Annotated in this window: 42 protein-coding genes (1 of these 42 running past the window's edge); 18 read left to right on the top strand and 24 right to left on the bottom strand. The window is 52.1% G+C overall.

The window, feature by feature from the left end:
• Positions 1-423, bottom strand: the 5' portion of a protein-coding gene (grpE, locus tag P9L94_04805; GenBank protein MDP8243380.1) for a nucleotide exchange factor GrpE. The gene continues 123 nt to the left of window position 1, outside the view; only the first 423 of its 546 coding nucleotides appear in the window; the start codon lies at positions 421-423; its stop codon lies off the left edge, out of view.
• Positions 420-1,706: a tetratricopeptide repeat protein gene (locus tag P9L94_04800; protein ID MDP8243379.1), complete on the bottom strand. Its 1,287-nt coding sequence runs from the start codon at positions 1,704-1,706 to the stop codon at positions 420-422. Before P9L94_04800 ends, grpE begins: the two co-directional genes overlap by 4 nt.
• 166 nt (positions 1,707-1,872) lie before the next feature.
• Between P9L94_04800 and P9L94_04795 the strand changes: the two genes are divergently transcribed.
• From P9L94_04795 to P9L94_04775, 5 genes are all read left to right on the top strand, one after another.
• Positions 1,873-2,451: a flavin reductase family protein gene (locus tag P9L94_04795; protein MDP8243378.1), complete on the top strand. Its 579-nt coding sequence runs from the start codon at positions 1,873-1,875 to the stop codon at positions 2,449-2,451.
• Between the two features lie 331 nt (positions 2,452-2,782).
• The gene (locus P9L94_04790) at positions 2,783-3,919 is read left to right on the top strand and encodes a deoxyguanosinetriphosphate triphosphohydrolase (GenBank protein ID MDP8243377.1); all 1,137 of its coding nucleotides are present in this window, start codon (positions 2,783-2,785) and stop codon (positions 3,917-3,919) included.
• Between the two features lie 102 nt (positions 3,920-4,021).
• A complete protein-coding gene (locus tag P9L94_04785; GenBank protein ID MDP8243376.1) occupies positions 4,022-4,306 on the top strand; it encodes a DUF1778 domain-containing protein in 285 nt (94 codons plus the stop codon).
• Positions 4,296-4,790 (top strand): GNAT family N-acetyltransferase, encoded by a 495-nt coding sequence (locus P9L94_04780; protein ID MDP8243375.1) that lies wholly within the window; start codon positions 4,296-4,298, stop codon positions 4,788-4,790. Before P9L94_04785 ends, P9L94_04780 begins: the two co-directional genes overlap by 11 nt.
• A 10-nt stretch (positions 4,791-4,800) precedes the next feature.
• A complete protein-coding gene (locus P9L94_04775) occupies positions 4,801-5,370 on the top strand; it encodes a hydrolase (GenBank protein MDP8243374.1) in 570 nt (189 codons plus the stop codon).
• A gap of 6 nt (positions 5,371-5,376) precedes the next feature.
• Here the strand turns inward: P9L94_04775 and P9L94_04770 are convergent, their stop codons facing one another.
• From P9L94_04770 to P9L94_04705, 14 genes are all read right to left on the bottom strand, one after another.
• The gene (locus P9L94_04770) at positions 5,377-6,222 is read right to left on the bottom strand and encodes a C-GCAxxG-C-C family protein (protein ID MDP8243373.1); all 846 of its coding nucleotides are present in this window, start codon (positions 6,220-6,222) and stop codon (positions 5,377-5,379) included.
• A 169-nt stretch (positions 6,223-6,391) separates the two neighbouring features.
• Entirely contained in the window at positions 6,392-10,291 is a 3,900-nt protein-coding gene (locus P9L94_04765; GenBank protein MDP8243372.1) for a two-component regulator propeller domain-containing protein, read from the bottom strand.
• Between the two features lie 387 nt (positions 10,292-10,678).
• Complete coding sequence (locus P9L94_04760; GenBank protein ID MDP8243371.1) at positions 10,679-11,851, bottom strand: hypothetical protein; 1,173 nt, start codon at positions 11,849-11,851, stop codon at positions 10,679-10,681.
• Positions 11,852-11,872: 21 nt separating this feature from the next.
• A complete protein-coding gene (locus P9L94_04755; GenBank protein MDP8243370.1) occupies positions 11,873-13,282 on the bottom strand; it encodes a secretin N-terminal domain-containing protein in 1,410 nt (469 codons plus the stop codon).
• Positions 13,279-13,848, bottom strand: coding sequence for a hypothetical protein (locus P9L94_04750; GenBank protein ID MDP8243369.1), 570 nt, complete (start codon positions 13,846-13,848; stop codon positions 13,279-13,281). Before P9L94_04750 ends, P9L94_04755 begins: the two co-directional genes overlap by 4 nt.
• The gene (locus P9L94_04745; protein MDP8243368.1) at positions 13,841-14,380 is read right to left on the bottom strand and encodes a hypothetical protein; all 540 of its coding nucleotides are present in this window, start codon (positions 14,378-14,380) and stop codon (positions 13,841-13,843) included. The genes P9L94_04750 and P9L94_04745 overlap by 8 nt, the downstream gene beginning before the upstream one ends.
• A gap of 3 nt (positions 14,381-14,383) precedes the next feature.
• Entirely contained in the window at positions 14,384-15,808 is a 1,425-nt protein-coding gene (gene pilM / locus P9L94_04740) for a pilus assembly protein PilM (GenBank protein MDP8243367.1), read from the bottom strand.
• On the bottom strand, positions 15,787-17,148 hold the full coding sequence (locus tag P9L94_04735; protein MDP8243366.1) for a type II secretion system protein GspK: 1,362 nt from the start codon (positions 17,146-17,148) through the stop codon (positions 15,787-15,789). The genes pilM and P9L94_04735 overlap by 22 nt, the downstream gene beginning before the upstream one ends.
• A complete protein-coding gene (locus P9L94_04730; GenBank protein ID MDP8243365.1) occupies positions 17,145-17,978 on the bottom strand; it encodes a type II secretion system protein GspJ in 834 nt (277 codons plus the stop codon). The genes P9L94_04735 and P9L94_04730 overlap by 4 nt, the downstream gene beginning before the upstream one ends.
• Positions 17,965-18,405 (bottom strand): hypothetical protein, encoded by a 441-nt coding sequence (locus P9L94_04725; protein MDP8243364.1) that lies wholly within the window; start codon positions 18,403-18,405, stop codon positions 17,965-17,967. The genes P9L94_04730 and P9L94_04725 overlap by 14 nt, the downstream gene beginning before the upstream one ends.
• On the bottom strand, positions 18,374-18,925 hold the full coding sequence (locus P9L94_04720; GenBank protein ID MDP8243363.1) for a prepilin-type N-terminal cleavage/methylation domain-containing protein: 552 nt from the start codon (positions 18,923-18,925) through the stop codon (positions 18,374-18,376). Before P9L94_04720 ends, P9L94_04725 begins: the two co-directional genes overlap by 32 nt.
• Positions 18,891-19,334 carry a type II secretion system major pseudopilin GspG gene (gene gspG, locus P9L94_04715; GenBank protein MDP8243362.1) on the bottom strand — a complete coding sequence of 148 codons (444 nt, stop codon included), beginning with the start codon at positions 19,332-19,334 and terminating at the stop codon, positions 18,891-18,893. Before gspG ends, P9L94_04720 begins: the two co-directional genes overlap by 35 nt.
• A gap of 20 nt (positions 19,335-19,354) precedes the next feature.
• Positions 19,355-20,581 carry a type II secretion system F family protein gene (locus P9L94_04710; GenBank protein MDP8243361.1) on the bottom strand — a complete coding sequence of 409 codons (1,227 nt, stop codon included), beginning with the start codon at positions 20,579-20,581 and terminating at the stop codon, positions 19,355-19,357.
• Between the two features lie 29 nt (positions 20,582-20,610).
• Positions 20,611-22,275, bottom strand: a complete 1,665-nt coding sequence (locus P9L94_04705; protein MDP8243360.1) for a GspE/PulE family protein — start codon at positions 22,273-22,275, stop codon at positions 20,611-20,613.
• A 519-nt stretch (positions 22,276-22,794) separates the two neighbouring features.
• On the opposite strand from P9L94_04705, the gene P9L94_04700 reads away from it, so the two are divergent.
• Together P9L94_04700 and P9L94_04695 are read left to right on the top strand one after the other, a co-directional pair.
• Complete coding sequence (locus P9L94_04700; GenBank protein ID MDP8243359.1) at positions 22,795-24,408, top strand: hypothetical protein; 1,614 nt, start codon at positions 22,795-22,797, stop codon at positions 24,406-24,408.
• Between the two features lie 344 nt (positions 24,409-24,752).
• Positions 24,753-26,813 carry a hypothetical protein gene (locus P9L94_04695; GenBank protein MDP8243358.1) on the top strand — a complete coding sequence of 687 codons (2,061 nt, stop codon included), beginning with the start codon at positions 24,753-24,755 and terminating at the stop codon, positions 26,811-26,813.
• 56 nt (positions 26,814-26,869) lie between these two features.
• Here the strand turns inward: P9L94_04695 and P9L94_04690 are convergent, their stop codons facing one another.
• Both P9L94_04690 and purE read right to left on the bottom strand, forming a co-directional pair.
• The gene (locus P9L94_04690) at positions 26,870-27,991 is read right to left on the bottom strand and encodes a 5-(carboxyamino)imidazole ribonucleotide synthase (protein MDP8243357.1); all 1,122 of its coding nucleotides are present in this window, start codon (positions 27,989-27,991) and stop codon (positions 26,870-26,872) included.
• Positions 27,988-28,497 carry a 5-(carboxyamino)imidazole ribonucleotide mutase gene (gene purE / locus P9L94_04685; GenBank protein ID MDP8243356.1) on the bottom strand — a complete coding sequence of 170 codons (510 nt, stop codon included), beginning with the start codon at positions 28,495-28,497 and terminating at the stop codon, positions 27,988-27,990. Before purE ends, P9L94_04690 begins: the two co-directional genes overlap by 4 nt.
• A gap of 275 nt (positions 28,498-28,772) precedes the next feature.
• On the opposite strand from purE, the gene P9L94_04680 reads away from it, so the two are divergent.
• The 4 genes from P9L94_04680 (at position 28,773) to xylA (ending at position 35,391) form a co-directional block, all read left to right on the top strand.
• Positions 28,773-31,685 carry a PAS domain S-box protein gene (locus P9L94_04680; GenBank protein ID MDP8243355.1) on the top strand — a complete coding sequence of 971 codons (2,913 nt, stop codon included), beginning with the start codon at positions 28,773-28,775 and terminating at the stop codon, positions 31,683-31,685.
• Between the two features lie 90 nt (positions 31,686-31,775).
• Positions 31,776-32,765: a DUF6268 family outer membrane beta-barrel protein gene (locus tag P9L94_04675; protein ID MDP8243354.1), complete on the top strand. Its 990-nt coding sequence runs from the start codon at positions 31,776-31,778 to the stop codon at positions 32,763-32,765.
• A 251-nt stretch (positions 32,766-33,016) separates the two neighbouring features.
• The gene (locus P9L94_04670; protein ID MDP8243353.1) at positions 33,017-33,757 is read left to right on the top strand and encodes a glycoside hydrolase family 16 protein; all 741 of its coding nucleotides are present in this window, start codon (positions 33,017-33,019) and stop codon (positions 33,755-33,757) included.
• Between the two features lie 317 nt (positions 33,758-34,074).
• On the top strand, positions 34,075-35,391 hold the full coding sequence (gene xylA / locus P9L94_04665; protein ID MDP8243352.1) for a xylose isomerase: 1,317 nt from the start codon (positions 34,075-34,077) through the stop codon (positions 35,389-35,391).
• Between the two features lie 78 nt (positions 35,392-35,469).
• Here the strand turns inward: xylA and P9L94_04660 are convergent, their stop codons facing one another.
• Entirely contained in the window at positions 35,470-36,255 is a 786-nt protein-coding gene (locus P9L94_04660) for a hypothetical protein (GenBank protein ID MDP8243351.1), read from the bottom strand.
• A gap of 183 nt (positions 36,256-36,438) precedes the next feature.
• Here P9L94_04660 and P9L94_04655 point away from each other — a divergent pair, with 183 nt between their 5' ends.
• Positions 36,439-36,774: a DUF2007 domain-containing protein gene (locus P9L94_04655; protein MDP8243350.1), complete on the top strand. Its 336-nt coding sequence runs from the start codon at positions 36,439-36,441 to the stop codon at positions 36,772-36,774.
• Positions 36,775-36,778: 4 nt separating this feature from the next.
• On the opposite strand, the gene P9L94_04650 is transcribed toward P9L94_04655, so the two are convergent.
• The 3 genes from P9L94_04650 to P9L94_04640 all read right to left on the bottom strand — a co-directional run bounded on the left by P9L94_04650 (position 36,779) and on the right by P9L94_04640 (position 43,347).
• Positions 36,779-38,803, bottom strand: a complete 2,025-nt coding sequence (locus tag P9L94_04650; protein MDP8243349.1) for a glycoside hydrolase family 97 protein — start codon at positions 38,801-38,803, stop codon at positions 36,779-36,781.
• Positions 38,804-38,947: 144 nt separating this feature from the next.
• Entirely contained in the window at positions 38,948-41,530 is a 2,583-nt protein-coding gene (locus P9L94_04645; GenBank protein MDP8243348.1) for a hypothetical protein, read from the bottom strand.
• Positions 41,531-41,868: 338 nt separating this feature from the next.
• Complete coding sequence (locus P9L94_04640; protein MDP8243347.1) at positions 41,869-43,347, bottom strand: sulfatase-like hydrolase/transferase; 1,479 nt, start codon at positions 43,345-43,347, stop codon at positions 41,869-41,871.
• 133 nt (positions 43,348-43,480) lie between these two features.
• Between P9L94_04640 and P9L94_04635 the strand changes: the two genes are divergently transcribed.
• Both P9L94_04635 and P9L94_04630 read left to right on the top strand, forming a co-directional pair.
• Positions 43,481-46,057 carry a hypothetical protein gene (locus P9L94_04635; GenBank protein MDP8243346.1) on the top strand — a complete coding sequence of 859 codons (2,577 nt, stop codon included), beginning with the start codon at positions 43,481-43,483 and terminating at the stop codon, positions 46,055-46,057.
• 18 nt (positions 46,058-46,075) lie between these two features.
• Positions 46,076-47,365: a tetratricopeptide repeat protein gene (locus P9L94_04630; protein MDP8243345.1), complete on the top strand. Its 1,290-nt coding sequence runs from the start codon at positions 46,076-46,078 to the stop codon at positions 47,363-47,365.
• Between the two features lie 145 nt (positions 47,366-47,510).
• On the opposite strand, the gene P9L94_04625 is transcribed toward P9L94_04630, so the two are convergent.
• Both P9L94_04625 and P9L94_04620 read right to left on the bottom strand, forming a co-directional pair.
• A complete protein-coding gene (locus P9L94_04625) occupies positions 47,511-49,199 on the bottom strand; it encodes a CRTAC1 family protein (protein ID MDP8243344.1) in 1,689 nt (562 codons plus the stop codon).
• A gap of 289 nt (positions 49,200-49,488) precedes the next feature.
• Positions 49,489-50,649, bottom strand: coding sequence for a hypothetical protein (locus P9L94_04620; GenBank protein MDP8243343.1), 1,161 nt, complete (start codon positions 50,647-50,649; stop codon positions 49,489-49,491).
• Between the two features lie 97 nt (positions 50,650-50,746).
• On the opposite strand from P9L94_04620, the gene P9L94_04615 reads away from it, so the two are divergent.
• The 4 genes from P9L94_04615 to P9L94_04600 all read left to right on the top strand — a co-directional run.
• Positions 50,747-52,852 carry a serine hydrolase gene (locus P9L94_04615; GenBank protein MDP8243342.1) on the top strand — a complete coding sequence of 702 codons (2,106 nt, stop codon included), beginning with the start codon at positions 50,747-50,749 and terminating at the stop codon, positions 52,850-52,852.
• Between the two features lie 625 nt (positions 52,853-53,477).
• Entirely contained in the window at positions 53,478-55,037 is a 1,560-nt protein-coding gene (locus P9L94_04610; GenBank protein ID MDP8243341.1) for a DUF1800 domain-containing protein, read from the top strand.
• A 9-nt stretch (positions 55,038-55,046) separates the two neighbouring features.
• On the top strand, positions 55,047-56,375 hold the full coding sequence (locus tag P9L94_04605) for a DUF1501 domain-containing protein (GenBank protein ID MDP8243340.1): 1,329 nt from the start codon (positions 55,047-55,049) through the stop codon (positions 56,373-56,375).
• 26 nt (positions 56,376-56,401) lie between these two features.
• Positions 56,402-57,671: DNRLRE domain-containing protein (locus tag P9L94_04600; GenBank protein ID MDP8243339.1), on the top strand; the 1,270-nt coding region annotated here is incomplete at its 3' end.

Below are 57,671 nucleotides of genomic sequence, written 5' to 3'. Positions count from 1 at the left end.
TCCGCGGGTTTCAACAACCTCATGAACAGAGAGGTCTAATTGTTGTCCTTGCGATTCTATCCCAACCAAGCCTTCTTTTTCTAGAGCCGAGAGCAAGCGCCTATAGAGGGCTTCGAGCGTTTTGACCCAGTTCGCGAGTGTATCGCTATCATCTAAACTACTGTTTTTCGTATAGTTAAAGATCGTGTCAAAACTGTCAAGTATTGGGAGAATGCGGCGGAAAAATTCTTCCTTATTCTTGTCTAGGCCGTTTTTTACCGCTAGACGCCGCGTTTCGCCGGGAGCAGGCAAGGCTGGCATTTTTTTGTACATCAGCCTGACTGCGCTGGTCCCTTTGCCTCCATATGTTTCAATCGGCATGTTGTCGATTGGGAAGACGTCGCGAGGATCGGGTTGACTGGAACGGGTCAACCAACCAATCATCGGAGGCCTCCAAGACGTTTACATTCTCTCACGCCCTGCCGGGCCACTTTATTGCGCGGGTCAACATCCATCACCCGCTGATATTCCGCTAACGCGGAGGTAAAGTTTCGCATTTGGAAATAGGTTTCGCCCAACAGAAGCCGCAATTCGAAATTTTTGGGTTCGTGTTTGAGGGCGTTTTTAAATTGGACTAACGCCTGGTTGAAGATGCGTTGTTCCATCAAGCGTTTGCCAAAAATGGTGTGGCCTCGAACCAAGTGGTCGATGACGCCTTGTTTGGAGGAGGCGATCTTCAAGGCGTGGTTCCAGGTTTGAAACGCGACTTTATGTTGATTTGTATTAAGATAGGCCCAAGCGAGTTGGCATAAGACATCGACATCCTGTTCGTTGTCTTGCCGGGCGCGTTCGAGCGCTTCGAGCGCTTGGCGCCAGTTGCCTTGTTTGATGCAGGCGTAGCCTAATTCTTTGGCGGAACCGGCGGTGATATTGCCTTCGCTGCCGTCGACTTCGCTTTTGCCTTCGAGGTGGTAGCCGCCGGTGTATTTGTGGGCGGCGATGACCAGAGCTTTTATATAGTCGTTGTCGGGGTCATTTTTTAATTCGGCGTTAAGCGAATCAATCGCAATTTTCCATGATTCGCGGCTTTCGTCTTTTTTGCCTTGTTTTTCTTGCGCCAGGGCGACGTTTTTATAGATGGCGGCGTTTTTGAAGCCGCTTTCGTTGAGTTGTTTGAAGGCGTTTTCTGCTTCTTCCATCTGCCCGTCGGCTGCGAGGTCGAAGGCTTCTTGCCAGACGGTGTAGGTCAGGTTGCTTTTCGCTTCCTGATCGTCTGGATAGAGGTCAATAATTTTGTTCCAGACTTCTTTGGCTTCATTAATATGACTATGGACGGAATGATAAAGCGCTGCGCCGTGGAGCAAGTGAAGCGCTTTTGCTTTCTCTTCGCCTTCAAGTTGTTCGAGTTGGCGCTCGCCGCACAGCGTCTTCATCTCTTGGTTTAATTTAAAGAGTGAAATGGAGTGTAAGTCCATACCTTTGTAGTCGCTATGACTGAACGACGGCGGCGGGGAGAAATTTTCAACATCAGAAGCCGCGCGTGACGCAGGTTCTTTTAAAATATCGAAGGCCGTACGGATTTCGATAAATTCTTCCGGGTAATATTCCGGGTTGTATTGCTTCACCAGGTGGAAATATTGCGCTTTGATAGTTTCAACGTCAGCCCAAGGGTTGACCTTGAGAATTTCGTAGGGTGAGCGGGTTAAAGTAACTGTATTCGTATCCACGATTTTGATGTAAAAAGCCGCTATAGTTTTTGTGTAAATGCCATTTTTTTTCGGCAGTGGAACGATTGTAATGAATCAATGGCGTTGTAGCAAGTGCAACTAGGCAATTCCAGAAAAACGCGCCGGATTTGTGACGGCTCTTTACTATATAGAAAGCGGGCGGGAGATGATATCTAAACCGATAGAGGCATTTTCGCATTTCATCGCAACGCACCCGGTTTTATTGCTATCGGCCCGTAAGGGACGGGCGAATACGGTATCTCCGGTATTGTGGTACATGCCGATTGGGATGGACCCGCCGATGGTTGCGGTCTCATTGAAGCCGAGTTCGCAGAGTTTTCATTTTGTTCGCGAGTCGGGTGATTTTATTTTGGGCGTGGTGGGTGAATCGCTGGTTAAAGAGACGCATTTTTGCGGGGTGCACTCTGGTCGCGACGTTGATAAACTACGGGTGTTAAATTTAACCACCACTCGCGCCAAGACGGTGACGCCGCTGATGATAACGGAATGTCTGGTGCAGATTGAATGCCGCGTACGGGACATTATTCCGGGTCCGGGGCGGCCGTTGATTACGGCTGAGGTGCTTTATGTCGGCGTACATGAACAAATTGATCAGATCAGATGGCAGCCGGAAGAGTTCTTGTTGTATTACATGGGCGGCAATCGCTACCGGGTCGGACGCAAGATTCTCGACATGAGCGACGTGCGACCCGGTTATGTCCCGCCAGACGCCTATTTGAGATGAGTGTGGAGTTGGAACCGTTGACGTTTGTACTTAATTTGAATCCCCTCTAGCCCAATGTCATTGACTTAAGGGGTGGCAAGCCAAGGCGTTGCGAAGTGAGGGCAGACCTTGATGCAACGAAATCAAAAATATCAGCCCTGTAGGGGCGCAACGTGTTGCGCCCGAATCCCCCCTGGCGCTTTCAGCGCCGTCCCCCCTTAAAAAGGGGGGCTAAAAGTCTTAAGTCAATGACATTGCCCCCTAGCACCCCCCTTAATAAGGGGGGTACAGTCGAAGACGACGGGGGGATTATGCGATAAATGCCATGAAATGAATCCATATTGAGGTCAAAATGACGAAGACCAATGAAACATCCTCGCTGATGTCGCGGGAACGGCTCGAACAAGGAGAGCGCGAGCGCCTCGCGCCCTACGCTGCCTGCGCGGCGGATTCGCGTGGACGTATATATAATGAAGAAGAACACGCCTACCGCACCTGCTACCAGCGCGACCGCGACCGCATCATTCACAGCAGCGCCTTTCGCCGTCTGGAATACAAAACCCAGGTGTTTATCAACAACGCTAGCGACCATTACCGCACCCGGCTGACCCATACGCTCGAAGTTGCGCAGATCGCGAGGACGCTGGCGCGGGCGCTGTCGCTCAATGAAGACCTGTGCGAGGCCATCGCCCTGGCGCACGACCTGGGCCATCCGCCCTTCGGTCATGCGGGCGAGCGCATATTGAATGATTTGGCGGATGAATCCGGCGGGTTTGAACACAACGCCCAGGCGCTGTGCATCGTCGATTATCTTGAGGTGCGCTACCCGCAGTTTCCCGGGCTGAACCTGACCAAAGAATCGCGGCGCGGCATTCTCAAGAGCCACACGCCCTATCGCGGTATGGGGCAGGGGCTGGAAGGCGCACCTTGCGTCGAAGCGCAGGTGGTTGACGCGGCGGATGAAATATCGTATTGCAGCCACGACCTCGACGACGGCATTGATTCGGGCTTGTTGCATCCCGACGACGTGATGACGGTGCCGCTGTGGCGCGAGGCGGCGGAGCAGGTGCGCGACCAGGTGGCTGAATGGCGCGGCAAACGGCGGCGCTATCCGCTGATTTTGCATCTCATCAATTGTCAGGTGACCGACCTCGCCGAAGAAACCATGCGGCGGCTGAACCAACATACAGGCGAAGTCAAAGACGGTCTGGTCGGGTTCAGCGCCGGGATGCAGCAGCATGTGCAGGCGTCGCGCAAGTTTCTGTTCGATCACTTATACCGCCACCCGCAGGTACTGCGCTCAAACTCGCGCTGTCGTTTGATTATCCAACGCTTGTTTGAGCATTACACCGAGCATCCCGGACAAATGCCGGAAGCCTATCAGGCTCGGATTGAACACTATGGTCTTGAACGCTGCGCGTCGGATTACATCTCTGGCATGACCGACCGCTACGCTGAAGAAGACTATAGACAACTGTTTGGGTTTTGATGCTTCGATTGTTCATGCAAGACAATCGAACTGCATAAATAGTTGTTTGTGGGTGCAAATGTGGGTATAATTGTGTCTGTTGAAAGGAGGTAAAATGAGGCAATGAATATTAGAAATGATGATACGTTAAAAGTTCGCATGGATTCGATAACGCTCGATCTGATGGAACGGGCGAGAGAATTTTTGCATTTAGATAAAAGCAAATTTATCCGCCACAGCGTTAGACGGATGGCCGAAGCGGTGATTGCCGAGCATGAACAAACCCGGTTTAGCGCCGATGACTGGCAACAGTTCTTCCAGTTGGTCGAAAATCCTCCCGAAGCGACAGACCGCTTTAAAAAGGCAGCCCTGAAATATCAAGAGATCACTTCAGAACATGAAATTTGAACCTCTGAGTCCAAAATTTCATGACCGCAAATCATTTGATTGCGGCGTTAAAGAACTTAATTTATATATCCAACAATTTGCCAATCAGGACCAGGTGAGAAGCCTGACTAAAGTGTATGTACTATCCGATGGTCCAACCATAATTGGCTATTATTCTATATGCGCTCATTCTGTCTCAAGAGAAAACCTTCCTGAAAACCAAAAAATTGGTCCATATAACGACTTGCCATTTCTTTTGCTTGGACGATTGGCGGTCGATCATAACTTTCAGGGCAAGGGCTATGGAGACGCTCTTATCTTTCATGCGTTCAAAACAACTCTGAATGCAGCCGAGACAGTCGGCATTCTGGGTATTGTTGTTGATGCGCTTAATGAAAATGTGGTTTCCTATTACGAAGGATTTGGTTTTATGAGATTAAAAGGGACGCAGAACCGGTTTGTAATCTCTATCTCAACAATGAAACATCTACTCGAAACACGCTAAGGTGAAGCAAATGGTGATTGATCGCGAGACAGCTTGGAATTTGTTATGTGAATGGACGCCGGGCGAGGCGCTGCGCATTCATGCGCGTTCGGTGGAAGTGGTGATGCGGGCGGCGGCGGTGAAATACGGCGGCGGCGAGAGCGACGCCGAACTGTGGGGTGTGACCGGGCTGCTGCATGACGCCGACTATGAACAATGGCCCGAAGACCACCCCAAGCGCATCATGGCATGGCTGCGCGAGCGCGGCGAAGAAGACATGGCCCACGCCATCGCCTGCCACTATACCCAATGGGGCGTGGCCTGCGAAAGCGCGATGGACAAAGCCCTGCTGGCCTGCGACGAGCTGACTGGCTTCGTCGGCGCGTGCTGTTTCGTGCGACCCGACGGCATTCACACCCTGGCGCCGAAAAGCGTCAAGAAAAAATTAAAAGACAAGAGTTTCGCCGCCAAAGTCAATCGCGACGAAGTGCGCCTGGGCGCCGAGCAACTCGGCGTCGAGATGGGGGAGCACATTCAATTTGTAATTGATGCGCTCAAACCTCACGCCGAAGAACTGGGTCTACAAGGCCGGGGTGAATAAGCGCGGCTATTCGCTTTTTTCGGGCATGAATTTGTAATGCGCGTCGGCGAAGAGTGTGTGCGCCGTCGAGGTCTCATGGCATGACGTGCAATTCATCTTGCCTTTGATGTTGCCGAGTTTGCCCGGTTTGCCGTGGCACTGAATGCAGCCTGCGGCGTCGATGTTGATTGCCGGTGAGTGTTCAAAACCGCCTTCGACATACTGGTTCAACAGGCCGACCGCTTTTTGGGTTACGTCCGCCGTTAAGCGGCTGCAGCGTTCGGTGCGTTCTTTGCTGTCGGTGCGCTTGCCGGACGCCTTAGACCATGTCGCGGTTGATGCGTGGCAGAGGACGGAATTTGAAACGGTCACGACGGTTTTTTCTTTTGCGTCTTTCGGCTCAAAAACAGGCAGAGCGGTTTTTTCATACCAGCTAAAAAATTCTTCAATGATGGCGTTGCGGTGGCCTTTGTTCTCTACAAACAATCCGACTGCGGCGGCTGTGCCGTTCAATGCGCCGCACACCGAGCCGAATTCGCCGATTCCCGAAGAGCCGTACTTCATCATTTCATAAGGAAAAGAAGCGTAGGGCTGGCCGTATTGCTGCGCCAATTGGGTGATGATGCTGCCGAACGAGGCGTACATGCACCCGCCGCCTGCGTACATCTGATAAGCCAATTCGCCTGTTGCGGCTGCGTCAAGCGCGTGATACGACCAAGCGCCTGGTTGTTGGGCGTCTGCGCTTAAAGCAATCCGTGATGGTTCTTTTTGTGGAACATCCGGCGGAGTGAACCCTTTGGTCAATATCAATACGCCTGAAGCGGCGGCGGTGAGACCTGTTGCGGCGCCAATTAAGACTTTTCTGCGGTCCATGAGGCTTCTCTCTTTCTAAGATGTACACGCGTGATGATGAGCCTTATATAGAATATAATGATTTTACGCTGAATTGTAAATACGGTTTTTTTCGCTCTGAGGACAGGATGCGGCGTTGGGTGTTGGATGTAGAAATTTATTGTGGTTCGGCGCGTGGTTGTGATGCGCTTTATCCAAACATTTCGTGAAATTTTTTGTGTAAAATTTCTGAGCGGACGGGCTTGGCGATAAATCCGTCCATTCCTGATTCGACGCAGCGGTCGCGGTCTTCTTGCATGACAGCCGCTGACATTGCGATGATGGGCGTGTGTTTCTGCGTGTCTAATTCGCGATTGCGTATGGCGATGGTCGCCTCCACTCCATCCATCACCGGCATGTGTAAGTCCATCAGGATCACGTCGAATGTTTCGCGAAGGTGTTTATTGACCGCTTGCTGGCCATTGGCGGCGATTTGAACAGTATGCCCCATTAACTGAAGGCGCTTGATGGTGACCAATTGGTTGACCTCGTCATCTTCAACCAAAAGAATATTGAGTGATTTGGTAAACGGTTTGACGGCGCTTTCTTCTTTCGGCTCTTTTGATTTTTGGGTCGGGGTATGGTCGATGATTTTGCTGAGCGAATTATACAGGTCGCTTTGTTTGACGGGTTTGAGCAACATGCCGTCTACGAATTTCCGGTTTTGATGGTTCGGCAAATAGTGGCTTTCGATGGAAGAAAGCAAGACGATTTTGATTGAAGAATAACTGGGGTGTTGCCGGACCCGTTTTGCTAACGAAAGGCCGTTTTCATTTGGCATCAGCCCATCAATGATTGCGACGCGGATGGGGTTTTCATGCATGGCGTATTCCGCCAGTATTTGATCGGCCTGCTCGGTGTTCAGGGCAAGGTGGGGGATCATTTTCCAGGAATTTTTGACCATGTCCCGAAGAATTAACAGATTGGTTGAATTGTCATCAACGATCAAAATCCGTAAATTCACCCAGTTGGCTGGATCAGACAAAACGGGAACGATTTGGTTTTCGGCGACGCCGAATTTTGCCGTGAAGAAAAACGCCGATCCCGGCCCGCCAGTGACATTTTTTGAGCGCTCAAGATAGGGGCTGTCAATCCAAATTTTTCCATTCATCATCTCAATGATTTTCATTGAAATGTTTAACCCTAAACCTGTGCCTCCATATTGGCGGGTGGTGGTGGCGTCGGCTTGATGGAAAAGATTGAAGACGGTGTTCTGTTTTTCAACCGGGACGCCAATGCCGGTGTCGCGTATTTTGAATTGCAGCATGATCTCGCTGTTGTGTTGATGGACGACGGAGACGTCGCATTCCACCTCGCCGTCGTCGGTGAATTTGATCGCATTGCCAATCAAGTTGAGAACCACTTGCTTAAAGCGCAGTTCGTCGCCGATAAGAATCGCGGGGACATCGGGCGAGACGTGGCAGAGAAGTTCGATGCCTTTTTCATGCGCTTTTTCGGAAATGGAGTAGACGGCTTCGTATAATTGTTCGCGGAAATCAAGCTCAATGGGAGACATCTTGAGTTGGCCGGAATCTATTTTCGACAAGTCGAGCACTTCATTAATCAGGTTGAGCAAGTGGTTTGCGGAGTTTTCAGAATGTTCTAAGTATCCCCGTTGACGCGGGGACAGTTCCGTCCCGAGCAATAGTTCGTTCATGCCGATAATACCATTGATCGGCGTACGGATTTCATGGCTCATATTGGCGAGGAATTCTGTTTTGAGGCGCTCTGCATTGAGGGCGGCGGCGCGTTCGACGCTGAGGCGATAGATGATGACGGCAATTGCGATGAAGGCAAATATGAGGAATGAGCGAAACCAGGAGCTGTGCCATATATCAGGATGAATTGCAATGGATAACATTGCGGGTTTGGGGTTCCATACTCCATCATTGTTTGAACCCATTACCTCAAATTTATAATCGCCCGGCGGCAAATTGGTGTATTGAATTGACCGGTTGCTTGCGTCGGTTTCGTTCCAGTTGGATTCGTACCCATTTAGCCGATAGCGATATCGGTTTTGTGCGGTATTGGTGTAATTGAGCGCCGCAAATTGGAAGGAGACAGAGTTTTGAGTAAAGTCGAGTTCGATTTCGCCTCGTGGGTTGGTTTGGCTTAAACCATACTTTCGATTCAACACAGACAACGAATTGATTACGATGGGCGGCGCATACGTATTAATCGCGATCAATGCGGGATCAAATTTGACTAAACCGCCGGAACCGCCAAACACAAACATCTGCTCATCAATTACGCTGGCGACATTTTGGCGAAAGGGAGAGCAGTAAATGCCGTCATGGTCGTCAAAAAAGATAAAGTTTTCTTTCTCGATGTGAAAACAAGCGATGCCGGTGTCTGTACTGAACCACAATGCGCCGTTTTCCGCCTGTAATATCGCTTTGATATTTTGGTCGGGCGCATCATAAAACGTGAATTGGTTTGATGAGGGATCGAACGAGTTCAGCCCTTTATTGGTCCCGATCCAAATCAACCCCTGGTTTCCTTCCAATATACAATTGATTCTGTTTCCATTGAGTGAATTTTGAGTTTCGTCGTCATACGGGTAGCGCTGAAAATTGTTTTGTTCCGGCTGGTAAAGGTTAAGCCCGTAGTTGAAGGAGCCGACCCATATCCGGCCTTTCGAATCCTGGTAGATTGTTCGGATGTCGTTCCCGCTAATGGAGGTTTGATCGTTTGGGTCGTGGCGGTAATAACGAAACATGGATGTCTCTGGGTCGAGAATGTTAATGCCGCCTTTTTCTGTTCCTACCCAAATCGAGTGATCGTCAACCGCCAAAATCGCCCGTACAATATTATTGTTTAAGACGCTATCGGAAGCATTGTTATGGTCATCGTCGGTGTAGGGATAGCGAGTAAACGTCTTGGCGGCGGGGTCGTAGTGGTTTAAGCCTTTCGTCCAGGTTCCGATCCAGATGCGTCCGCTTGGGTCTTCCGTCAAGGCTGTGATTATATTATGGCTGAGGCTTTTTGGGTCGTTTGGATTGTGTTGAAATGTCTCAAATATTTCAGTGTTGGAATCGTAAACGCTGAGTCCGTTGTAAGTTCCTATCCACAGTTGGTCCTCTTGATCTCCACAAACGGCATATAAAGAATCAGAGGGGAGGCTGTTTTCAGAAAACGGGTTGCTGTGGATCGAGTCGAATTGGTATTGCAACGGGTCATAGCGGTTAAGCCCCGTCTCAAAGGTTCCGATCCACATTGAACCGGAAGCGTCTTGATATACTTGGGAGAGAATGTTGCTGCTGATGCTAAAAGGGTTTTTTGGGTCATGCACTTCATGAGAAAATTCTTTTGTCTTGGGATCAAAGAAATTTAATCCGTCCCATGTCGTGACCCAGACCAAACCCATTGCATCTTCAAAAACCGACGTAACGGTTTGGCTTGAGATCGAGTGTGGATTTTCAGGATCGGGCAAATAGACTTGGAACTGATGTAGGTCCGGGTCGAGATAGGCGAGTCCGCCTTCCCAGATTCCCACCCAAAGGCCTCCATCAGCGGCGGGGACGATGCAGCGGATGACGTCGGAGGTAAGATTGGTATTGGCGGGTTCATAAATGGTCTCTTCGCCAGTGTCTAACTGATAATGAATGACGCCGCGGCCTATGGTTCCCAGCCAAATGGAGTTTTCTTCGCCAGAATAAATGGCTGATGCGCATGCAATGGCGCCAGTGTCGTCTTGGGCTTTGACCGGGAACCGCGTAAAGGTTTCAGTTTCATAATCGAACAGGTCGAAGCCTTTTGAGGTACCCACCCATAACCGACCGAATTGATCTTGGGTCATACAATAAACGGCGTTGCTTGACAGGGATGATTCGTCATCAGGATCATGCTGGAAATGTGAACCGAGGTCTCGTTGGGCATTGAGCCGCGTCAGGCCTTTTGCTGTTCCGGCCCACAAATTGTTGTGGTCGTCTTCGAGCATGATGTTTACATGGTCAGCAATGAGTTGGATCGGGCTGTCTTTATCGCTGGTAAATGTGAGGAACTCATAGCCGTCATAGCGGCAGATTCCCAATTGCGAACTAAACCACATATAACCTTTGTGATCTTGTAGAATCCGCGAAATGTAGTTTTGTTGGAGGCCGTTATTGGTGGTGATATGCTGAAATTTATGTTCAAAGGTTAAACGATGCGCAAATGTATCGGCGCAGGTCAATAGAATTAGAGCAACATATAAAAAACAAACGAGCCTATACATAAAAATATTGAACAACCTGTTATTCTTGTATAAACCTCAACCATCGATTAGTAATATTCAAAAACCATACATACAAGTATTTTACGCATTTTAACACAAAATAACGAGTCTGCTACAAGATGGAAAGAATTCAGCCTCCAATATCAAAAAAACGGCCTCATTCTGTAATTCACTTGTCGAATTAAGAAATGAGGCCGGCGTCTTTCTTTTGAACTGCCAGATTTAGAACGGGCGCCCCTTGCTGTTTGATGAGCGCGTGCGTGTTTCACTCTGCTCAGACGAGGTTTCTGTTGGCGCCTCGCCGGGAGCGGACTCTACCGTTGAGGGGGCTTGTGGTTGTCCCAGGTATTGTTCAAATTGCTTCGGAGTGAATGCTTTGGGCAGCAACTCGGATTCGTTGCGTTCAATGGTGGTGCGCTCGATCAGTTTCTCCGGGCCTTCCATCACATACGGCGTCAGGAAGATTAACAACTCCGTTTTGGATTTATTATTTTGGGTGCGGCGAAAAATAGACCCCAAAAGAGGGATGTCGCCCAAAATGGGGATTTTGCTTTCTACTTCGATATTGTTGTCTTCCATCATGCCGCCGATAACAACGGTCTGTCCATTGGGGGTGACGACGACGGTGTCGGCGGAGCGTTTGGCGAACACCGGCGAATTGACGGTTTCAGAAATGGGAACCGTCTCGTCAGTGATCGTTGAAATTTCGGGCGCCAGGATCATCTCAACCAAGCCGTCTTTGGTGATGAACGGCGTCACGCGCAGGATGATTCCGATGTCTTCATATTCAATGACGTTGATGGTGTTGCCCTGGTCGGTGGTCTGGCTGCTGGTGATGAAGGGCACTTCCTGGCCGACGGTGATGACCGCTTCCTGATTGTTGCGGGTGAGGATGGAAGGGCGCGAAAGGACTTCGGTTTTGCCGACTTCGGCGATAGCGCGCATGGTGACAGACAGGTCGCTCTCAAGCAGACGATAGAAGCCGCCCGCTGATTCGGCTGCAACGCCGAACGCGGTGTCGAATACATTGGACCCGGAGCGGTCGTTATTGATGTCGATCGAACCTTCGATACCAAAATCATAATCGTCGCGGTAGGTGACCTCGACGAACAAGACCTTGATTAACACCTGTTGCACGGGGCGGTCGAGGTTTTCGATGATGGCTTTGATGTGCTCGTTGGTGTAATCGTCGGTGATGACGATGATCGAGCGGGAGTCGCGGTCGGCTTCGATGATGGCTTCGCCGATCATGCCGTTTGAGTAATAAGTGCGCTGCGAGCTGGAACTACTAGACGAATTCTGCGTCTGATTGAAATTAAAGTTCCGTTGCGCATCGGCGGGCAGCGCTATCGCGATCAGGGCCAGTAGGGTTGCGAGTGCGAATATTCTTTTCATGAGTTCAACCTTTGTCCTTCTTTAATTAAACCGCTGGGTTGCGCCGGTATCGAGATTGACGGAGCGGTTGGACAGCGTGTTTTGGTTGGTGTCCGCCGTCCGGTTGATGTTGGTGTTTTGCGATTCAAAAATATTGCGCAGAATTTCAGCGACGTTGTCCACATCCGCGAACTCAAGCCGATAGACGAACACGCGTTGTTTTTTTGAGGTGTCTGAATCCAGGCGTTTGATCATCTGTTCGATTTGCTGCATGGTTTCTTGCGCGGCGAACACGACGACCGAATTGGTGCGCGGATCGGCGACGCTGCGTACGGTGGCTTGTTGCAACTGGCGCTCGCTGTTGTCTTGTTGCGATTGCTGCGGCCCACCGCCGCCTCGTCCGAAGAATGCTCCTGGCCCAAAACGGGGCGCGGCCGCATTTTGGTCTTGACTCGAGTCGTCAGGGAAGAGTTCTTCGATCTGTTCAGCCATTTCATAGGCGTCGGCGTATTCGAGGCGGAACACCTGAATCTCGGTGAGATCGGAGACCGCCGTGTCAACCTGGCGGATGAGTTCTGAAATCGTCGCCATGTATTCTTCGGGCGCGCTGACGATGAGGGCGTTGGTGTTTTCGTCGGCGACCGCCACTACGCGAGACGCTGCTTTGCGGGCTTCGCTGTCGCTTTGTTCTTCATCGCCGCCCCGCGGGCCGCCTCGGCCAAAGAACCCGCCGGGGCCGCCGCCGCCGCGTCCGCGGTTGTTGTCGGAATCTTCGACTTCAAATAGTTGATTGACAATGTCGGCGAGTTCGGCCGCATCGGTGTATTGCAGCGGATAAACATTAATCGCTGAGATGCCGGAGATCGACGTGTCGAGAGCGCGGATGATCGCCATCATGCGATGGATGTTCGCTTGAGTGTCGGTGATGATGACGGCGTTGCTGCTTTCGTTGGCGGTCATGGTTGCGTAATCAGCCAACAGCGGCGATAGGTTGTCGATGAGCGCAAGCGCGTCTGTGTAACGGACGGGAATGATTTGCGTAATCATTTCGTCGGTTTTGGGTACCAGATCGGGGTTGTTGCCCGTCTTGACCGGGATGTCTTTTTTAATGGCGTCGTCCCGGTCGACGATGGTGAGGATGCGCCCGTTGCGGATGGCGGCGTAGCCTTTTTCATGCAACACGGTGTTTAGCAGGTTGATCGCTTCGTCCTGGCTTAAGGGCTGGCGGCTCCAGACGTCAATTTGGCCTGAGACGTCTGTTTGTTTGACGATCACGAACCCGGCGATTTCGCTGAGGTAGTCGAGCACCGCGTCCAGGCTGGCCCCGCGAAAATTCAAGAGGATTTCATTGTCGCCGTTTGGCGTTGGCTTGGGCGCCTCCTCCTGAGCGAACGAAGTTTGTTGTATAAAAAGCAAGGTCGTCAACATGAGGCTTAGGGTTGCGGCTTTCATTGGCTTTGCTCCTGATTTCGTTTTTCCATGAGTCTGCGCAACAGGTCGGTGGCTGGTGTGGGTTGTTCTTTTGGGCCGTCATTTTTGGGTTTGAGTTCCACCCGGCGCGGGGCGTCTTGCAGGCGCCACGGTTGTCCTTCTTCTCTCGCCAGCCCTTTGCCGACGGGGAGGACCATCTCTTCATCGCCGAAACGAAGATGAAGGCTTGAGATTTCAATGGCCTGGATGACGCCGCCGCCGATTTCTGCGCCGACGGTCAGTACGCGGCGGTAACTCGAAGACGAGCCGTCGAAAAAGGCGAAGCGCTGGGTCTCGGTGACAAGGGTTCCGACCAGCGAAATTTCATCCGCCTGCGGTTTTACTTCAACCACCGGTTGTTCAATTTCCTTTTCCCGGTTTGGATTGAAGATGTTGCGTTCATAGATCAGGCGGAACGTCGAAAGTTCGTTTGTCTCTTCGTTGGAACTTTCCTGACTGAAGCATGGCGCCGCGAGCAGCGTTCCCAAAAAAAGAAGGAGCGCGACGGAGGCGAATGAAGGAAGCGGGTGCGTTTTTGTATTATTCATCGTCTGTATCCGGTTTAAATTGAAGACCGCTGAACACAACGGTCAGAGTGAGTTCGTTTCCCGTCTCATCGCGGGCGATGAGATCGATGTCTTCCACTTTGAGCGACAAGGGGTCGCTCTCGAGTTGATGTAAAAAATGAGTGATGGAGCGAATCGGGCCTTGCAGCGATGCGCGGCATTCTAATGTGAAATAGGTATCGTCCTGGTCTTTCCATTGCGGCTTGAATGAAAGAATGTTGACGCCGCTTTCATTGACCCAATGGTCGACCGCTTGCAGAACGAGGCTTTCCGCTTGCGGCTTGTCGGCGGGCAAGGCGTCGCGCTGCATTATGTGCCAGCGGTTGCGCAGCGACCCTTCGCGCGAAAGCAACAGTTCGCCTTCCGCAAGCGACTGACGCAACGCCGCAACGTCTTCGGCGGTCTCTTGCCAGTAGGCGATCAATGGAGACGCGATGAGTTTGTCGCCCGCGAACAACGCAAAGCAAAGTATGGCGGCGATCACTAACGTTCGTTGTCTGTTTTCGCTGTTCATGGTTTAGTTGCCGATCCACTGAAATTTAAAGGTGAATGTAGTAGGCGCTTCGCCGAGCCGTTGTTCGAGATTTAAGTTTTGGATGCGCTCGTCTTGATATAAGCGGTTCAGCATTTCTGAAAGCGCCCGATTGTCGCGGGTGAAGCCGGAACAGGAAATCGCCTGGTTTCCGTCGATCTCAATGATCTTCACCCATACGCTGCCTTCTTCAGGGAACGCTTCGACCAGGCTCTGAATGCTCGATAAGACCGGCAGCGATTCGTCAAACCACGGGCGAAATTGCCTGACGTTGTTTTGAATGAGGCTGACTTCATCTACCTGGTCGCGGATTTTCTCCCAACGGGAATTCAGGCCCGACCAGGTGAAATGCTGATAAAGCAGCGCGGCGATGACGACAACCAGCACGATTGAGACTGACGCGCCCGCGAGCAGGCTGCCGCGCGAAGAAATTTTTGACGCCCATTGTTTGAGCCGGTTCACTTTGGGCGGAAGAAACTCGATCTGGGCTTTTTTGTCACGGACGAATTGGTTAGCCGCTTGATAGATGGGGCTGATCCAATAGGCGTCGCCGTTCATCACCGCCGGCTGCTGCGGCAGCGTGTTGAACTGAAGCCGGCGCATGTTCATTGCATCCGCAAACGGGGCCGCATGGCGGCTGAAATCGTCGACCCATTCTTGCGGGCCGCAGATCACGAGAGTGCGGATTGCGGTTTGCACTGAAAGCGGAAGTTCGCTGAGGGTTACGCGAATGTCGCGAAACAGCGCGGGGACGGCGTCTTGTAAATCATGCGTCCAGTTGGTTTCAAGAAAACGAAAGCCGATCATTTTGCCTTGGCGGATGATCTGGCAATCAATGCCGTCTTCTCGCTTTTTAAGGAACACGGCGTTTTCGCATTGGGCGTCTTTTGAATCCGGCGGCAGCCCGATGGTGAAACTCACCGGCGTGAGTTTGGCTTTTTTGCAAACGGCGCGCAGCGTTTCAATGTGCGACAAACGCACGGCCGCAATCGACGCAAAGCGCTTGCCGTCGCTGGTTTGATACCAGGTGGTTGAGAGCGACAACTCATCGAGCGGGAAGGGAAACGCGCGCTCGGCTTGCAGGCGGATGTAATTTTGTAAATCCTCGGGGGACAAGTCGGGGACTTCGATACGGTGTTTCAAAATCCATTGCAGCGGCAGGCAGATCATGCAATGCGATTCTTGAATGCCCACTTGGGCGAATTGTGCGCGAATTTCTTCGCCCAATCGGTCGGGATTCGACAAAAGCCAATCGGCTTCGATGGGGGCACTGAGCGTTTTTTTGATTTTTAATCCATGCCCGTTTTTAACCGCAGAAACCGCTTTGACCGATTCGCGCTCAAATTCGATGCCGATGATAGATTTATATACCGATGACTGCGAACCAATCACAGCGCTGACTCCTTCCATTGCATGAGATCGCGGCGCAGGCGTTCGCCCAGCGCCCAACCCATTCCGCTCAAGTCGCGGCGATAGACGATTTTTGCTTCTCCCTCGCTGAGGTCGATGACGAAGCGCGTACGCCGGAACCCCCGGCCATGACGCCCCACCGCCGCCGCGTCAACGGTGAACTGATACGATTGCCCGGTCAGATACGGCCCGGCTTGGATGGTGTTTTCGTCGCCTAAAATATCTTTGACCCAGGCGACGGAATTGTCTTCGAGATGGTCTGCTTGTTGCGAGGCGATTTCTTGCGCCTGGGATTCATCAATGCCGGGGACGCACGCCAAGACGATTGCGCTGGCGGTGTTGACGTTGATGAGGCCCGGTTGATATTCGTCGTCGCTGATGGAGATTTCCGTTTCGATTTGTGCGAACTCTTCTTCGCTGAGACCGCTGACCATGTAGAACTGCAACAGGCTGGTAAAGTCGTCTTGTCCCTGACCTTGCGACGTCGTGATTTGACCGCCCCGTTCAGAGCCGAAGGTTTCAGTGAACAGCGTGGTCAAGGCTTGGTCGTCGTCGCCGTTAATGTTGACCCGCGCTTCGCCTTCGCTATTGGTGTTGGGAACGCGGCTGTAGACGGTGACGTATTCAAACAGGCCTGCGTCGAGCGCGCCGTCGCGGTTGTCGCTGGGCAGAGAAATATCGCCGTCGCTTTCGTTGGGGTCGAGTAAGCCATTCAGGTTGGCGTCTTCGCCAAACAATACATCGTCGTCGGCCTGATAGACCATGCGTAATTCAAACACCGTTTCAAACGGGGCGTTTTTGCATTGGTAGGATGGATTCAACATCGCATACGCATCGGCCTCGGCGCCGTTCTCCGTGACCTCGTCGTCTTCGTCGCGCCAGTCGATGATGGCGGCGGCGAATTGTTCGGTCATGCCCGGGAGGGCCTCTAACATTTCCACCGTCGCGGTGTTGATGTTTAACTTGGAGCCTTCGTCAATCAATCCAAATTCAGGAATGCTATCGGTCGAATCCTGATGGTTGCGCCCGATCATCCACAACAGGGATTCGCCGATCTGTACCGCCTCGGGGTAATATTCGTCTTCATCAGGAACCGAGCCGCTTGTTTCAAGGTTCTCTAAAATATGGGTCGCGTATCGCGCCGCGCTTTCGACGGCGAATTCGGCCTGGGCGCCCGCTTTGGAATTTTCTGAAATGCGATACTCAAACATCATTGACTGACCAAACAGCAAGGCGACAGTCACCAGCCCGGCTGCGATCCATAATACGATAATTAATACCGCGCCCGATTGCGCGTTGTGATTACGTTTTATGCGATGAGAAATCGAGGAGCGCTTCATCGTTGCGTTCCTCCGCTTTGCCCGTCGTTGTTATTTTCGCTGTTGGGGTTGTTGTTTTCTCCGTCGCTGGATGCAGTCTCTGCGGTCTCTTCGTCCTCTTCGGGCTGAGTGATGGATTGCATGGTGATCGGGACGAGGAACTCAATTTGTTCGAGCGGCTGTTGTTTTAGATTGACATCGACCGCAGCTTCATCGCTTGGTTTTGCAAGTATTAGTTGTACGCGGACCGCTTGCGGCAACAACGCCGTTTCCTCGTCGTCTTCCGCCATTTCGCTGCTGTCCCACGTTTCGCTCCACGATTCGCCGTCGTAATATGAGACCATGAAGCCGCGCACGTCAGCCAGCAACGCCTGGACGGGAGGCTCGTCATCGGTTTGCGCGAGCACGTTTTGTTCAATCGAGCGGACTAGGTACAAACTGTCTTCTGGGCCGACTCCGCTTTCGTACATCGCGGGGATTTCTTTGAGAGTGTATTCCACCCGTTGGACGTCGCTCCAAGGTTGAGACGAGTCGAACGCGCCGGAGGTTGTATAGAACTCCAATTGAGAAATAGGCATGTCGCGCCCGCCAATGTCTTCGCCGATGATCTCGCTTTCGAGGGCTTCGCTGGGCGGGAGCATCTGTTTGAGGTCGCGCTTCATCACGCTGACGGCGTATTGTTGCGCGCTGGTGCGGGAGACGGATTCATAGGAGCGGTCGCGCATGTTGAATGCGTTATAGAGAACGGTATTCAGCGAAATGATTAAGATCGCCGAGATCGCCGTCGCCGACAGCAACTCGATCAGGGTGAACCCTCTTTCGCCGGGTATGTTCCGCTTAACTCTCTTCATTCAATTCGTCGTCGCTGACTAAGGCGCTGAGCTGTATGAAACGCTCTTGGCCTTGTAATGGAAAAAACACGTACACCGTGAGTTCCGTCATGTCGTCTTGTTGCCAGGTTTCAGATGTCATTTTCCAATGAAAGAAGGGGTGTTCGTTTTCAAAACTCCCCTCATTGCGTCCCGTCTGCCAGTCCTGGTTGATGATGGTTTCGTTCATCACTTGTTCCGCCAGACGTACGGCGACCGCTTGGCGCTGCGAATAGACCGACGCGCGGTGGGCGATGGATATTCCCTGCAACGCGGTGGGAATCACAATGGCGGTGAACAGCATCGCCGCCAACACCTCAGGAAACGTAAAGCCGCGTTGCCCGCGCTTACTAGATAGAACGCCGCGTCGCCGCGCTTTATTGGATGTAGTACGATAAATCCGCATCATCTTCATCCACGATCTCAAATTCCGGGCGCAACAACGATTGTACGATGATGATTCCGTCTTCGTTTTTTTCGTTGCTGCGTTGAAAGTGAAGTAATTTTACATTTTGCGCATCGATGCCGCCCTCGGCGTCGAACACAAAATAATTCATGCCGTCTTTGTCGGTGTTTATGGGATACAGTTCAAATTCAATATCGTCCGGCAATTCAAAGCCGATGTTCTCGTCGGTCTCTAATTCATAGCCCGGCTGTGGTCTCAGGCCGTATTCCTGGCGCGGAGAGTCGATCCACATAAGCATCGGGACGCCGGTCGAAACCGCTTGCGCGCGGGCGTAGCGGGTCAGCGCTAAGAACTGGCGGGCTTCATCGAGCATCTCGTTGCCGCGAAAAAAGCGCGATAATGACGGCGCTGAAATCAGAGCAATGATGGTCAACAGGCCCATCACCAAGATCATCTCGATCAGGGTGAAGCCTTGCGCGGCGCTCCGGTTATTTCTTTTTCGTCCAATTGTTAATGTCATCATCGCCGCCGCTGCGTCCGTCCGGCCCCATCGAAAGGATGTCGAACCCGCGCGTGTTATGTTTGCCGGGATAGGTATACGCATATTCGTTGCCCCACGGGTCGATGGGCACGTCGTCGATATACGGCCCGCGCCAGTCGTTGGCGTTGTTGGGCGGTTCGACCAGGTCTTCAAGCCCGCCGCTGCCTTTGGGATAAAAGCCGTTGTCGACCTCAAACGCGGCCAGCGCCATTTCGAGATTTTTGATCTGAGTCAGGGCGGCGGTGACTTTGGCTTGTTCGGATCGCCCGGCGAATTTGGGCACGACGATGGCCGCCAAGGTCGCCAGAATCACCAGCACCAACAACATCTCCACCAGGGTAAAGCCGCTTTGGGCGCGGCGTCGTTGTTTCTGTTTCGTTTTTGTGTTCATGCTGCGTCTCCTCTTCAACATCATTTGATGTAGTCTTGTATGGTAAAAATCGGGATCACCATCCCGACGAAAATCGTCCCGATGAATCCCGCAATAATGAATAACATCAGCGGTTCGCACAACGACACCGCCGTGCGCAAGTTGCGCTCCAAGTCGCTTTCGGTCGTGTTAGAAAGACGCAGCAACTCTTGATCGAGCCGCCCGGTTTCTTCAGCGACTTTAATCATTTCAAGCACCGTCCCGGGGAACAACTGCTTGCAGTCGGCGAAACTGGTCGCGAGTTGGTCGCCTTTTTTTACGCTTTCAATCGATTCCGACACCGCGTCGGATAAAATCTGGTTCTGAATGGATTTTCGCGCGACGTTGAGGCTGTTAATGAGCGGAACGCCCGCGCCGAGCAGCGTCCCCAACATGCGGCAGAAGCGCGCCATCGCGAATTTTGCGTTCAGCGGGCCGATGACCGGCAGGTTGAGCAGCGCGGTTTCTTTGATGCGCTTGCCCTGGTCAGTCGCCAGCCACGCGCGGGCAAAGTAATAGGCGACCCCTACGGCGATGGCGACGAATACGCCGTAGTTGCGAATGATGTCGCTGGCAGAGACGATGACTTGGGTCAGCATAGGTAAATCGGCGCCGAAGCCGGAGAATAATTTTTGAAAACGTGGGATGAAAAAGACCATCAGGAAAATGACTACCGCAATCGCCAAGGTCAGCAAGACAGCCGGATAAATCAATGCGGACATTACCTTTGAGCGCAAATCTTTTTCACGCGATTGGAATTCGGCGATCTGATGCAACACCAAATCTAAGAAGCCGCCCGTCTCGCCCGCTTGCACCATCGCGACATACACGCGTGGAAATGTGTCGGGGAACTGCGCCATTGAGTCGGCCAGCGAGTTGCCGTCGACCACCAGGTCATGCAGTTCCTTCCAACGCGCGGACGCGACCGGGTTGCCTGTTTCTTTGTATAACAACACCAAAGCGCGGCTCAGCGGGATGCCCGCCGCCAGCAGGTTTGACAAGAGGCGGGTGAAATTTTCTAACTCGCTGTAGGAAACGCGCTGGCTGAATTGCAGGCCGTCAAACAGTCCTGCGGTTTTTTGCTTGCCGTTGCGTTCTTCTTCGATTTGAATGGGGTTCCAACCGCGCGCTTCTAGTTGGCTGAAGGCGTCGTTTTTTCCTTGGGCTTCAATCAGCCCTTCTGAGAGCGAGCCATCGCTTTGTAGTACGCGGTATCGGTATTGTGACATCAGGTTTCGTCTTCTTTTCTGAAAATATGTTACGCTTTAACGCCCTCGTCTTTGGTCACGCGCAAGACTTCGTTGACGGTGGTCGCGCCCTGCACGACCAGCCTCCATCCGTCTTGGCTGAGCGTGTTCATGCCTGAACGCAGCGCCGCCTGGCGGATGACGCCGGACGAATGTTCATTTAAAACCATCTCACGAATTTCGTTGGTCATGCCCATCATCTCGAATACTGCCCGGCGTCCATGGAAGCCGGTCTGGCGGCATTCTTCGCAGCCAGTGGCTTGATAGATCACGGCGTCGCTTTGTATCTCTAAGCGCTGACGCAACGCATGGGTTTTTTCGGTATGGTCTTCCTGCTTGCAATGAGGACACAACACCCGCACCAGCCGTTGCGCCAGAATCGCTTCCAGCGACGAGGCGACCAGGTAAGGCTCGACGCCCATGTCGATCAAGCGCGTAATCGCGCCGGGGGCGTCGTTGGTGTGTAGGGTCGAGAAAACCAGGTGGCCGGTCAACGAGGCTTGCACGGCGATCTGGGCGGTTTCTTCATCGCGAATTTCACCGATCAGAATCACATCGGGGTCGTGGCGCAGAATCGAGCGCAGCCCCCGCGCAAAGGTGAGGCCGGATTTCTCTGACACCTGAATCTGGTTAATGCCTTTGAGCTGGTATTCAATCGGGTCTTCGATGGTGATGATCTTGCGCTCGCTGTCGTTAATCTCGCTCAGCGCGGTATACAACGATGTGGTTTTCCCGCTGCCGGTCGGCCCGGTGACCAACACGATGCCGTGCGGTAATTCAAGAATGCTGCGAAAGAGTTGGTCTTCGCGCTCGGCCATGTGCAGTTCGCTTAGCGCCAGGATGGATGAATCCTGCCGCAAGAGCCGCATGACCACTGCTTCGCCGTGCAGCATGGGGATGATGGAAACACGCACGTCGACTTCGCCGTCTTTAATGCGGATTTTAATGCGCCCGTCCTGGGGCAGGCGCTTCTCGGCGATATTCAAATGGCTGAGGATTTTAACGCGAGAGACAATCGCGGGCTGAAAGCGTTTGATCTGCGACGGCACCGGTACGCTCTGCAACACGCCGTCGATGCGGTAGCGGATGCGCAGTTCATCTTCAAACGGCTCCATGTGAATATCGGTCGCGCGCAAGTCGATGGCGTCGCTGAACACCTGGTTGACGAATTTAATGATCGAGGCGTCTCCGGCGGCCTGGTCGAGGTCGACGTTGTCGTCAGACGATTCTTCAACGATTTGCAGGTTCAGGTCGTCGTCGAGCGAGTCGATGGTGTCGGCGCCTACGCCCAAGCGCTCTTTGAGCTCGCGCAAAATGCTTTCGCGCGGCGCCAGCACTGGTTGCAATTTTAATTGAGTCATCGAACGCAGCGCATCGAAGCCGTCTGTCGCAAACAATCGGCTGGTGGCGATATCGACCGAGCCGTTGGTGCGCTGCAGCGGCAGTAATTCTTCTTTCAACAAGACGCGCGCGGGAAATTCAGAAAGTAGCTGGCGGTCGATGGGCACATCCTGTAGGGATGTGATGGGGAGTTGATACTCGACCGCCAGCCAATGTAAAACATCTTCCTCCGAGTCGGCTTGAACGCTGCCCTGGTCGATTAACGCAAACAGTTTCTCTGCATCAGCAACCGACAGTTGCTTCTGTTCGACCATTGATTCTAACAAACCCGACATGGAGGTCTCCCTTTCCGATTGGAGATGAATTTTCGTTCAAATGTCTGGCTCGACGGCCAGACGGACCGGGTGTATCCAGCCTTGTATGAAATTAAACGGGGCGGATTGAGATTTATTGAGCGGTAAGCCAATTATTTTCAAAGATGAAGACAGCAAAGCGCTGGCGTGTTTTATGCGCGTCGTTGATTGTTGGTTGAGAGTAAATGCCCGGTAAAAATATTGGTTCTTCCGAAAACGGGATACTTTTTTACAAATTCAATTGAGATTTCAGTGCATGTGGCATGGGCGCAACTTTGCTCGCTTCAGTGCGGGCTATCAGGCCCTTATGCACAGGCGCTCCCAGAGTTGCACCCATGCCTGAATTGGTTTGTCAATTTTTGATAGGCCGGACTACGTTTTCCTAGCCATCCATCAATGTTGATCCTCAATTACCGGATGAACCAAAATATTTTTCTCATTAAATGGAGTACTCAATCGTTAACAGGGGTAACAGACGTTATTTTTTTGATTGAGGACATTATGTTGAAATCATTTCTATCTGTATTGTGCTATTCATCTTTATTCGCCATTGCCGCTTGTGTAATTTCGGGCGGCGCCCATGCTCAACAAGACGCCAATTCGTTTTATGGAAACAACAATTCGAACTATTCCAATAATCAAAATAGTCAGAATAATTCGTCTTCCTTGGGCAATTCGAGTTCACCTTTCAATAATCAACAAAGCAGCCAGTCCAGCGACAACCGACGGCGCTCGAGCCGCCGTTCGTCTCGCGGCAGCCAAGACGAAAGCCTGAGCGGAGGCAACTCAACCTCGCGTGGAAACCAACGCAGCGCTCCGCGTCCGTCTCAAGCAGGCGGTGCGCCAACTGGCGGCGGCGCGGGCGGTGGAAGTTCCACGATTTCGATCTTAGGCGGCGCTTCAGGCGGGAAAGAGCCCTCTAAGCAGGCGGCGCCCGGCATGGTGAACGTGCGGCCCGTCAATGTGTTGTATTTAGTGTCCAAGTCAAGCATGATGAATCTCGGTGAACCGTTTACGGTGGATGTAAAACTGTCGATGCCTGAGGCCGATGAATTTGATTCGCTGGCGTTTCAATTGCGCTATGACCCGGATGTGTTAATGCCGGTGCAGGGCCGATTAGAAGACGGGCAATGGGCGGCGGCGAATGCGGCGCAATATCTTTTGCCGCAGCAAGAACAGGCGTCGGGGTCGTCTAATGATTTACCCAACGCCCTTTTTTCTGACGCAGCGGACGCCGGGCGCATTGTCGCCAACCAGATCAACCCGCTGCTGGGTGAAATTCAATTTCAAACCTCAGCGCAAACATTTACCAAAAGCGGTTCGTATTTTGTCGCGTCGTTCATGTTTGTCCCGCTGCGTCCAAGCGATGAATCGTCGATCCGCTTTGGATTCGAGCCAAGGGGCGATGGGAACGCTCAACTCTCAACGCATTTGATTGTAAAAGGGCGGGATTGGCTTGGTTCCAGCGAAAATTTGATGGACGGCGTTGTGCCGTTGCATTTTCAGGTGTTAGACCCCAATCAGGATTTTGCCCGATCCAACCTGATTACCTCTTCGCTCGACGCGGCGCCGTTGGATGAATCCGGTAAGCAGCCCGCTCAACTGCTATTGCATCTTGAAGACAATGAAATTGAAACAGGCGATACCTTTAATTTGATTGTTACGCTATTGAACCCTGACCAACGCAGCATCGACGAAATCAATTTGTTTTTGCTTTATAATCCCAACGTCATGCAGGCGATGGACAGCCGCGCCGTTTTGGCGTCTGGCGCGATTGAATCTCCCGTGTTGCCGTTTGATTTCACGACGCACCATGAAATCGACGCTGGCAAGGGAATCATTGATTTGCGCAAGCGTTCGTCGCGATCGGCGGTGCGGGGGGGCGGCGTATGCGCTGTAATTCCATTTCGCGCGATCAAACCAACAACGAAGACAACCTTTCGCATCTTGATCGACGGCGGCGGCAAGGCGCCAACCACGGGCGCGTTCTACAAAAGCCGCGACGCGCTAGGCGACTTAATGGACCCGAATGATGGGTGCGTTACCGCGTCCGTCTCGATCCGCCCGACGGCTGTTTATTTGCAGAACGTATCCGGTGGAAGAGGTCGAAGTTGAACGTGAACTGATATGTTTAAATAGGGTTCTTCCGTAAATTGGATATTTTATTTTAATAAATTGAATTGAGATTTCGCTACATGTGGCATGGGTACAACTCTGCTCGCTTCAGTGCGGGCTTTCAGGCTTACGCACAGGCGCTCCCAGAGTCGCACCCATGCCGGAACTGGTTTTCAGAATCAAAATGATGGTCATCCAACAATAGTAGGTATTCACTTACCGGATGTAGCATTATTTTCTTTATTTAGAACTACTTAATAAATATTTGATAGAACATTTGATGATTCCACTATTTTGTGCTATCTTTAAATTGAGCATATATTCTATTCACCGGAGGATTTGACATGCGATCACTGTTGTATCTTATTTTCATTGCAGTGCTTACGTTACCCGCCGTCTCTCAACCCCAGTACCTGGATTTAAGCCAGTCGCTCGACGCAGAGGTTGTCACCAGCGTCTTGGGCAGTTCTTTAACGCCCTTTTTAGATGAAGAAGACGGCTCGCTCTATGAAGGCTCATTGCCGGGAAGTTACTTGGACGGTCAAGCAACGACGACAATGGATGGGCGCACATCTTTTATGTTCGCTCCGTTGCTGACGGAAGCCTTGGACGCGATGACGGTAAACGGACAGGTTTTGGATGTTGAAGACGGCCTGTTTTCTTCCATCGACTTGGCTTACTTGTCTGCGCCAGGGAGTTACGGCAATCCATTCAGCATGATTAATTTTATCTATGCGGACGGAACGACGGAAACCCAGCGCTTTGCGCCTGTCGCGGGATGGCAAACCTCACCGTCGGCGTATGACAACGTCTTTCTTTCATACACCGATGACAGCGCCGTTGAAGTGATCGAACAGTTTGATACGCTTTCGGATGATGAGGTATTGTTCATGCTGCAAGACCGCGGCTCAAACAGCGATGGCTCCGCCCGTTTTATTGACGGGACAGGATTCGCTCTTTATGTCTTTGACGTCGCCGCTGATCTCCAATCGGCGAAACTCGGCGTTACGGTCGGCAATAATTTTGAAATCTCAATTGCAACTTCTTACATGGACCCTGAAGCCTCAACCACGGAGGGGTATACCATCATCGCGAATTCGATGGATATCTATGACGGCTTCGAGCATCGCGCATTGGGGAATTTGAAGTTCTACGAATTTGATCTGACTCAATTTCTCGCAGAAGGAACGCAGGAGATTTTTGTGCTCTTCACTGACGCCACTCCGGCGGATGGATGGGGGCCGTATGTTCGCAATCTGCAGATATTCACCGGCGACGTTCAGGAGTTTGAAGAAACCTTTATGGTAGAAGTTGCCCCGGTTGGCGATTCAGAAATCTATGCGCAATTTCAAACCGACGGCAACGAAACCGAAGCGGAGTATTTGTATGACAACAGCGCTTCCGGCCCATCGAGCCGCGGTCACCGCTTTGCCGACGGCAACGGGTTTTTGACCTACCATTTTGATTTTGCCGATGACGTTAATGAAGCCAAAGTCACGGTCGATATGGCAAACAACTTTATCGTTGGCTTGTCAGGCCCGACAGACCAGATTCGCTATGAACAAGTTACGCCCGGTTCGCCGCAAGAAAATGATTTCTTGTTCGAGAATAGCGCAAACTTGAGCGGTAACCATCGCTTCGCTGATGGCGGCGCTTCGATGACCTACCGCTTTGATTTAGCGAATGATTTAACTGCCGCCTATGCTCTCGTGAATGTCGGCAACCAGTTTATCGTTGAAATCGCAGGCGCGGATGAGAACTTTGACATTGCGCAAGACTGGGTTGGCGATACCGGCGAAGAACCCCGCGATAATAGCAACTTGGCTGTTTATTCCTATAACCTGGCTTCCTATCTGTCAGGTAATGCGGAAAACGTCATCTACCTTCGCTTCAGCGACGGTCAACCCGCTGACGGTTGGGGCGCAGACTTGTACGGCATCTCCATCGTGAATCAAGAAAACAGCGGCGACGCGGAATTTGAAACGGTTCTCGATGCGATGGAAATGTTTGGCGAAGATATTCACAATGAATACAACAAAGCCTATTACACCATCGATTTGACTTCGGCCTTGGCGAATAATCCGGGCAAAGAAGTGTTTGTGCGCTTTACAGACGCCAGCAGCGGCGACGGTTGGGGCCCCGGTATTTTCTGGATGGCGGCTTACAGCGGCGAGATTGATATTCAGTCAGACAGCAATGTCTTCGATGGTTTAAAATCCACTGCGGGTGTTCCTGCGAACATCAACGCTGGTTTAAACTATCGTCGTTTTGCGTTGAATGCAAGCAAGGCGCTGTCAGAGATTCAACTGCCTGCCATTACGCCGAATGAAGACGCAACGGTTTATGTTCTGGGCGCGACGTTGAACTCCGCTGGTTCGGACGTCAGTCATTGGAGCATGTATTAATCAGAGACGTATGGATAAAGTATGAATGAGAAAGGGCGGCGCTTGCCGCCCTTTTTTTATGCGTGGACAGAAGTGGATTTGCAGACGGAGCCTTCGACGAACGGCTGCAGCGCGGCGGCGCGTTGTTCGAGAGTATGCGGGTTTTCATCACACAGGGTGATGTGACCAATCTTTCGGCCCGGGCGCGGCGCTTTGTCGTATAGATGCAAATGCGCGCCAGGGACGGCCAGCACCGCTTCGCGCGGGGGGGCGCTGCCAATCAAATTGAGCATGATGGAATGCCCGATCGGCGTCGTCTCGCCCAAGGGCATGTTTAGAATGCCGCGCAAATGGTTTTCAAATTGGCTGGTCACGGCGCCGTCGATGGTCCAGTGACCGGAATTGTGGACCCGGGCGGCCATTTCGTTTGCGAGTAATTTTCCTTCATGTTGAAAAAACTCAATCGTCAACACGCCTGCGTATTCAAACGCGTCCATGATGAGTTGAGCGCAACGCTCCGCTTCGGCTTGTAATTCGTCGGTTATATTGGGCGCCGGGGCGCGGGTGACGCGCAGGATGCCTTCGCGGTGATGGTTCTCAACCAGAGGATAAAATACCGTTTCGCCGCTGCGATTGCGGGCGGCGACAATCGAGGTTTCGCGTTCAAAGGGCACAAACGCCTCATAAATTAAAGCGGCGCCCGTTGCTTGCTCCCAGGCGGGGCCTGCGTCTTTGGGATCGCGAATCACCCATTGGCCTTTTCCGTCGTAGCCCATACGCCGGGTTTTTAATACGCCGGGGACGCCAATGGTTTTGACTGCTTCTTGCAAATCGTCTTTTGAATCAACCGCGAGAAAGGGTGGAGTCGAAATTCCCAATTTCTGAAACAGGAATTTTTCTTCGAGCCGGTCTTGTGAGGCGCCCAAGACCGACGACGGCGGGTAAAACGGAACATGGTCGGTCAAAAATTCGGCGGCTTCCGCCGGGACGTTTTCAAATTCATACGTCGCGACCGAAAGCCCTTCCGCAAATTTCGCGAGCGCGTCCATATCGTCATACGGCGCCTGGATTGACTCGCCCAGCCGCGCCGCAGGCGCTTCCGCCTTCGGTTCTAAAAACCGGAACTGTAGACCGAGCGGATATCCAGCCAGAGCGATCATCCGCCCCAGTTGTCCCGCCGCGAGAATTCCGACAATCATATTTCCTCCCGCGGATCGGGATGCGCTAAAACGGTTTGGGTCTGGTTGGCCCGGTATGATTTCAGCGCGTCGCGAATCGCCGGGTATTGGTTCGCCAGAATCGAGGCGGCGAATAGCGCAGCGTTGATCGCGCCCGCCCGGCCAATGGCGAAGGTCCCCACAGGGACCCCGGCGGGCATTTGAGCGATCGAGAGCAGCGAGTCCATCCCATTGAGTGCGCGGGATTGCACAGGAACGCCCAAGACCGGCAGCGTTGTCTTGCTGGCGCACATGCCGGGCAAATGGGCCGCGCCGCCCGCGCCCGCGATAATGACCTGGATGCCGCGCGACTCAGCGGTGGAGGCGTATTCAAATAACAGGTCAGGCGTACGATGCGCTGAAACGACTTTGACTTCGTATGGAACCCCAAGCGCTTTCAAGGCGTCTTCAGCGTTTGACATGGTTTCCCAGTCAGATTTTGAGCCCATGATAACGCCGACAAGCGGCTGAGTTTGGTTTACGTCCATTGCTTCTGCTCCATGGATTTTGAAAGGCCAAAGAATACACCTTACCATGAACCCCGTTATCTGCGAAGGAAATCGGCGCATTGAGAGTGCGACGCCTTTTAGAACGCCTTAATTTCTAGGCATTGCGATATGCGTCATTTTTTTGTATGTTTATAATAAATATATAAGTTGCTTATAAATTGTGAGAAATTACACTGAATATATGGCTCTATTCATTTTCTCAAAAATCCCTGTTTAAGAAAATTTGAGAATTTTTTTGTATTGCGCGAAATGAGATGAAAAGCGAAACCAAAGTTATTCTATTTTCAGTCATGTGCGGCGCTGCGTTTTGGATCATTGACGCAGTGTTGGATACGCTGTTTTTCTATGAGGGATCATTTGTCGATATTTTTCTTCTCCATGTGCCAACCCATGAACTCTATGTACGTCTTGTTGTTTGCGGTGTGTTTCTTTTTGGGGGATATGTCTTCTCTTTGGTTCTTCGGAGGCGCGAGCAAACGGAGCGCGAACTCATCGAAAGTGAACGCCGCTTAGCGACGTTGTTGGGCAACCTGCCTGGAATTGCGTACCGATGCAAGCCTGATGCTCAATGGACGATGATGTATAGCAGTGAAGGCTGCTCTGCGCTGACGGGATACAACCCAGATGAAGTTTTAAGCAACCGGGTCGTGTCGTATGGCGAACTTATTCATCCCGACGATCAGCAGATGGTCGGTGACGAGATACAAAACGCGACCCGCCAGAAACGCCCGTTTGAACTGACCTATCGAATTCTGGCAAAATTTCAAGAAATAAAATGGGTGTGGGAACGCGGCGTTGGGGTTTATTCCCCAAACGATGAATTGATGTTTCTCGAGGGATTCATTACCGATATCAGCGATATGATTCATCTGCGGGATGATTTGCGTGAACAAGTTCAACACAATCATTTAATTCAACAGAGCGCAATTGATGGTTTTTGTACGCTAGATGAAAAGGGCCGTATCCAAAACGTGAATTCAAGTTTCACTCAGATGCTGGGCTATTCAGAGGATGAATTACTTGACGCTCTGTTTACCACAATTCACGAAAAGGAAAAAGAATTTACTCTTGTCAACCATTTAGATCGGGCGCGTAAAACGGGCAAGGACCTTTGCATAACGCAATTAAAACAGAAAAAGGGAGGCTCCATTGATGTGGAAGTCGTTTCCTCTTCTTATCTGTTTGGTGAAGAACGCTTTGTTTTTTCCGTTGTGCGCGATGTCTCTTCCCGTATAAAAACAGAGGCGTATCTAAAAGAGTCTGAAGAACGCTATCGCTTGTTGTTTAATCATTTGAAGGCGGGCGTCGCCTATTGCAAAGTTGTTTATGATGACGTGGGGCAAGCGTGTGACTTTTTGATCTTACATGCAAACCCTGCATTTCATCGCAGCCTGGGCCAGACGCGCTCGACCCTCATTGGTTTAAAAGGCTCCGAGTTATTTCTTTCGGTGAATGACGGAAGAGAAGATTGGTTCCACCGGCTGGGAGTGTCGGCGTTAAGCGGCGTTGAGGTGTGCGAAGAACGCTACTACGAACAGATGGAGCGCTGGTTTTCGGTCGTGTCTTACAGCCCCAAGCGCGACCATTTTGTGATTTTGTTTGATGATATTACCGACCGCAAAGCCGCCGAACAGAAATTGCGTGAATTAAACCAGACGCTTGAAAATGTGATTCAAGCGTCTCCGCTGGCTATCGCTACCGTTGACCGGGACCGGTGCGTGAATACATGGAACTCAGAAGCCGAATCCATTTTCGGTTGGAAATCTGAAGAGGTCATCGGGCAACCCTATCCAATTATTCCTGACGGGATGGAAGATGAGTTCGAGGATTTCTTTAAGCGCTTGGTAGATGATCCATACACCGAACATGAAACCAAACGAAAGCGCAAAGACGGAACCCTGATTGACGTGCGGGTGAGCACGGCGCCAATGTTTAACAGTGAGGGCGAGATCATTGGCGTTGTGGCGATTCTGGCGGACATCTCACAGCAAAAAGAAGAGGAATGCGAAAAAGAGCGCCTCAAAGATCAACTACAACATGCCCAACGAATGGAAGCGGTTGGACAATTGGCCGGCGGCGTTGCGCATGATTTCAACAATTTATTGATGGTCATTCAGGGCTATAGCGATTTGGCCGCGTCGCGCCTTGATGAAGATTCGCAAACCCGAAAAGAATTAGGCGAAATTTTCAAAGCGACGGAACGCGCCGCTAATATTACCAAGCAGTTGCTGGCGTTTAGCCGCAAACAGGTAATTAATTTAGAGCGCATCAACATCAATGAAGTCATTGTTGATGTTGAAAAAATGGTCCAACATTTGATTCCTGATTACATCGAAGTGACTACAAGTTTAGAAAACAGCGTCTCTGAAATTGAATTTGACCGCGGACAAATTGAGCAAATTTTTGTTAATCTGGCGATCAATGCCCGCGACGCGATGCCGGACGGCGGGACGTTATTAATTGAAACCCAAAATGTTGTGTTGAACCAGGACCAATCTGAGCGATTGGGATGTGAATATGGCGGCTATGTTTGTATCTCTGTCACCGACAATGGCGTCGGAATGTCACCGGAAGTTCAACAGCGAATTTTTGAGCCCTTCTTCACAACAAAAGATTTTGGCAAGGGAACCGGTTTGGGATTGTCTACGGTTTATGGCATCGTGAAACAAGCCAAAGGCGGCGTGGAAGTAATAAGCGACTTGGGCCAGGGTTCTGTCTTTAAACTGTACTTTCCCATTGCGTCCGGCGAAAAGCCGCCGCAAGTTTTTGAGACGCCCGCGTCGCCGGTCGTTAGCGGAAACGCCACCATTTTGCTGGTGGAAGACGCCAAGGCGGTGCGTGAACTCACCCGTCGAATCCTCTCTGAGAGTGGGTACAAAGTATTCGCCGCGAGTGGCAGCCAAGAGGCGGTTGAACTCTGCCGAATGTTAGATTTCCCGGTAGACTTGGTTTTGTCTGATATTGTTATGCCGAACGGCAGCGGCTTTGATGTGGCGCGCCAGGTGCGAAAGTTATACCCCGCCGCCAAAATCCTATTTATGACTGGATACGCAAATCAGGATTTGCCAATAGATGAATATGAGGGGCGCGTTCCCGAAATGTTAATGAAACCGTTCAGCCCCAATGACCTGCTTAAAGCCGTCCGGCGGACATTGGACGCAGTATAAATTGATAAATCAGCCTTCTTTATTGTGACCGTCTCTTATACCATGCGTCTAGTCAGAGTGAATGTCTATTTATAAAAGAGGAGTCAACTGATGAGTTTGTTCAAGCGTGTTTCGTTGAGTTTGTGCGTAGCGGTCGTTTGTGCGCTTTCTGTTCAGGCGCAGAGCGACATCATGTTCTGGTTGGACCCCAACCTGGATGAGTTCCGCCTTCACGCCGAGTATGAAGGCATCTTTCACTTAGAAGACGATCTGTCGGATTACTCCGGCGATTTAGATATGAACACCCACGATTTGCGCCTTGCGGTTCCTCTGTATAAAGACGACGACCATTTCTTCGCGGTTTCAACTTCGTTGGGATATTGGGACGTGGATTCCGACTCGCCGCTGCCTGATTCAGGCGCGTCGTTCCCCGGAGAACTATACGATATTGATCTCGCTTTAAACTATTTTCATTACTTCGATAACGGGTGGACGGCTGGCGGCATTCTCTCTGCGGGATCGCCCAGCGATGAGCCGTTTGATTCCTACGATGAAACAGAATTGCAGTTCAATGGGTTTTTACGCATCCCCCATGTTGACAATAACTACTGGGTGTTTGTGTTGAATTGGTCAAACAACCGCGAATTTCTCAATGACATTCCCATCCCGGGGTTTGGTTATTGGTATGAACCGTCTGAGGATTTATTTATCATGGCGGGCATCCCCTTCGTTGCGTTGCGCTGGAGGCCGATTGAAGATGTAACGGTTCGCGCTTCGTATATCCCCGTACGCAACATTGATGCGGAGATTGCTTACAGCGTAACCGAACAGATTGATCTCTTCGGCGCGTTTGAGTGGGAGAACGACCGTTTTCTGATTGCAGACCGCACAGATGATGACGACCGCCTGTTCTATTATGAAAAGAACGTCGAAGCGGGCGTTCGCTACCGCTTCTGTGAAGCGGCTTCGGTGCAGGTCAGCGGCGGGTATTCATTTGACCGGTTCTTCTTCTTCGGCGAAGACTATGACGACCGCAGCGACGACCGCCTTGATATTGAAGACGGGCCGTTTGTGCGTACGCAAGTCACCATGCGCTTTTAGTCGCAATTCCATCCATGCAACAGTGTAGAGGCACAGCAGCGCGCTGTGCCTCTACTTATTTACGTTCTTACTTCTTCAATTTTTCCTCATCTCTTAACTTGCCGTCGATGGAAACATCCACTGAGATGGTACGCAAAACGTTGAACCATCAAATTCTCTTTGTGATAAAATTGAACCTGACGCGGATGCGTTTTTATGCGAGAATACATACAATCAATGTTGTGTAATCATGTTAGGTTTGGTTTAAAGAAATGAGATGGATTTGCGTTGCCATATTCACTTGTCTGGTTGCTTCGGCAGTTGCATCCGATCCGCCTGCGCATAGCCAATGGCGCCTGACGTTTTCGGATGAATTCAACGCTGAGTCGCTGGATGCCAGTAAATGGCTCGACCGATACCAATGGGGGCGTACGCATAACTATGAGGCCTACGTTGCGCCTGAGCATGTCTTGGTCGAGGATGGATTGCTGCGCCTCAAGGCGGACGATGTCCCGCGCGAAGGCAAAAAATTGACCAGCGCCGCAGTGACGACCTACGATTTGTTTTCGCAGCGCTTTGGCTATTTTGAAGGGCGCTTTCGCATCCCCAAGGGCAAAGGGTTTTGGCCTGCGTTTTGGATGTTGCCGTATCCGCAGCGCTGGCCGCCGGAGATTGACGTCTTTGAATTCATTCGCGATGAACCAGTCGCCTATATGACGTACCATTGGGGCGAACCGCACCACTCCAAAGGCTTCACGTTTGACGGCCCCGATTTTTGGAACGTCTTTCATGTATTTGGTTTGGAGTGGGACGCCGAAAAAATCGTGTGGTATATCGACGGCGTTGAGCGCGGGCGCTTTACGCAAGCGGACGTTATTCCCGACATGCCGATGTATCTGTTAATCAATTTCGGCATCGACGCGAAATGGCCTGGCCCGGTTGATGAAACCACGCCGTTCCCTGCGTATTATGAATGCGACTGGGTGCGGGTATACGAACGGGTAAATGATTAAGAGCCGTCTTGAAAATAACGACCCAAACGAGGGGAGGGCGAGTCTCCCGACGAGCCGCGTCGTATCGAAATGCTTTCTTTCATTCGCGGCTCACCAGGAGGTTCGCCCTCCCCGGAACTTAGAGATCGCTGCATTGCTCAAGGGCCTCTTCACGATGACAAAATTATTTTTGAGACGGTTTCATATTTCGTTTGAAACTGTTTTGTGATATTGTTTACTCTTGGCGCGTGAAGCGTTGAATTGGGAAATAAGATCATCGCCAATTCAATACCAAATACACAATTGAATTACTGACCGAAATAGGGAGGCGTACGATAATGCCGGAATATTTTCCTGAAGTAAAAAAGACAATCAAATACGAAGGCCCGAAGTCAAAGAACGCGCTTGCGTTCAAACACTATAACCCGAAACAGAAAATCCTGGGCAAGACCATGGAAGACCATTTTCGTTTCGCGGTGTGCTACTGGCATACATTCAAATGCACTGGCGCCGATCCCTTCGGCTCAGCCACAATGGTGCGTGGATACAATGCGTCCAGCGATCCGGTTGAAGTCGCCGAAGCCACCATGGACGCGGCGTTTGAATTTATCACCAAACTCGGCGTGAAGTTCTGGACCTTCCATGACCGCGACATCGCGCCCGAAGGCAAGAACCTCACCGAAACGAATAAGATTCTTGACGGCATCGTTAAAATCGCCAAACGCAAGCAGAGTGAAACCGGCGTGAAATTGTTATGGGGAACCGCCAATTTGTTCTCGAACCCACGCTACATGGCGGGCGCATCGACCAACCCCAACCCGGCAGTGTTCGCCCATGCGGCGGCGCAGGTCAAAAAGGCGCTCGAAGTCACCAAGTATCTCGGCGGCCAGGGCTACACCTTCTGGGGCGGACGTGAAGGCTACGACACGTTGCTCAACACCGACATGCAGCGCGAAGCCGACCAACTGGGCGCGTTCTTAAACATGGCGGTCGAATACAAAAAGAAAATCGGCTTCAAAGGCCAGTTCTACATCGAACCCAAGCCCAAAGAACCCACGAAGCACCAATATGACTTCGATGCGCAAAGCTGCCACGCCTTCTTGCAGAAATACGGTTTGGTCGATCACTTCAAAATGAACATCGAAGCCAACCACGCCACCTTGGCGGGCCATAGTTTCCACCACGACCTGTCCTACAGCATCGCGAACGGCATCCTCGGTTCCGTCGACGCCAATCGCGGCGACACGTTACTTGGCTGGGACACCGACCAGTTCCCGACCGACATTATGGAATGTGCGCTGGCGATGTGGTATATCCTGAAAATGGGCGGCTTCAAAACCGGCGGTCTCAATTTTGACGCCAAGGTCCGCCGCCAGTCGTATGAAGGCGTTGATTTATTCCACGCCCACATTGGCGCCATGGACGCATTCGCGCGCGGCCTGAAAATCGCGGCGAAATTGACCAAAGATAAATTCTTCGAGAAGATCATTCAAAAACGCTACGGCGGCTGGTCGCGCGGCGTTGGCAAAGAGATCACCAGCGGCAAGATGAACTTCGAAAAGCTCGAAGCCTACACGCTGAAAAACGGTGAACCCAAAACCCAAAGCGGTCAGCAGGAACTCATCGAAAACATGCTGAACGAATACATGGAATAGCGCTTCAAGTATTCAATAGACAAAAAAAGGGCGGACCGCATGGTCCGCCCTTTTTCATGAATAACATGAATGAAAAACTTATTCGTAGATAGACCAGGCTGGCACAGCCGCTTCAACCGTTTCGATTTTCACATAGGCAACATGCACCGCGCCTGACCACACGCCCAGCCGAACGCCGCCTTGAGGAAATTGCTGGTCGAGGTCTTCTGCTTCTAAGATCCAATCAGATTCTTCCGTCCCATGCCTCCAGTGTTTGGCGCGAAACTTGAATCCTTGAATTTCAATGGTCGTCCAATACCACTCATTGGCGACCGGGCGGGGAACCACATCCCGCGTTGCATGGGCAAGCGCATTGCCGTCATTATCGACCGCCGCCGCGCCGCCGCGAATGAACAGGTGGAACGAAGTCGGCCCGTCTTCCGGCACCGTGTTCGCCGAGTCATTGTCGTCGCCGTCAATTTCAACTTCATAGCAGCTGGCTGGAAATTCTGTCTCGGCGTCGTACTCCTGACAGCGTACGCCTATGTGAAAATCGCCGTCGTCAGTTTCGCCGTCAATTAAACGGTCCGTCCACAACACGGTGATCTGATAATCCGTCAGGGCCTTAATTTCATCTATTTCAAGCCCAATGTGTGAGGTGCCGCCAGCGTCGCCGCCTAGCGCCAACACGCCGGGGCCGAATTCAGGGACGTCATCCGCCTCAGTCGCAAACGAATTGAGGTCGATCCACCATTGCCAGTTGAGCGCGTCGAATCCTTCAACGTTGTCTCCCATAAAATCATCTTCAAAAATTATTTCAGCGGATGCAGTCGAAATGAATATCAATGAAATACAAAAAACGAAACAAGTGGTCATCTTCATCATTGGTTATGTCTCCCCGAAAAAAAAAAGTTGATTGCATATAAAAATAAATCGCTTGAGTTGTGATGATAACAAACTATATCTGATTGGTCAATTATGAATTTGAAGTATCACAGTTGAAAATAAAGAAAACAGTTGTTGAGCAATCGCTTTCTTGTTACGCTATGGCTGTAAAGGGGGATGAAGATGAAAAACTTCTTGAAAACTTTTTTAACTTTTTTTACGTTCTCTGGCGCGCTTCATCCCGTCTCATCTGAAGCAATCAACTCGGATGCAGAAGCGCAAGCCGAATCCAGTGACGACATCGTTGAGGTCGCCCGCTATACCATGCTGCAAGACGCTGATTTTGCCCGTATGACGCTGCAGTCTGAGGGCATCGAAGCCGTCATCATGGATGACGCCGTTAGCGCTTGGGCCCCGCATTATACCTTTGCGTCGGGCATTCGCCTGTTTGTTCAAAACGCAGACGCCGCCCGCGCGGTTCGAGTACTCAAAGCGCCGGGCGCCGCGATTCAATCTTGACCTTCTAACGCATCGGAGTATTGGCGTGTTGAGTGATGCGAATCGCCAAACCGCCGCCGGGCGCCATCTGGATTTTCAAAACTGAATCTTGATTGACCTGCTTCGACTCCCGCACAAAATCGGCCCCGTTACGATGCGCATTGGCGCCGTCGCGATAGATATCGGCGGTATATTTGCCCTTGCCTAAAAATGAGAGGTCGAGTTGAACATCCTGCGATTCATTGCCTGCTAGCCCGCCGACATACCATTCGTCTCCACTGCGACGCGCCAGTAGCGCCAATTCTCCGATACGGCCTTCCAGCGCGACGGTTTCATCCCACACCGTCGGTACGGCGGAGAGGAAATCCATTGTGTCATCATCATTGCGGTAGGCGGTCAGCGAGCCGCTGATCATTTGCAGCGGGCTGAAATAGACGACGTACATCGCCAGTTGGGCGCAGCGCGTCCCGATGCTGACCGGGAAGTTGAAGCTCTTCTGGTAATCCGCCAACGGAACATTGCGCATGGCGCCGGGGGTGTAATCCAGCGGCCCCGCCAACATGCGGGTGAATGGAACGGTTGTGTTATGTTCAGGCGTGGCAGAGTCGTCGCTGAGTTTGCTGTATTCCATGGCGCGCACGGCCTCGCGTGTGAGCACATTTGGATACGTTCGCCGCAATCCGGTAGGCTTGGTGACGCCGTGATAATCAAGCGTCAGGCGGCTTTCGGCGCACTGCTTGGCGATTTGTTCGATGCGGTCAATCATTTGCTGGTCGTCGCGGTCGAAGAAATCGACCTTGAGGCCTTTGACGCCCCAGCGTTTGAACAACTGGATCGCGTCGTCCCACTGGTTGTCGAGTACGTCGGTCATACACCACAAAATGACGCCGACGCCGCGTTGTTGCGCATGGGACATCAGTGCGTCCATATCTAATGCATCGGCGAGGTCGGTGACGTCGTTGTTTTCATACCAGCCTTCGTCGATGAGGATGTATTCCATGCCGTAATCCGCCGCGAAATCAATGTAGTATTTATAACTTTCCGTGTTGAACCCGGCTTCAAAATCGACGCCGATGATGTTGAGGTTACACCACCATTCCCAGGCGGCCTTGCCGGGTTTGACCCACGAATAGTCGCTGCCTGCTTGGGGAGCGCGGCTGAGACGAAACACTAAATCATTTTCTAAAAGTTTGGATGGAGTTTCTGCGGTTATAAACACCCGCCAGGGCAGGGCGCGGTCGAGTTTCGTTTTGGCGATGTACTTCGCCCGCTTGGTCGGGATGGTGATTCTGTTGCGGTGGCCGCCGTATTTAAATTCTATCGGATAAGCCGGAAAGCGCCCTTCGAGCGTTGTTTTGTTTCTCTTGTCGCGGGTGATGTGCATAGAAGGGTATGAATAGATATCTGCTTCGGTCACGCCGATGGTCGCTTTCGGCCCGGCGTCGATTACGATGGGCATGACGCTAATCTTGCCCGGTTTCCATTCAGAAACGGGATGCTTTTCATAATAGGCTTCGTAATTGGTGATCCAGTTTTGGCTGACGGCGTAAGATGCGTAGATAGAAAAATCTTGAGCCAATTGAATCGAAAACTCTTCATCGAATACTTTGTCTTTACCGGGCAGGCTGGTTACGATTCGATAGGCCCAGCCGTCGTTGTACGCCCGCGCTTCAACAGCGTACCCGCCTTCAAATTGCATGGTGAGGAGGTTGTATTCATCTTGAATATTTGAATTGATGTTCAATGGTGAAGTAATGGTTTCTTTTTTATTTTGTAATTTTGCATTCAAAAATTTTGGCTTGGCGCCTAATACAACGCCGTCGTTAATCGTCAATGAAATCGGTGAAGGCTTAGTGATGGATTGACCATTAAATTCAAACGCATAATGGAGTTTGTCAGTCAAAGTGAAATGGACAACAAGACGTCCATCGGGGGATTCTAATGGTTGTACCTCTTCGACTGCATTCGACTGAAAGGCCACTCCAGCCAGCATTATAATAATAGCGAATGTCATGGGAAAAACGGAATTGCGTTTGAGTATTGAAACCATGATGTCCCCCCTGCAAAAAAGTGTTCGTACTGAGCATATTAAAGTAACACATTTCAATTTTCTCTGTAAGAACGATATTCACGAATAGAAAAAGGGCGGTGGTTGCCCACCGCCCCATTGTTTCGATATGAAACGTAGTACGTCTTAGTAAAGCATCCAGCCTTTAACCGCGACTGTCGAACCCTCAAGTTGTGGGTTTTTGAAGATGCCCTGTGAAAGCGAGCCGTCTTCGTGGGATGTGACCGCAACACCGACGTACATCGGATCGGTCATCGCAATCTCGTGATCCTGCAAGTAGATGCGTTCGCCGCTGGCGTCAAGATATTCCAGCGTGAAGAAGTCATCTTCGCGCGCCATGACGATCGTACCGCCTAAGGTCACGTCTTCCAGATTGGGACGGTTAATGCCGTCTGCTGCCGGGTCCCAATTCAGGTTCCATTCGCCCGGAGGTGTGGTTGCGTCGGTCCAGGCTGCGTCGCCGCCTGCCGCATCGCGCCATTGTTGCATATAAGTCTGGTCTGATACGCGAAGAGTATTGATGACGTACGCAGAACCTGCGGACAGGTCTTGGCGGGCCATGATACCCATTTTTTGCCAATCATTGCTGCTGGGGGTCGAGCCAAACGGACCGATGTATGGATCATCGACGGAGAAGATAAAGTCGCCTTCCACGCGAGTCCACAAGAAGTGCATTTGGTCGGCTGTTCCCCAGATGTCAGCGCCGCTGCCGACGACCGTCCAGGTTTCACCGTCAAACAAGACGTTGCCTGCTGCTGCCGGGCCGCCAACGTCTTCATTGCCTTGGAAGATGCCGAGGTCGCTCAGTGTTTGAATCAGTACCGTTGATGAGCCAGTGCTGCCAGAGTAGCCAGAGCCGTTGTCAAACGAACCGCTGAAGTCGACGAAACCACCTGCTACATCGGCTGGGACTTCTAACGTGATGGTGAGTGTGGCTTCTTCTGATGCGCCTGTAAGTGACCAGGTTACATTTCCGCTGCCGTCATCTGTCGCTTCACCCGCGCTTGCGTTCACTGAAGAAACATTAATGCCCGCCGGATAGGATTCTGAAACCGTGACATTCGGGCTTTGGCCTTCACTCGGGTCAATGCGAACCACGATGTCAAAGAATGCGCCCGGGTTTAATTCCGTGGCGGCAAAATTCTTATAAACCGCAAATGGCAATGCTGTGATGGTTACGTTCTCGAATTCACCAACGGCAAAGTTGGGGTTTTCATGCGACGTAACTGCGAGGCCCAAATTCACTGGGTCTGACATTGCAATTTTAACATTTGCGTCCAATACCCATTCATTGGTTTCTGGATCAAAGAAATAAGTCTCGAAGTTATCGCCGGTGCGGACCAAACGGGCGTCGCCAGCTTGGTTGGCTTTGAGGCCTGTACCGGTTGAACTGCTATCGGTTGTGGAGCGCATTTCCGTTTCGAATTGCAAGTCGAGACCGCGCACCATTGAGAAGATGTGCTTGGAACCAGCCGTCAATTCGTCGCGCACCATGAAGCCAAATTTCGACCAGTCGCTTGCGCCGGTATCATTAAAGCCGATCAGGTTGCCTTCGATCATGAAAGCGCCTGACATTTTTTTGTAGACGTAATGGAATTGATCCGCAGTGCCCCAAATATCAGCGCCGCTGCCTGTGACGGTGTATGTGCCATCAGCAAATTGCGCGCTACCCGCTGCTTCGACAGCGCCGATATCGAGATGGTGTTCAAATTCGCCAACGGGTTCTGGCGCAGTGATTGTGGTGTCGCCCTCGGTCGGATAATCTGATGTCGAACCGGAGAACACCGCATCGGTGGTCAATCCTGATGCAGACGTAGCGACGTAAGTCACCGTCTTGGCTGCAGGCAGGTCCCAGGTGATGGTTCCGCCGCTGAGCGTACCGCCATCTGAAATATCGCTGACTTCCCAACCAGAAGGAGGCGTTTCTGTAACGGTAACGCTGCCTGATCCACCAACGAGAAGGGAAATGGTGCGTGAATCAACGCCGACAAATACCGGCTCGCCTGGAATGGAACGTAACGCTACGGATGCGATGCTTTCGCTTAACACAACATCAGACGCTTCCGCTTCAGCAAGCACTTCGTCATCATTGTGGTTTGTGATGGCTAAGCCGTACGCAACCGTTTCGCCCATTTCGAGTTCGCGGACATGGCCCAGGTTCCATTCGGTTCCGTCGGTAGACCATTCAGAGAAGAACACGTTATTTGACGCTGAGCGGGAAAGGCGTAAATAGACGCCATCGCCAAGTGAGTTGCCGTCGCCATCGGTAATTTGTGAATTGGATGTTCCTGCATCAGCTACCGGACGCCATTGGGTGTAACTTTGGTCGCCTGTTTGATCAACGCCAGCGCGAAGAACCGCATTAAAATGGACCGAACCGGGAGCCGCTGCTTCATTGCGGACCATGGGGCCGACTTTCGCCCATTCGCTGCCGCCTGGAGAAATCCAGTTTAATTTCGCGCTGATGCTGTTGCTTCCCGATTTTTCGGTATAGATGAAGTAGGCTTCGTCTTCTGGTTCCCAAATATCTCTACCATTGCCTTTGAGGTTATAAACGCCGCCGGATTCGCTGGCTGAGCCTGCGACTTTAAAGTTTCCAATTTGAGGCCAGTCTGCACTTTGGTCAAAAATGCCCTGTGAAAAAGCGGGCGTAGAAACGAATGCTGCAATTGCAAGCACACAGATAGTGCGTATGAATCTTGAGTTCATAAAAACCTCCCTGAGGTATGTGACAGATTTTAGATATTAATTGGAGCAATCAATAAAAAGTGGGTTGCAAAATATAATTGAGATAAGAGAAAAATGGATTAAATAAAAAATCCCACAGAATTGCTCCTCCCCGAAACAATTAACTGCTTAAGACGACGTTTAGATCCATTACTTGAACGACCACCTCCCCTCAGAGTAAACAACATAGTCAATTGGGTGACTATTAAAATAAATAGAAATCTAATGCTCAAGAATTTATTCTCGCATGTATTTTTGTATTATTCAAGCGGATGTTAGGCGTTTCGTAAGATTTGCGAGCGCTGCGGCGCCTTTTTTGTTTATTTGAGTAGATATCGTTGTGGTTGTAACTTTTTGTTTAGGTGGTCGAGTGTGGGAAAAGGAAATTCGGGAGAGGGCGTTCTTGCCGATTCCATCAGGTCTTCCATTTTTTTGACAACATTGGGATAAACGCTTGCCAAATTGGTCGTTTCGCCGATGTCGTTGGCAAGATTATATAATTGTGTAGATTGGTCGCCGTTTTTGCGCATCAGGTTTTGCCGCACGGTTTTCCAGTCGCCCATACGCAAGGCTTGCTGGCCGCCATAGGCGGGGAACTCCCAATAGAGGGATTCGTGTTGTGGTTGAATTCCATCTTCGAACAAAGCCGGGGCGATGCTGATTCCATCTATATCGTCGGGAGTTTCACTGTTCGTCACGTCGGCAATAGTGGGTAGGATGTCCCAAAACGCGCCGAGGTGGTTGGAGACGCTGCCGGGTTTGATCTTGCCTGTCCAGCGGGCGATGGTGGGGACGCGGATTCCACCCTCATAAAGAGAGCCTTTGTAAGCGCGCAGGGGTTTGTTGCTTTCAAAAAACTCCACATCGGGCCCTTTAAGATAGGTCGCGCCATTATCGCTGGAAAAGATTATGAGCGTGTTTTCGTCGAGACCGTGTTTTTCGACCCGCGACAGGATGCGTCCAATATCGCGGTCCATGCGGGTAATCATGGCGGCGTAACAGGCGCGCGGGGTTTCATGGGGCAGGTAGCCTCCGCCTTTGCCGTCATAAGGCGGGTCGTCCCACTGGCCTTTGTACTGCGCGATCGAATCTTCCGGCGCTTGCAAGGCCAGGTGAGGCACGGGCGTCGGGTAATACAAAAAGAACGGCGCCTTCTTGTTATCGTCAATAAAGTTAAGCGCTTCGTCCAACATCAGGTCGGGGGCGAAATGTTCTCCTGTGAGTGTTCGGTCGTTGCCGGGCAGGGGCACGCGCTCTGCGTTTCGGTAGAGATATTCTGGATAATAATTGTGAGCGTTGCGTTGGCAGTTATACCCGAAAAACAAGTCGAAGCCTTGTTTCGCCGGGTCGCCGCTTGAGCCGGGAGGCCCCAGCCCCCATTTGCCGATAGCGGCTGTGGCATAACCTTGTTGTTTCAGCATTTTGGCGATGGTGAAAGTGTCGGCTGGAATGGGGAACTGCCCCTCGGGCTTGGCTTCTTTATTATTGCGAATGTAGGAATGCCCGGTGTGTTTGCCCGTCATCAAGACGCAACGGCTGGGCGCACAGACTGCTTGTCCGCAATAAAACTGGGTGAAGCGCATCCCGTCCGCCGCTAGTTTATCGAGGTTGGGCGTTTGGATTTTTGTTTGCCCGAAGCAGCCGAGTTCGTTATAACCGAGGTCATCTGCGACAATTAATATAATGTTGGGGTTGGATTGGGCGGAACCGCTTCTGCTCTCCATGTGCGCACATGCGCCCAAGCCCGCCGTTGTTGCGGCGGTGGTTTGAAGAAAACGGCGGCGGTTCATCTGAGACATCAAGCCCTCTATTGTTTGCGCGGTTCTATTCTATGAACAAAATATAATACGAAAAACACGATATGGATAGTCAAGCGATTGAGCGTTTTGTATAGTGAATGCTTACGGAATCATCATTTGAGGAGATTTTAACATGTTGTCGAATTCTCGTGGATTTTTTACCGCGCTTTTTTTGCTTTGCTTAACGCCTGCTCTAACGAACGCCGAACCTTTTAACGCTGCTTGGGCGGACGGCATTGAGCGTGTTTGGGCCGGGCCGGAATTTTGGGCGAACCGCTTGCAAGACTGGCAAGTCGCCAATGGCCGTCTCGAATGCGTTGCGGGAGGCCCCAATCGAAATGTGCATGTGTTGACGCGTGAACTCTCAGACCGAACCGAAGGTTTCACCATGAGCGTCAGGCTTGGCTACTTGGATGACAATCTGGCGGACGGCTGGGTGGGATTTTTGGTCGGCGCACAAACCCCCATCGGCGACTACCGCCGCCGCGCCGTGTTCGGGCGGGGGCTTCGAGTTGGAATCGCTTCAAACGGGCAACTGTGCATTGGCGACCATGAGGCCAGCGGCCCCGTCTCGCGCATCAATTTTGAAGATACGATTTTAGAGGTATCCGTTCAACCTTATAATCAAGATTATTCGGTCGCGATCACTGCGTTGAACCCAAAAACGGGGGAGAAGATTTCAACCTTTCGTCGAACTGGCGTGTTGGCGGAGCGCCTACACGCCAGTCTCGCGCTGGTGAATCATAAAAATCCCGCGACGAAAGAGAAAGCCAACCCGGGGGATGTGCGCTTCTGGTTTGACGACTGGACGATCAACGGCGCCAAGGTGGATGCGAACCCTGATCGCGCGTTTGGCCCGGTGCTCTTCACGCAATACACCCTTCATCGCGGCGTATTAAAAATGACCGCTCAAATGCCGCCCATCGGCGCGAACGACGCGCAGCCGGCGCGCTTGCAAACCAAGTCTGGCTCTGAATGGAACGAGATCGCTCAAGCGTTAATTGACCCGATGGCGCGTACCGCGACGTTTCGTATTGAAAACTGGGACGCTTCGAGCGACGTTCCCTATCGCGTCGCCTATTTCATGCGCTCGAACAAGGGTGAAGACAGAGATTTTTATTATGAAGGCGTGGTTCGCAAAGAACCGCTTGATCAAGATACGTTGGTCGTTGCGGGTTTCACCGGCAATAATGATTTTGGTTTTCCTAACGAAGAAATGATCGAATTTTTGCGCGTCCATAATCCTGACGTGCTGGCGTTTACCGGCGACCAGATATATGAAGGCGTGGCGGGCTATGGCGTACAGCGCAGCCCTCTCGATAAAGCGTCAATAGACTATTTGAGAAAATGGTATTTATTGGGATGGTCGTATGGCGAATTGATGAAAGACCGCCCCAGCGTTTGTCTGCCCGACGACCATGATGTGTATCACGGCAACATCTGGGGCATGGAAGGAAAAAAAGCCGTAGGCGTTGGCAAACCGGGGCAAGACAGCGGCGGATACACCATGCCCGCCGAGTGGGTGAGAATGGTGGAACGAACGCAAACCAGCCATCATCCCGACGCGTATGATCCGGCGCCCGTTCAACAAAATATCGGCGTTTATTACGGCGAGATGGATTACGGCGGCGTCAGTTTTGCCGTGATTGAAGACCGCAAGTTTAAATCGTCGCCGACTGTCATGCTTCCGCAAGCGCAAGTGACAAACGGTTGGGCGCAAAACAAAGACTTCGACGCTCCGACTCAGGGCGACGCGCCCGGCGCGGTGTTATTGGGCGACCGTCAACTTTCGTTTCTACGCGACTGGGCGGGGACATGGCGGCCCGGCGTAGAAATGAAATGCGTGATTTCTCAAACCATTTTCGCAAACGTCGCCACGCTGCCCGCAAGCGCCATGCAAGACAATGTCGTCCCCACGTTGCGTATCTTGCCGCCGGGCGAATATGCCGAGGGCGATAAGGCCGTCGCAGATATGGATTCAAACGGCTGGCCCCAAACCGGGCGCAACAAAGCGCTGCGCGAACTGCAACGCGGCTATGCTTTCCACCTCGCGGGCGATCAGCATTTGGGCAGCGTCATTCAATATGGGATTGATGATTGGAACGACGCGCCGTATGCGTTTTGCGTTCCCGCTGCGGCGAACGTGTTTCCCCGGCGTTGGTTCCCGCCGCAGACGGGCGGCAACCATAAACCGGGCGAGCCAAACTATACGGGCGATTACAAAGACGGCTTCGGTAACCGCATGACAGTCCATGCGGTTTCAAACCCGCATTACACGGGACGCGAACCGAAGATTCTCTATGACCGCGCCACCGGATACGGCATCGTAAAATTCAATAAGGCCGACCGTACGATCACCATGGAATGTTGGCCGCGCTATTCAAACCCGGCGGACGGAAACCAGGGGCAATATCCCGGCTGGCCGATTACGGTACACCAGTTTGATCAATACGGGCGAAAGGCCTGGGGCCATCTTCCGACCTTCGATGTGAAGGGAATGCGCGACCCGGTGTTTCGCGTATTGAATGAATCGAATGGAGAACTGGTCTACGCGATTCGCATCAAAGGGGCGTCGTTCCGGCCTAAAATTTTCACAGAAGGCTCATACACCGTTGAAATTGGCGAACCGGAAATGGGCAAGACGCAACGGTTTGAACATTTGAACGCGATCAAGCCAAACCAAGACAAAACCATACCTGTTGAATTCTAGTTTGACGAGTGAGTGAATATGTTATTTTTTGCGAATGACCTGAAAATGAAGTGCATCTTTGCATCGCTGATTTTTATGACGATTGCCGTCTCTGGGTTCGCCGAATCCGTCACGCCCGCCACCGTGTTGGATTACACGCTGAAGCAGATTGATGGAGTTGCGGGTGACAGCGATAGTAGTGCGTATGAGTATGCCCGGGGCATGGCGTATTTTCGCGCTGTGCACTATGAGGATTCGTTGCAGGCGTTTCAACGGGCATTCGAGATGGACCCCCGAAACTCATTGTTCTTGGGGATGATCGCTAACTGCTACTTTCATTTGCACCAATACGAAGACGCCGTTGAATGGTATCGCAAGACGGTGTTGGAGAGTCCAGCATACCCCAAAGGTTTTTTGCGTTTGGGGCTAAGTTTGGAACGCCTGAACCGGCCTGATGAAGCATTGCAAGTTTTTCAAACGGGTATAAAAGAAACGCCGGGCGAGTTTTCGAGTTTGTATTACGCCGCGAGAATTTTGTTCGACCAGAACAAACTCGACGAATCATTGCAATGGGTCCAAACCTTACGTTCAAAGAGCGATGAATATACCGAGCCAATTTATTTGCAAGCGCAGATTGCGCGAAAACAGGGCGACATGGAAGCCGCCAAAGCCCTGATGGTGGAGTTCCAGGAGAAGCGCAAGCAAGAACACACCGCTTTTGATGAAGCGCCGCGAATGAGCGACGACGTTTCTGCGCGCCGCGCCGCAGTGACGACCCATTTTGATCTGGCGCAGATTTTATTTGAACTGGATAAAGATAAAGACGCCATCGCCCAATTGGACGCCGCAATTGCGCTGGCTCCCAATGATATAGATGCGCGCTTGACGGCAGTGAATCTAGCGATGGAGCGTAAAGAAAACCGCTTTGTCGAAACACAATTACGCTGGCTGACGAAAACAAAGCCCAACAACGGCGAATACGCATTTCGGCTTGGAGTGTTACTCGGTCTGCAAAAACGCTATGACGAGGCGGAACCGTTTCTGCAACGCGCTGTCAGTTTGACGCCGGACAATGTGAACGCATTGCGAGGGTTGGTTGATTGTCTGGTGAATTTGCGTCGCGACCCCAAGATTGCTTTGTCGCTCTCTCAGGATGCGGTGGAATTAGACCCGTCTGCGATTTCGTATGATCTACTGAGCCGCCTCTTTTACATAAACGGGCGCATCAACGAAAGCATCGACGCCATGCAGAACGCCGTCAGGTTAGAGCCCAACAATCCGGTCTATAAAAAACGCTATCAGGCGTTGCTCTCGCGGCGAAAGCAATAGATATCTCACAGAAATATTCTCAATCTGTTCGCGCAAAAGGTTTACCAGCGCGGGTACATCTCTGCTCGCTTCGGTGCGGGCTTTCATGCCCTTTTGCACAGGCGCTCACAGAGTTGCACCCGCGCTGGAATCATTACCCGCTGTTTTATTGAATTGACTTGATCCCGCCGTTTTCTTTGATGAGATAGAAGCGTTTTGATGGAACGTTTTTGTGTGTCTGCTCGGCGCCGCTGGGCCAGGTGATTGTGATCTCATCAATACTTTTTTCTTTGCCCAAGCCAAAATGCAGTCGGTTATCGTAATGGCTTTGATAACTACTGCCCGCCCGCACTTCTTTCAGTTGTTCATGATCGCCCACGCGCACAGTGACGCGGGCGCCGATGGCGTCGCGGTTGCTGTCGCTGCCCTGTAGTTTCAAGGTGATCCATTCATTGCCGTTATTGCGGACGTTCTCTAACACCAACGCGTGGTCGCGTGAATTATTGGTGACGAGGTCGAGGTCGCCGTCGTTGTCGAGGTCGGCGTACACGCCGCCGCGGGTCGAGAGTGGAACCTGAAAGCCCGGCCCGGCGGATTGGCTGACGTCGGTGAATGCGCCTTTATTATTTTGAAATAACTGGTCGCGGCTTTTGTAATGCACCGCAGGTTCGAGGTCTTCTATATTCACTTGCAAGTGGCCGTGGGCGATGTAGAGATCATTGTCGGCGTCGTTGTCGTAATCAAAAAACAGCGCCGCCCAACTGACGTTTTCCATACTGCCTTCGAGAATGCCCGCCGGGATGGTGACGTCTTGGAATGCGCCGTCGCGGGTGTTGCGGTATAGCGTGTTGGATTGTCGCTGGTAACTGGTGACGATGACATCCTGCCAGCCGTCGCCGTCAAAATCGCCCCAATCGCAGCCCATGCTGCCTTGTTCGCGCCCGTGTTGATCGTAAGCGACACCGGTGAACATGCCCATTTCTTCAAACACGCCTTCGCCGTTGTTGGTCCACAAAAAATTGGCGGACACGTCGTTCGCAATATAGATGTCGGTATCGCCGTCATTGTCGTAGTCGGCGGCGGCGACGCCCATGCCCCGGCCTTCAAAATTTTCGATGCCTGACTCTTTGCTGACGTTGCGGAACGCGCCGTCGCCGTTGTTGAAATACATGCTGGAGAGTTGAGGCGGATAGACGTTTTCAAATGTGCTGGGGTCGCAATAGAGCCGGACGCCGAGGCGGGTGCAGGTTTCTTCTTTGTCGGTGGGGCAGTGGACGTAATTCGCAACAAACAAGTCGAGCCAGCCGTCATGGTTGAAGTCGGCGAACACGCTGCCGGCGCCGGCGCGCGGATCGTTCACGCCTGCTTGTTGGGTTACATTGGAGAACGTGCCGTCGCCGTTGTTGCGTAAGAGAGCGTCGTCGCCGAAGTTGGAGACGAAGATATCCTGATCGCCGTCGTTGTCATAATCAGCCATCACGCAACCCATGCCGTAGCCGGAGTCGCCCGCGCCCGATTCTTCGGTCACGTCGGTGAACTTTAGGTTGCCGTCATTGCGGTAGAGGCGGTTGACCGGCGGCGACTCAAATTCGCGTCCCGGTAAAGCGGCGCCGTTGACGAAGTAGAGGTCGATGTCGCCGTCGTTGTCATAGTCGAAGGCGCCGAGGCCTGCGGTGACGGTTTCGATGAGAAAGTAGCGCTCGCTGGCGCCGTCGGTGTGGACGAAGTCGACGCCGGATTGTTCGGTGACATCATAGAACCCGTCGGCGCGGTCATCGCCGTGAACGGCGAACGCTGAGATAAGAATGAGTGATGCTATTAAATTAATGACCGGTATGTTGCGGAATGAATACATGGTTGCCCCAAAAAAAATAAAGTTCAAAACGAAACAAAAGTATGTTTGACCGATAGAATTAAAGCGCAGATTTATATTGCATGTAACAGGGATTTTTAACATAGACAATTGCTTATCACGGGTGCGGGTGCATCTCTTCTCGCTTCGGTGCGGGCTTTCAGGCCCTGTTGCGCAGGCGCTCACAGAGACGCACCCGCACCGGTTTTGGTTTGTAGCGTTTAAGTCAGTGTCATCGTGAGCGCAGCAAAATGATTTCGCCTACGGCATTTAGATGCAAAGATATTTGATCTTATTTCATCGCTGCCAGTTGCGTCTCGAAATAGGCTTTTAATGCGTGTGATGGATCGACGTTTAACTGCTTGCCGAGGTGGTTGAGCGCGTATTGCAAAGTTTCGCCTTGTCCATTACGCGCCAGCCAGGCGAGGTCGTTTAGCCCTTCGCCTTCTGCGAGCGTCTTCTCAAATTCGGCGCGGGCGTCTTTGTCGCCTAATGCGACCAGTGCGCGAACTGTGTATTGAATGGAGGCAGGCGCCGCACCGGTTTGCTGATAGACGTCGAGAGTTTTCTTTAGCGCTGGAACGGCGGAACGGGCGTTCAATCGCGCCAGTGCATTCGCCAAATAGCGCCCCGAATAAGCGTAAAACGTGTGTTCCATCTTTTCGAGTTTCAACGGTTGGTCTTGTGCGCCGACCAGTTGGGCTGTGAGCATCTGTTGAAATGCTTCGCGACTGCCCAAATGTTTTTGAATGATCGCGCCATAGTCTGCTGTATCGGCCCAGCGTTCATAGAGCGGGCCTAAGACCAGCGCGGCGTGGCTGGGTTCATGAAAGGCCGTGCCGGGGCGCGGGGGCTGGGTGACCATTTGCTTGAGCAACGGAGCCGCCAGTTCGAGCGCTTGGGCGGTTTCTTGGGGCGAATCAAGCGGGCCCACCGACAACGGCTTACACACCAGATCAAATAGGTGAATATAGGTCGGATACCGGGACGCTTTTTCTTCGAGCGATAGCGACGCCCACTGCTCGCGGTATTTGATGATCTCTTTTGGTGAAACATCATGATTGAAGAACCCATAGACATACGATAAACGGTCGAGCCGAACGCTGCGGTCGATCTCTTCGATGGTGATGTGTTTTTCGAGCGCGTCGTCAATCATTTGTATTGTCTTGCGTTCCAAGGTCGGCATGACCCGGCGGTCGCAGAGTAAGAGCAGCGCTTCTTGAATCGGGCGCATCTGTTCATGCACGGTTTCGGTTTTCGCATTGAGGATCATGGTTGCGAGTTCTTGCGCGCGTTGATTGCGAACTTGTGGGTCGATGCGCGCTTCCAGTCCAAGCCGCATGATGGTTTTTTCATTCAATGATTGATTTTCTTGCACGGTTTGCGCTCCACCCAAAGAGGTCAATACCATCAGCATGATTAGCGTTAATGAGAGTTTGAATGTGAATTTCATTTTAGACCGTTTCCTTCATTCAGATTTGTCATAGAAAGACCTGAGCCTCTCCTGTATTGTGTTGGGTGAAGGTCATTCTATCGTGAGGATCCAAGCCATGTTGCGAAATTCGCTTCAAACCATTCTCGCAGTCGTCACTCTATCATGTGTGAGTATAGCGCTGGTTGCAGCGCAAGAAAAAAAAGCCGTGTTTGATTGGATGCCCGCGCTGCCGGAAGCGCAAGGGTTTACGCAGCAGGGCGTCGAGCGCCTAGTTGAGACCCTGCGTGAGCGCGATACCAAATGCTTATTAATTGTTCGCAATGATAAGGTGGTATGCGAATGGTATGCGCCGGACTTCGGGCCGCATAAAAAACACTATAGCGCTTCGTTGGCCAAAGCCCTGGTCGGGGGCATGTCGCTGCTGTTGGCGCTGAATGACGGATTGATCGGGGTGGATGATCCCGCTGAAAAATACATCACCCAATGGCAGGGCGATTCTACCCGCGAGGGAGTTACGATTCGCCATCTAGCGACACACTCGTCCGGCGTTGCCGATGCGCATAACGACAGCCTGGGGCATTTTGATATCGGCGGTTGGAAGACGCGCTTTTGGCAACGCGAGCCCGACCCGTTCACCATTTCACGCGACTGGGCGCCGATGTCGTTTAAGCCGGGAACCGGGTATGAATATAGCAACCCCGGCATGGCGTTGTTGTCGTATTGCATCACCGCCGCGTTGCAAGGCGGCGAACATCAAGATGTGCGTACGCTGCTGCGTGAGCGCATCATGCGCCCGATTGGCGTTGAAGACGACGATTGGTCAATCGGCTACGGCAAGACCTATTCGGTTGACGGCATGGACATGGTCGCCAACTGGGGCGGCGGGGCATTCACCGCGCGCGCGGTCGCCCGCATCGGCCGCCTGATGTTGCGGCGCGGCGATTGGGACGGACGCCGTCTGTTTGACGCCAAGTGGGGTCGGCTCGTGACCTCCGACGCGGGGACGCCGGAACCCTATCGCGGCCCGGGCGAAGGCCCGACGCCAAGAGCGGGGCTGGCTTGGTGGGTCAATTCGGATGGCGTACTCAAGCAGTTACCCAAAGACGCGTTTATGGGAGCGGGAGCAGGCAACCAGATTTTGATTGTCATACCCAGCATGAATATGGTCGTGGTTCGAATGGGCGGGCAGATGCAACCGGACAGTTTCTGGGGCGGGATTGAGTCGTGCCTCGTTAATCCACTGATGGACGCCGCGTCGAAAACCTCTTTAGCGCCGTATCCACCCAGCCCTGTAATCAAAGACATCGAATGGGCGCCAATGGATTCAATCACCCGCAAGGCGCCGGGCGGCGACAACTGGCCGATCACATGGGCCGACGACGGCGCGTTATATACCGCCTACGGTGATGGATTTGGATTCGAACCGTTTGTCGAGAAAAAACTCAGCCTGGGGTTGGTCAAAGTGTCTGGAACTCCGGGTGCGTTTCGGGGAGAAAACCTGCGCTCATCTGATATCGAACAAATTGGCGACGGCGCCAAGGGCAAAAAAGCCAGCGGTCTGTTGATGATCGACGGCGTTTTGTATCTGCTCGCGCGTAACGCTGATAATGCGCAGCTGGCGTGGTCAGAGGACTACGGCAAAACCTGGCAGTGGGCGCCTTGGACATTTGAAACCAGTTTCGGTTGTCCGACGTTTGTTCAATTTGGCAAGAATTACGCCAAGGCGCGAGACGAGTATGTCTATCTGGTTTCCCAAGATTCTGATAGCGCCTATGAAACTTCTGACCGTATGGTGATGGCTCGAGTTCATCAAGCGAATATCAAAGACCGCAAGGCGTATGAATTCTTTCAAGGTTTGGATGACGCCGGTGCGCCGCTTTGGACGAAGAATTTGAACCAACGCGGAGCGATGTTTGAGCACCCAGGTCGATGCTACCGCTCAGGTATTACTTACAACGCGGGCCTTAAACGCTATCTGTGGTGTCAGACGCTGCCCGGCGCCGCGCCCCGGTTTTCGGGCGGCTTTGGGATATACGACGCGCCCGAACCTTGGGGGCCGTGGACGACGGTTTATTTCACTGAACTGTGGGATGTAGGGCCTGGCGAGACCAGTTCGTTTCCACCCGCTTGGATGAGCAGCGATGGTCAAACCTGCCATTTGGTTTTTTCCGGCGACGATGCGTTTTCGGTACGAAAAGCGGTGATGCGCCTAAACAACTAACAACATTTGATTGTTCATCATTTCGTACGGCGCGGGTACAACTCTGCTTGCTTCAGTGCGGGCTATTACTTGTAACTTGGATGTAGGGGCGCAGCGCGCTGCGCCCGAATCCCCCCGGCGCCGTCGACGCCACCCCCCTTATAAAAAAGGAGGGGCTAAAAAAAACAAAGGCGGCTGGGTGGCGAGCCAAAGCTGAAGGCCAGTCCATAAGAGTTAGCCGTAGGGTATGTTCTTACCCAAACAGGTTTCGACGAGCTTACTGGATGTAGGGGCGCAGCGTGCTGCGCCCGAATCCCCCCGGCGCCTTCGACGCCACTCCCCTTAAAAAAAAGGAAGGCAGGTGGAAAACAAGTAGAGTTTACTGGATCTATGAGATGGGTTAGGAACTTTCATCATTTTTCGCCTGATTTAAAAATGGAGTTTTGTTAGTCAAGACAAGTTATATAAGGTAGTTATGAGATTGTTTTCAATATACTTGATGAATTTGAGTAGAATTGTGTGACAAAAAACCCGTATCTTACTATTGTTTGTAACGATAGAGGGTATAATTTGACTCGATCAATTCAAATGTAAGAAATAAGAATTGTCTATACCTTGCCCATGAGCAAGTTCGAGGTGCTTGGGAATGGTTTATATGGAGCGGTATGAAGGCCCCTGGGCCGAAGCGGAAGCGGCGCACCTCTGTCGCCGAACCGCATTTGGCGGGACGCCTGAAGAACACGCGGTTTTAGCGAACATGGGGATGCAACCCGCCGTATCAGCGCTGGTTGATTATGACCCCGACGACCGTTCGCTTGATGACCACATCCAATCGTTGCGCGACTTTGACGAGTTTCAGCGGATCAAAAATCCCGAAACGGACGCCGCGTTGCAGGGCTGGTGGATCTATCGGATGGTCCACACGCACCAGCCGTTGCAGGAAATCTTCACGCTGTTTCTTCATGACCACTTTGTTTCAGAGTGGAGCAAGGTTCGGGACGGCGTGTCGGGCGCTGTGAATGACGGCAATGACGGTTCGCTGCCGGAAGACCAGAACTGCACGTCGGGGACGTTGGCGCCGGACGAAGCGCGTCGCAACCGTATCACGGCGCGTTTGTTGCATTGTCAGAACGAGTTGCTGCGCCGCACGGGGCATGGCGCGTTTCGCGACCTGCTCCGGGCTGTGACGCGCGACCCGGCGATGCTGATTTATCTCGACAACAAAGATAATTTCAAAGGCCGCGCTCAAGAAAATTATGGCCGCGAGTTGATGGAACTGTTTTCGATGGGCATCGGCAATTACAGCGAAGATGATGTCCGGGAAGTTTCCAGAGCGTTAACGGGCGAAACCATTAAGACCGTCTGTGAACTCGATTACCCATACACGTATTTTTTCCATCCTGCGAAACACGACCGCGAGCCGAAGATCGTCTTCGGAACGATGTTCAATCATCGCGGACGCGGTGAAGACACCGAACAAGTGATTGATCTGGTCTTGACTCACGTCAGCCAGAGCGGAATCAGCCCCGCCCATGACCGCCTGCCTGCGACCTCGCTCTATATGGCTTGGAAGTTAATCACCTGGTTTGTGAATGAAGATATCGCTATCAGTCATCCCGCTGTTGAAGAACTGGCGGAGATTTTTTATTCCCAAACGCCGAATGGCTATAACTATGACGTGCGCGAGGCGTTGCGGGTATTGTTTGAATCGAAATTGTTTTACGACGCCGAACACCGCTTTCGCATGTACAAACACCCGGTCGATTACATGGTGACCGCGTTGCGCAGTTTAGGCGTTGAAGAACCGCGCTATACCACCACGGCGCGTTCTTACCTGGCGAATATGGGCATGGAGCTGTTCTCGCCGCCTTCCGTGAACGGTTGGATTCATGGCCGCGCCTGGATCAATTCCAGCAGCATCATCAATCGCTTTAACTATGCCGACCGCATCTCGCGGCGCAGCATTCTTAATCGCAAGAAAACCCAACTTTTGCTCGATCAAAATCATGCAAGAAACGAAGACGATCATGAAGGCGTGATCGAATATTTGCGGTCGCGTTTGTTGCAGCAGCCGCTGTCCGGCGAAGAGATGGACGTGCTCATTGAATTCGCCCAAGGCGTTCAAACTGGACGCGAGGCGTTTCGTCGCCGCGTGAATGGATTGGCGCATTTGATGATGGCCATGCCCAAGTATCAACAAAAATAGGAGCACGATATGCAGCTGACTCGACGCCAGATGCTAGCCAGCCTTTCGAGCATGGCTTATTATTCCGCCCTCTCGACTACGCCCACATGGATCGCCCATTCCGCCGAAGCGCTGTTTGGCGCTGAGGCCGACGCCGATGGGCGCATTCTCGTCATTCTGCAACACGGCGGCGGGATGGACGGATTGAATACGGTGATCCCGCGTACGGACGATATCTATTATGATGCGCAAACCCGGCCCAATATTCAGGTGCCGCGCGGGTCTGAAATTAATTTAGACGGGCTGAATGGGTTTCACCCTCAATTGTCGCGCTTGGCGGATTGGTACCAACAGGGCAACGTCGGCGTCATTCAAAACGTCGGCTATGAAAACCCCAACCAGTCTCATTTCACCTCGACTGACATCTATGAGTATGGGCAGAACCCGTTGGAGTTTCCGCTGGAAAAAGGCTGGGCGGCGCGGTTCTATGACAATCAGTGCGACGGCTGCGATTCGCACCCGTTGGATATGTTGATTGCGGGTAAAAGCAGCGTGCCCGATTCATTGGCGGGGGCGAATTTTTATGTGCCGCCCGCGATTTCGAACCCTTCAGATTATTCCATTCGAGCCAACGAAGACGCTGACCTTCGCTTGCAGGCCATCAACAAATTAAACCAACTGACGGCGTCTGACCCGCAGATTGACTTCTTACAGCGCAGCGCCAATGCGGTGCAGGCGTCCATTCAAGATATAGCCACTGCGTCGGCGCTGGCGGAGTTGGTTCCAGATGGATCCTATTCGGATGATTCATTTGGACGCGGCTTGCGTTTGACTTCGCAGATTATTCGCTCCGGTTTTCAGACGCGAATCTTTTACGTCAGCCAGGGCGGTTATGACACTCACTCCAATCAAGTTGCTGCGGCGAACCCGCTGGAGCAAGGCTCGCATCCCCGCTTGATGGGGCGGTTCGACCAATCGGTCGACGCCTTTCTCACAGAGATGCGCGAGTCAGGCAATTTAGACCGGGTGATGATTATGACATTCTCAGAATTTGGGCGCCGCGTATATGAAAACGGCAGCCTGGGCACCGACCACGGCGCCGCCAATTGTATGTTTCTGTTCGGCGGCGGCATTCAAGGCGGCGTTTACGGCGGACAGCCTGATTTGGAAGACGTGTCACGAGGCAACCTGAAATATAACGTTGATTTTCGCTCGGTATATGCGCAAGTTATCGAAAATTGGTTCGGTGCGGATGCGGCGCCGGTGTTCGGTCAATCGGCGTATGAAAACGCGATTCGCCCCGGCATGGCTGATGTGCCATTTATTGCGGAACCCGTCAATGCAGTCAGCGGACAATAACGATCAATCGGAAAGGGAACAAACCCATGAAACAATATGCTTATTTTGTTGTCGCACTTGTCATCTTTACCGTCCCCGCCTGGGCGCAAGAACGCACCCTCGAGTTCCAGAACGGGTTGAACGGCTACGAAGGAACCGACGACTCGTTCGTGATGTCAGGCAACCCGGACCGGAATACGAATTTTGAAAACAACCCCGACGGAAACCAATTTCAGATTGAATGGGATGGCAGCGATTCGGGCGGGCGCAACATCGCCTTGTTCAAATTTAACGGCCTCTTCGGCGATGGCCCCAACCAGGTGCCGCCCGGTGCGCAGATTGTGAAGGCGGAGCTGCAAACCGTCGTGACGAATTCGGGTTCGTCGAGCCAATCATCGACGCTTTCAAACTTGCTGATTGAATGGGATGAAGAGACGGTCACGTTTAACAACCTGTTTAATGGCGGCTTGGGCACGTTTGAAGACCCGCTTGTTGGGCAGCACGTCTCCGAACTCTCCGTACAACTGTTCCATGACCCCGCAGGCGTCGGGGATATTTGGAGCGGGGACATTACTGAACTCATACAAGAACTTTCAGACGGGCTGCCGAATAATGGCTTCGCGATTGTTCCTGCTGAAGACGCCAGCAACGGCTTCGGACACCTTTCGTCGGAAACGCCCATCTCAGAGCCCGTCACCCGCTTGACCGTTGAGGCGACCTCGGGAACCTACGTTTTTGAAAATGGCGTGAATGGGTATGAAGGCGTGAAAGACGTCTGGATCGGCAACAACGGCAATCGCTACTTTACAAATTACGGCGCCAGTCAGTCGATCCAACTGGAGCGCAATTCAGAAGACGATGTTGAATTGGGGCTGTTGCGGTTTGATAACATCATCGGCGCGGCTGACGGTCAAATCCCCGACGGGGGGACTGTGCTCTCTGCTCTGTTGACGTTGTGGGTGCAAGACGGCGGCGACGCGGTTGTGTATGTCGATGAGATTCTGCCGCATAATTCAGAAGTGTTGGGCGTAGAGATCGACACCTACTTTGATGAAGATTCGGTGACGTTTGAGACCTTTGTCGAAGACGGCGTGTATCCACAGTATGGCGTCGAAGTCGGTGAGGAGCCGGTCGCGGAATTCACCCCGGAAGCCTTTTCGGTGGTTGATATCGACGTGACCGCCAGCGTACAAAAATGGACGCTGGGCGAAGCCCCGAATTATGGCTGGCTGTTTGAAGCGACCAGCGGCGCCCCGGTGAACCTCAGCGCGGTCGAAGGCGGCGAAAGTTTTGGTCCGCCCAAACTAATCGTGACCT

The organism is Candidatus Hinthialibacter antarcticus (assembly GCA_030765645.1).
Lineage (GTDB): Bacteria > Hinthialibacterota > Hinthialibacteria > Hinthialibacterales > Hinthialibacteraceae > Hinthialibacter > Hinthialibacter antarcticus.
This window is presented reverse-complemented; position numbering and strand designations above follow the sequence as displayed.

Excerpts from the sequence above, each read along its gene's own strand:
- P9L94_04615 (MDP8243342.1), top strand. The coding sequence starts at position 50,747 with ATGTTGCGAAATTCGCTTCAAACCATTCTCGCAGTCGTCACTCTATCA.
- P9L94_04650 (MDP8243349.1), bottom strand. The coding sequence starts at position 38,803 with ATGGTTTCAATACTCAAACGCAATTCCGTTTTTCCCATGACATTCGCT.
- P9L94_04645 (MDP8243348.1), bottom strand. The coding sequence starts at position 41,530 with ATGAACTCAAGATTCATACGCACTATCTGTGTGCTTGCAATTGCAGCA.
- P9L94_04630 (MDP8243345.1), top strand. The coding sequence starts at position 46,076 with ATGTTATTTTTTGCGAATGACCTGAAAATGAAGTGCATCTTTGCATCG.
- P9L94_04690 (MDP8243357.1), bottom strand. The coding sequence starts at position 27,991 with ATGATTGTCGGAATTCTCGCGGCGGGACAACTGGGGCGGATGATCGCT.
- P9L94_04610 (MDP8243341.1), top strand. The coding sequence starts at position 53,478 with ATGGTTTATATGGAGCGGTATGAAGGCCCCTGGGCCGAAGCGGAAGCG.
- P9L94_04780 (MDP8243375.1), top strand. The coding sequence starts at position 4,296 with ATGAAATTTGAACCTCTGAGTCCAAAATTTCATGACCGCAAATCATTT.
- P9L94_04790 (MDP8243377.1), top strand. The coding sequence starts at position 2,783 with ATGACGAAGACCAATGAAACATCCTCGCTGATGTCGCGGGAACGGCTC.
- P9L94_04710 (MDP8243361.1), bottom strand. The coding sequence starts at position 20,581 with ATGTCACAATACCGATACCGCGTACTACAAAGCGATGGCTCGCTCTCA.
- purE (MDP8243356.1), bottom strand. The coding sequence starts at position 28,497 with ATGGACGTAAACCAAACTCAGCCGCTTGTCGGCGTTATCATGGGCTCA.
- P9L94_04670 (MDP8243353.1), top strand. The coding sequence starts at position 33,017 with ATGAGATGGATTTGCGTTGCCATATTCACTTGTCTGGTTGCTTCGGCA.
- P9L94_04605 (MDP8243340.1), top strand. The coding sequence starts at position 55,047 with ATGCAGCTGACTCGACGCCAGATGCTAGCCAGCCTTTCGAGCATGGCT.
- P9L94_04775 (MDP8243374.1), top strand. The coding sequence starts at position 4,801 with ATGGTGATTGATCGCGAGACAGCTTGGAATTTGTTATGTGAATGGACG.
- P9L94_04720 (MDP8243363.1), bottom strand. The coding sequence starts at position 18,925 with ATGATGACATTAACAATTGGACGAAAAAGAAATAACCGGAGCGCCGCG.
- P9L94_04750 (MDP8243369.1), bottom strand. The coding sequence starts at position 13,848 with ATGAATAATACAAAAACGCACCCGCTTCCTTCATTCGCCTCCGTCGCG.
- P9L94_04695 (MDP8243358.1), top strand. The coding sequence starts at position 24,753 with ATGCGATCACTGTTGTATCTTATTTTCATTGCAGTGCTTACGTTACCC.
- P9L94_04625 (MDP8243344.1), bottom strand. The coding sequence starts at position 49,199 with ATGTATTCATTCCGCAACATACCGGTCATTAATTTAATAGCATCACTC.
- P9L94_04725 (MDP8243364.1), bottom strand. The coding sequence starts at position 18,405 with ATGATGCGGATTTATCGTACTACATCCAATAAAGCGCGGCGACGCGGC.
- P9L94_04700 (MDP8243359.1), top strand. The coding sequence starts at position 22,795 with ATGTTGAAATCATTTCTATCTGTATTGTGCTATTCATCTTTATTCGCC.
- P9L94_04680 (MDP8243355.1), top strand. The coding sequence starts at position 28,773 with ATGAAAAGCGAAACCAAAGTTATTCTATTTTCAGTCATGTGCGGCGCT.
- P9L94_04660 (MDP8243351.1), bottom strand. The coding sequence starts at position 36,255 with ATGATGAAGATGACCACTTGTTTCGTTTTTTGTATTTCATTGATATTC.
- P9L94_04705 (MDP8243360.1), bottom strand. The coding sequence starts at position 22,275 with ATGTCGGGTTTGTTAGAATCAATGGTCGAACAGAAGCAACTGTCGGTT.
- xylA (MDP8243352.1), top strand. The coding sequence starts at position 34,075 with ATGCCGGAATATTTTCCTGAAGTAAAAAAGACAATCAAATACGAAGGC.
- P9L94_04785 (MDP8243376.1), top strand. The coding sequence starts at position 4,022 with ATGAATATTAGAAATGATGATACGTTAAAAGTTCGCATGGATTCGATA.
- pilM (MDP8243367.1), bottom strand. The coding sequence starts at position 15,808 with ATGGAAGGAGTCAGCGCTGTGATTGGTTCGCAGTCATCGGTATATAAA.
- P9L94_04655 (MDP8243350.1), top strand. The coding sequence starts at position 36,439 with ATGAAAAACTTCTTGAAAACTTTTTTAACTTTTTTTACGTTCTCTGGC.
- gspG (MDP8243362.1), bottom strand. The coding sequence starts at position 19,334 with ATGAACACAAAAACGAAACAGAAACAACGACGCCGCGCCCAAAGCGGC.
- P9L94_04795 (MDP8243378.1), top strand. The coding sequence starts at position 1,873 with ATGATATCTAAACCGATAGAGGCATTTTCGCATTTCATCGCAACGCAC.
- P9L94_04620 (MDP8243343.1), bottom strand. The coding sequence starts at position 50,649 with ATGAAATTCACATTCAAACTCTCATTAACGCTAATCATGCTGATGGTA.
- P9L94_04765 (MDP8243372.1), bottom strand. The coding sequence starts at position 10,291 with ATGTGGTTTAGTTCGCAATTGGGAATCTGCCGCTATGACGGCTATGAG.
- P9L94_04635 (MDP8243346.1), top strand. The coding sequence starts at position 43,481 with ATGTTGTCGAATTCTCGTGGATTTTTTACCGCGCTTTTTTTGCTTTGC.
- P9L94_04640 (MDP8243347.1), bottom strand. The coding sequence starts at position 43,347 with ATGTCTCAGATGAACCGCCGCCGTTTTCTTCAAACCACCGCCGCAACA.
- P9L94_04760 (MDP8243371.1), bottom strand. The coding sequence starts at position 11,851 with ATGAAAAGAATATTCGCACTCGCAACCCTACTGGCCCTGATCGCGATA.
- P9L94_04730 (MDP8243365.1), bottom strand. The coding sequence starts at position 17,978 with ATGAAGAGAGTTAAGCGGAACATACCCGGCGAAAGAGGGTTCACCCTG.
- P9L94_04735 (MDP8243366.1), bottom strand. The coding sequence starts at position 17,148 with ATGAAGCGCTCCTCGATTTCTCATCGCATAAAACGTAATCACAACGCG.
- P9L94_04755 (MDP8243370.1), bottom strand. The coding sequence starts at position 13,282 with ATGAAAGCCGCAACCCTAAGCCTCATGTTGACGACCTTGCTTTTTATA.
- P9L94_04745 (MDP8243368.1), bottom strand. The coding sequence starts at position 14,380 with ATGAACAGCGAAAACAGACAACGAACGTTAGTGATCGCCGCCATACTT.
- P9L94_04770 (MDP8243373.1), bottom strand. The coding sequence starts at position 6,222 with ATGGACCGCAGAAAAGTCTTAATTGGCGCCGCAACAGGTCTCACCGCC.
- P9L94_04675 (MDP8243354.1), top strand. The coding sequence starts at position 31,776 with ATGAGTTTGTTCAAGCGTGTTTCGTTGAGTTTGTGCGTAGCGGTCGTT.